This window comes from Micromonospora sp. R77, from assembly GCF_022747945.1.
GTDB lineage: Bacteria > Actinomycetota > Actinomycetes > Mycobacteriales > Micromonosporaceae > Micromonospora.
Genome location: NZ_JALDST010000001.1, coordinates 6,447,118 through 6,503,007 on the forward strand (window position 1 = coordinate 6,447,118; position 55,890 = coordinate 6,503,007).

Below are 55,890 nucleotides of genomic sequence, written 5' to 3' on the forward strand. Positions count from 1 at the left end.
CCAGCACCACCGCCCGGTGACCGCCGAAGGCGGCGTGGAACCGGGCGATCAGCTCCCGCCAGCGGGCCCGCGGGTCCTCGGCGAGGCGGTCCAGCACGTCACCGGCGGCGGTGTTCGCCTCCGCGATCACCCGGTCCAGCAGGGTGAGCAGCACCGCGTCCTTGGACGGGAAGTAGAAGTAGAACGTGGGGCGGGAGATACCCGCGCCGCGGGCCAGGTCGTCGATGGAGATCTCACCGAAGGGCCGCTGGGCCAGCAGCCGCTCGGCGGTGGCGAGGATGGCCGTCTCCCGGTCGTCGCCGGTGGAGCGCCCGGACCGCCGGCCCCGGGTGGGCGCGGCTCCGGTCGACGTACGGGCGGCGGTCATGACGGCTGATGCTACACCCGCTCGACACCCTGTCGATTCCACTCGACAGGGTGTTGACCGACCTCGACGGCGCTGGATAAGGTCCGCTCCTCTGCCCTGCGACCGGGAGCTGCCATGGCCACCGACCACGTGGACGTCCTCATCGTCGGCGCCGGCCTGTCCGGCATCGGCGCCGCGGTGCACCTGCGGCGCAACTGTCCGCAGCAGACGTACGCGGTGCTGGAGGCGCGCGCCGCGATCGGCGGCACCTGGGACCTGTTCCGCTATCCGGGCATCCGTTCGGACTCCGACATGTACACGCTGGGCTACTCCTTCAAGCCGTGGACGAACCCGAAGGCGATCGCCGACGGCGACTCGATCCGGGAGTACGTCCGGGAGACCGCCCGGGAGTACGGCGTCGAGGAGCACATCCGCTTCCAGCACCGGGTGGTCCGCGCCGAGTGGGACAGCGCCACCGCCCGCTGGACGGTCCACGCGCGCCGCGACGACACCGGCGAGGACGTGGTCCTCACCTGCGGCTTCCTCTTCACCTGCTCCGGCTACTACCGCTACGACGCCGGTTACACCCCCGACTTCCCCGGCGTCGAGCGGTACGCCGGGCAGCTCGTGCACCCGCAGCACTGGCCCGAGGACCTGGACTGGACCGGCAAGCGGGTGGTGGTGATCGGCAGCGGCGCCACGGCGGTGACCCTGGTGCCGGCGATGGCCGAGCGGGCCGCGCACGTCACCATGCTCCAGCGCTCACCCACGTACGTCATCGCGCTGCCCTCGCGTGACCGGCTCGCCGACGCGCTGCGGCGCCGGCTCCCGGCGAAGGCCGCATATCCGGTGGTGCGCTGGAAGAACGTGCTGCTCGGCGTCGCGAACTTCCAGCTCAGCCGGCGTCGCCCCGGACTGGTGAAGAAGTTCCTGCGACGCGCCGCCGCCGGCCGGCTGCCGGTCGGCTACGACATCGACCGGCACTTCTCACCCCGCTACGACCCGTGGGACCAGCGGCTCTGCGTGGTCCCCGACGGTGACCTCTTCGACGCGGTGAGCGCCGGCCGGGCGTCCGTGGTCACCGACACCATCGACACCTTCACCGAGGGCGGCGTCCGGCTCGCCTCCGGCGAGGAGCTGCCCGCCGACATCGTGGTCACCGCCACCGGCCTCAACCTGCTCGCCCTCGGCGGCATGACCGTCGCCGTCGACGGCCGGGAGGTCGACCTGGCCGGCACGGTCGCCTACAAGGGCATGATGCTCTCCGGCGTGCCGAACTTCGCGATGACCATCGGTTACACCAACGCGTCCTGGACGCTCAAGGCCGACCTGGTCGCCACGTACGTCTGCCGCCTGCTGCGCCACCTGGACGCCACCGGGCAGCAGATCGTCACCCCGGTCGCCCCGGCCACCGGCGACCTCGAGCCGATCATCGACCTGAAGTCCGGGTACGTGCTGCGGGCCGTGGACCAGCTGCCCAAGCAGGGGCCGGTGGCGCCGTGGCGGCTGCACCAGAACTATCCGCGCGACGTGCTGCTGATGCGGCACGGCCGCCTCACCGACGAGGGGGTCCGGTTCTCCCGCGCCGGCACCCCACCCGCCGCCGGCCCGGCGGAACGGACCCCAGCCGACGCCCCCGTCGGCTGAACCGCGAAGGAGCACCTGATGCGTGACTTCGTCTTTCCCGGCGGCACCGCCGTGGTCACCGGGGCGGCCAGCGGCATCGGCGAGGCCCTGGCGCACGGCCTCGCCCGGCGCGGCGCCGACCTGGTCCTGCTCGACCGGGACGCCGAACGGCTCGACGCCGTCGCCGCCGCGCTCCGCGCCGCCCACCCCGACCGGTCGGTCGAGACGCACCTGGTGGACCTGGCCGACGCCGACGCCACCGACCGGGTGGCGGCGGAGCTGGCTCACCGCCATCCCCGGATCCGGCTGCTGGTCAACAACGCGGGCGTGGCGCTGGGTGGCCGCTTCGACCAGGTCACCCTGGACGAGTTCCTCTGGGTCATCGAGATCAACTTCCGGGCCGTGGTACGGCTGACCCACGCGCTGCTGCCGGCGCTGAAGGCCGAGCCGGGTGCCCACCTGGTCAACGTCTCCAGCCTCTTCGGGCTGATCGCCCCCGCCGGCCAGGCCGCCTACTCGGCGAGCAAGTTCGCCGTGCGCGGCTTCACCGAGGCGCTGCGCCACGAGCTGGTCGACGACGGTGTCGGCGTCACCTCCGTGCACCCGGGCGGCATCCGGACCCGCATCGCGGCCAGCGCCCGGGTGGGCAGCGGCGTCCCCCGCGAGGAGTACGAGGCCGGTCGCCGGCAGTTCGAGAAGCTGCTCTCCATCGACCCGGCGAAGGCCGCCGAGGTGATCCTGCGCGGCGTCGAACGCCGCCGGGGCCGGGTGCTGATCGGCTGGTCGGCGAAGCTGCCCGACCTGCTGGCCCGGGTCGCCCCGGCCTCCTACCACCGGGTCCTCGCCCTCGGCATGAAGCGCGCCGTCCCGGCCGCCACCGGCAGTGCCGCCACCGGCGGCGACGCGACTCCGACACCGGCGGAGCGGTCCGCGTGACCGGAACGCTGCCCGCCGCCGACGAGCTGACCGTGGCCGGGCGGCGGATGCGCTGCCGGATCACCGGGGACGGCCCGCCGGTGGTGCTGCTGCACGGCATCGGCCGCACCCTCGACGACTTCACCGCGCAGCAGGAGCTGCTGGCCGCCGACCATCGGGTGCTCAGCGTCGACCTGCCCGGTCACGGCGGCTCCGCGCCGCTGGACGTCCCGCACACGCTGCCCGCGCTCGCCGCCGCGGTCGCCGACTTCCTGGACGCGGCCGGGGTCTCCTGGCCGGCCCGGCTGGTCGGCAACTCCTCGGCGGGGCGGTGGCGATGCGGCTCGCCGCCGACCAGGCGCACCGGGCGGCCAGCCTGGTGCTGGTCAACAGCGCCGGGTTCGGCCGGGAGGTGACCGTCGCGTTGCGGCTGCTCGCCGTGCGCCCGCTCGGCCGGCTGCTGCTGCGTCCCCATCCGGTGGTGGCCCGCCGCACCGAGCTGGCGATCTTCCGGGACCCCGCGTACGCCACCGAGGAACGGATCGCCACCGCCCTCGCGGTGGCCCGTCAGCCGCACGCCGCCCGGGTGATGCTGGAGCTGGTCCGCGACCTCGGCACCTGGCGCGGGGTCCGTCCCCAGTGGCGCGAGGAGCTGCTCGCCGCGGTCGCCGCCCTGGACCTGCCCACCCTGGTCGTCTGGGGCGACCGCGACCTGATCCTGCCCGCCGGCCACCTGGCGGCCGCCCGCGCCCGGCTGCCCGAGGCGCGCACCCACCTGTTTCCCGACACCGGGCACATGCCGCAGATCGAGCGCGCCCCGGAGTTCCACGCGCTGGTCACCGCCTTCTGGGCCGACCACACCTGAACCGGCTCAGGGCGGGTTGCTGCCGCGCTTCTCCTCCTGGGCCAGCACCGCCTCCCGGCGTTCCGGGTCGTCCCGGTCGGCCAGCTCGGCGGCCAGCCGGGGATCGGCCACCAGCCGTTCCCGGTTGCGGTGCAGGAACGCCTCGAACCCCCCGGTGTACGGGCACGCCAGGTCGCCGAGCACCCGCTCCGGCTGGTAGCGGCAGCCGGCGCAGTAGTCGCTGATCTCGTCGAGGTGCCCGCCGTCGACCGCGTACGGGCGGGTGTCGATGCGGCCCAGGTCGGCGTACTGGCTCATGCCGACGACCATCGCGTTCATCACCCACTCGGCGCCGTCCACGAACGACCGCTGGAACCAGTCGGCCAGCTCGTCGGGGCGCCAACCACGCTGCAACGCGTAGTTGCCGAGCACCAGCAGCCGTTGCGACTGGTGCGCCCACGCCCGGTCCCGCACCCCGGCGAGCACGTCCGTCAGGCAGCGCGCCTCCACCGCGTCGGCGTCCAGCTCGGCGAACCACTCCGGCAGCGGCTCGGTGGCGGGCAGCCAACGCCGGCCCCGGAAGTCCGGTTCCAGATACCAGTAGAGCTGCCAGAGGAACTCCCGCCAGCCCAGCAGCTGCCGGACGAACGCCTCCACCGCGCCCCGCGGCGCGGCGCCGTCCCGCCAGGCCCGCTCGGCGTCCCGGATCGCCGGCTCCGGGTCGAGCAGGCCCAGGTTGAACGAGGAGGAGAGCACGCTGTGCGCCAGCAGCGGGTCACCGTGGCTCATCACGTCGGCGTAGCGGTCGTACCCGACCAGGCGGTGGCGCAGGAAGTGCGCCAGCCGGTCCCGGGCCTCGGCGTGGGTGGCCGGATAGCGTCGGGGCCCGTCCCGGCCCACGAAACGGATCCCCTCGCGCTCCCAGCGGTCCAGGTCGGCGCGGACCTCGGCGTCGATCGCGTCCTCGGTCACCGGTGGTGGTGGCGGCACGTCCGGGTCGGGGCCGCGGGTGGTGGAGCGGGGCCGGCCGGTGGCCGGGCCACCGGTCAGCACCGCGTGGCGCTGTCGGGCGTACCGGTAGAAGTCGGTCATCCGCAGCGGCGCCCGCCGGACCCCGTCGGCCCAGGCCGCGAAGTCCGCCCGGTCGGTGACGAAGCCGCGCGGCGGCAGCACGGTCAGCCCCTCGACGGTACGGGCGAAGCCCAGCGCGGCCCGGCTGGTCGGGTGCACCAGCTCGACCGGCTCACCGAGCCGGGTCAGCGCCTCCCGGAACGTGCCGGCGCGCAGCAGCAGCGCCCGGTCTCCCAGCTCGGCGGCCCGGTGCCGCAGCGCCGACAGGATCAGGTGGGCCTTCTGCCGGTGCATCCGGCGCTGCCGGAACCACTCCTTCGCCTCCACCAGCAGCACCGGTTGGTCGTCGGCGTCGAGGAAGTGCGGACCGAGCTGGTCGGCGAGCAGCCAGCGGCGGGTGGGCATGGGTCGATTCTCCCCGGCCCGGCCCGGCTTGGCACGGTGGCCCAGGTGTCGGCGGCGTGTCGGGTCAGGCGGGCGCGCCGGCGCCGGCGGGGGCGGGCACGGCGGCGTTCGGCTGCGGCCGGGACAGCGTGGTCAGGGCGGCCTCCACGGCGGCCGGGAGCCGCCGCCGGTGGCGCAGCACCCAGCCGGCCTGGCGGGCCGCGTCGCGCACGCCGGCCCGGCCGTCCGGGTCGCGCCACGCCTCGACGGCCACCGCCCGCACCACGTCCACCGGCCGGCGCAGCGCCGCGGTGAGCAGCCGGTTGCGCGCCTCGACCCGGCGCCGGGCCGCGGGGTCCCGGCCGGCCGGCGCCGGCAGGTGGTGGCCACCAGCTCCGGCGTGTACGCGAGGTTCCAGCCCGCCGCGGCCAGTTCCATCGCCAGCAGCGCCTCCTCGCCGTACGTGCCGAGCCGCTCGGCGAACCCGCCGACCTGCCGGTACGCCTCCCGGCGCAGCACCACCGCGCAGGCCAGGAAGCCCAGCACGCTCGGCCCGGGGCGTCCGGGGCGGTGCCGATCGGCGCCTGCGCCATGCCCGCCGAGACCGGGTCGAGCCTGGCCTGCCGCCCGACGCGTACCTGCCCGGTCAGCAGGGCCGTCCGGGGGTGCCGCCGCAGCAGCTCCCCGGCCCGCTCCAGGGAGCCCGGCGCCCAGTACGAGTCGTCGTCCGCGAACGCCACGAACGGGGTGTCCGCCAGCGCCACCCCGACGTTGCGGGCCGCCCCCGCGCCGGCGTTACGGCCCAGCGCCACCACCCGGACCCGGGGGAACGCCGCCGCCACGGCCGCCGGGGTGCCGTCGTCGGAGCCGTTGTCCACCACGATCACCGGCGCGGTGTGCCGGGGCAGCAGGTCGAGAAGCTGGTCGCGCCGGTTGCGGGTCGCCACCACGATCGTCACGTCCGTCGTCATGGCCGCCCTGGTACCCGGGGACCCCAGGGGTCACTCGGATCCACGTGGGATTCCCAGCCGGGTCCCGAACCGGCGGCACGCCGCCCCCGAGGAGGGCCCGGTCCCGGCGCGGCGGACCGAACACCAGGTGGCGTGGACCACGATCACGGCCCTCGCGAGGTGGCCGGACCCACCCGGGACGCATCATAGATACATGACGCATCCCAGCACCCGGGCGGTGCCGTCCGCCGCCGAGCGGGCCTACCGGCACCTCAAGGGGGCCATCCTGGAACAGGTCTACCCCGGTGGTCTGCTGATCAGCGAGGGCGAGATCGCCGAGGCGGCCGGGGTGTCCCGGACCCCGGTCCGGGAGGCGTTGCTGCGGTTGGAGTCCGAAGGGCTGGTGGCGCTCTACCCGAAGCGTGGCGCGCTGATCCGGCCGGTCTCCGCCCGCGAGATCGCCGACGTCATCGAGGCCCGCCGCCTGGTCGAGCTGCACGCCGCCGAGCGGGTCTGGCCGCGCCGCGCCGAACTGCGCGCCGACCTCGCCCGCCGGCTCGACGAGATGCGCCGAGCGCACGCCGCCGGGGACCTCACCGCGCTGATGGCCGCCGACCGGGCCTTCCACGCCACCGTCGTCGAGGCCGCCGGCAACGAGATCCTCGCCGAGCTCTACCACCGGCTGCGCGACCGGCAGCTGCGGATGGGTGAGGCCAGCTTCCGACTGTCGCCGGGTTGGGCCGAGGTGGCGCTCACCGAGCACGCCGACCAGCTCGCCGCCCTCGACGGCGACGACCCGGCCGCCTGGCTCGCCAGCGTCGGCGCGCACATCGACAACGCCGCGACCGTGCTGCGGACGCTCCGGTGACCGCGGCCACCGGCCGCCGCCCCGCCGTCCTGGTGTACGCCGTCGCGGTCACCGCGTACGTGGCGGCGGTGTTCCACCGCAGCTCGCTCGGCGTGACCGGGGTGGACGCCGCCGACCGTTTCCACATCAACGCCGCCGCCCTGGCCACCTTCTCCGTCGCCCAGCTCGCCGTCTACGCGGCCATGCAGATCCCCGTCGGGGTGCTGCTCGACCGGTACGGCTCCCGCCGCCTGCTGCTCACCGGCGGGGCGCTGATGGTCGCCGGGCAGCTCTGCTTCGCCGTGGCCACCGACGTCCCGCTCGCCGTCGCGGCCCGGGTCCTGGTCGGCCTCGGCGACGCGATGACCTTCATCAGCGTGCTGCGGATCGTGGCGTTCTGGTTCCCCGGCCGGCGCAACCCGCTGCTGGTGCAGCTCACCGGCACCTTCGGCCAGCTCGGGGCGGTGCTGGGCGCCGTACCCCTGGTGGCGCTGCTGCACCACGCCGGCTGGACGCCGGCCTTCCTCACCGCGGCGGCGCTCGGCGCGACCGTGCTGCTGCTGGTGCTGGTCGCCGTCCGGGACACCCCGCACCGCGCGCACCCCGGCGCGGTCGCCCCGGACCTCGCCGCCGTACGCCGGCAGCTCGCCGCCGCCTGGGGACAGCCCGGCACCCGCCTCGGCCTCTGGACCCACTTCGTCACCCAGTTCTCCGGGGCGGTCTTCGCACTGCTGTGGGGCTATCCGTTCCTGGTCCAGGGGCAGGGGTTGTCGCCGACCGCGGCGGCGTCGCTGCTCACCCTGATGACGGTGGCCACCCTGGTCTGCGGGCCGGTCGTCGCGCACCTCTGCGCCCGGCACCCGTTCCGCCGCTCGGTGGTGGTCTTCGCGATCACCGCCGGCACCGCCGCCGTCTGGGCGGTGGTACTCGCCTGGCCCGGCCGCGCACCGCACTGGCTGCTGGTCGCCCTGGTGGTCGTCCTCGCGGTCAACGGCCCCGGCTCGGTGATCGGCTTCGACTACGCCCGCACCTTCAACCCGGTGCACCGGATCGGCAGCGCCACCGGCATCGTCAACGTCGGTGGCTTCGTCGCGTCGATCCTGCTGGTGCTCGCCGTCGGCGTGGTGCTCGACCTGGCCACCCCGGCCGGCGCGGCCACCCCGCCGCTGAGCGCGTTCCGCTGGGCGTTCGCCGTGCAGTACGTGCTCTGGGCCGTCGGCGCCGTCCAGGTGCTGCGGTACCGCAACGCCGCCCGCCGCCGGTACGCCGCCGAGCACCCTGCGGTCCCGACCCCGGTGGCCGCCTGACGGGTCAGCGTCGGCGGCGTCGGTGGGTGACCGAGTCGAGCAGCAGGGTGAGCCCCGCCCCGACCAGCCAGACGTCCTTGGCGATGCCGATGCCCGCCTGGGTGGGGCGCAGGCTGTTCGGCTCGCGCAGCCCCGGCGTCTTCAGATACAGCTGCACCAGGCCGGCGCCGAAGGCGGTCAGTCCGAGCCCGACCAGCACCGACGGGACGAACGGGGCGAGCAGTGCGGCGCCCAGCGCGATCTCGCCCCGGGAGAGCAGCTTCGCGAACCGGTCCGCCTCCACCTGCCCGAGCTGCGGGATCGCCCCGACCGCCATGCCGTGCACCGCCTCGGCGGACTCGCCCTCCAGGGTGCGCTTGCCGAGCCCGGAGTTCAGGATGAACGCGCCGATGCTGACCCGCAGCGGCGCATGCGTCAGCTTCATGATCACTCCCGTGGGTGTCGGAGAACCGTGCCGCCGCCTACCCGGCGACGACCGCGATAACCACGGCAACGGTGGGCCCCGGCCGTGATCAGCGGTAGGTTCTCCACCGGGGCGTGATCACCGCAGTCGCGGCCGAAGGAGGCATCGTGAGCGCGAGGAGTGAGCCGGGTTTGCGAGCCCCGCAGTCGCGAACGAAGGAGGCATCGTGAGCCAGGAAGTCCGGGGAGTCGTGTCGCGGCGCAAGGGCGCGCCGGTCGAGGTCACCACCATCGTGGTGCCCGACCCGGGGCCCGGCGAGGCGGTCGTCAAGGTGCAGTCCTGCGGGGTCTGCCACACCGACCTGCACTACCGCGAGGGCGGCATCAACGACGACTACCCGTTCCTGCTCGGCCACGAGGCCGCCGGCATCGTCGAGCAGGTGGGGGAGGGCGTCACCGGCGTGGCCCCCGGCGACTTCGTGGTGCTGAACTGGCGTGCCGTCTGCGGAGTGTGCCGGGCCTGCCGGCGGGGTCGCCCCTGGTACTGCTTCGACACCCACAACGCGACGCAGAAGATGACCCTCACCGACGGCACCGAGTTGTCGCCCGCCCTCGGCATCGGCGCCTTCGCCGAGAAGACCCTGGTGCACGCCGGCCAGTGCACGAAGGTGGACCCGGCGGCCCGTCCGGCGGCAGTGGGCCTGCTCGGCTGCGGCGTGATGGCCGGCCTCGGCGCGGCCATGAACACCGGCCAGGTGACCCGGGGCGACTCGGTCGCGGTGATCGGCTGCGGCGGGGTCGGCGACGCGGCGGTGGCCGGCGCCGCCCTCGCCGGCGCGACGACGATCATCGCGGTGGACACCGACTCGCGAAAGCTCGACTGGGCGCGGAAGTTCGGCGCGACGCACACCGTCAACGCCTCGGACGACGACCCGGTCGAGGCGATCCGCGCGGCCACCGGCGGCTTCGGCGCCGACGTGGTGATCGACGCCGTGGGCCGCCCGGAGACCTGGCAGCAGGCGTTCTACGCCCGCGACCTGGCCGGCACGGTGGTGCTGGTCGGCGTGCCCACCCCCGAGATGCGGGTGGAGCTGCCGCTGCTGGACGTCTTCGGCCGCGGCGGCGCCCTCAAGTCCAGCTGGTACGGCGACTGCCTGCCCAGCCGCGACTTCCCCCTGTTGACCGAGCTCTACCTGCAGGGCCGCCTCGACCTCGACGCGTTCGTCACCGAGGAGATCGCCCTGGACCAGGTCGAGGAGGCGTTCACCCGGATGCACCACGGCGACGTGCTCCGCTCGGTGGTGGTCTTCCCGTGACCGCCCGCGTCGACCACGCCGTCACCTCCGGCACGTTCTCCCTCGACGGCCAGACCTTCGACGTGGACAACAACGTCTGGGTGGTCGGCGACGACGTCGAGTGCGTCGTGGTCGACGCGCCGCACGACGTGGACGCCATCCTGCGGGCCGTCGGCGACCGGAGGGTACGCGCCGTCCTGGCCACCCATGCCCACGACGACCACGTACGGGTGGCGCCGGCGCTGGGCCGGGCCACCGGTGCGCCCGTGCTGCTGCACCCCGCCGACCGGGTGCTCTGGGACCTGGTCCACCCGGACACCCCGCCGGACGGCGACCTGACCGACGGCGAGTCGGTCGAGGTGGCCGGCACCGCCCTGCGGGTGCTGCACACCCCCGGGCACAGCCCCGGCGCGTGCAGCTTCCACGCCCCGACGCTCGGTGTCGTCTTCACCGGCGACACCCTCTTCGCCGGCGGTCCGGGGGCCACCGGGCGTTCCTACAGCGACTTCGGCACCATCGTGGCGTCGATCCGTTCCCGGCTGCTCACCCTGCCACCGGAGACCGTGGTGCACACCGGCCACGGCGACAGCACCACCATCGGCGCCGAGGCGCCGCACCTTCAGGAGTGGCTGACCCGGGGTCACTGACCCGTACGCCGCCGTCGACGCCCTGCCGCTGGCCGGTGGGGCGTATCGGCGTGCGCGGGAGTAGGGAACCTGGACCGCCCCGGTCGTCGGTGTCGCCCCGCTGGGCCGTTTCGACGGTTAGCGGCCCGTTCCGGCTCCTCGGAGCTCGGCGACCCCGGCTGACCGGAGCACCCGCCCGGGGTCTGTGAGCTGGGCCGCACGCCGCCGCTGCCCCTGCGCATATCCGGAATGACCGACACGGGCAGCTGGTTGTGTCCCCCGTACCGCCGGTACGCAAACCCGCGCCGGCACCGCAGTTCCCCCAGGGGCGCTCACCCCGGAGCGCGTCGTAACGATCGAAAGGGCAACCATCGTGAAGGATCACTTCACTCGATGGCTCCCCGCCATCGCGAAGACCCCGCACCGCAGGACCGCGCTGAGCATCGCCGGCGTGGCCGCCCTCGGCGGCCTGGCCTTCGGCCCGACCGCGCTGGCCGCACCCGTCACCAGTGGCCCCCACGCCGGTGCCGTGGCCGCGATCGACCTGGCCACCGGCCGCAAGACGGTGGAGTCCGGGCTGACCACCGGCAGCGACAAGGTCCCCGACAAGGCGCACAAGCCCAGCCGGGACAAGCTGATCCCGCACGGCGTCGAGGGCGCCCAGTCGCGCATCCCGCTGGACGACGCGCAGCTCGCCAACGCCAAGGCCATCGTCAAGGCGGCCAAGGAGAGCGGCGTGGGGGAGCGGGGCGCCGTGATCGGCGTCGCCACCTCGCTGCAGGAGTCGAAGCTCTACAACCTCGGCCACCTCGGCGCGTACAACGACCACGATTCGCAGGGCCTGTTCCAGCAGCGCCCGTCGTCCGGTTGGGGCACGCCCGACCAGGTCACCGACCCGGACTATTCCGCCAAGGCGTTCTACGGCGCGCTGAAGAACGTCGGCGGCTGGCAGAACCTGCCACTGACCACGGCCGCGCAGACCGTCCAGGTGTCGGCCTTCCCGTACGCGTACGCGCAGTGGGAGGAGCAGGCGGCGGACATCGTCCAGCAGCTCTGGTGATCCGTAGATGAAAACCGGCCGGTTCCCGTTCGTCGGGAACCGGCCGGTTCCGTCTGCGCCGCTTTCTCCGTCGGCGATCGTCTCGATCGTCAGAGCACCGATAGGCCGAGCCGGTTAGCACCGATACCCGATCCGCTAACCCACCGGTGTTAGCGGCTCCACATCCGGCCAATGGGTCCGATCACCGCCCATCATCCGGCGGCCGGCAGCCGGTGGCCCGGCCACGCGGTGCAGGGGCCGCCGGGTGAGCCGAATGTCCCGTTCCGGTGTGACCGGGGGCATCCTCAGGCCGGAATCGTGGCGGGGGCCGGGTCGTTACAGTCACCGTACGACCGAGTAGCACCGCCGAACACCGGCCTGGTGGACGGGCCGGGCCCGGAATGCGGGTGGCCGGCCGGTCGTTACACCTGGTCCCGGCACCGCGAAGAGGCCCCCGCCCCGCGAGCCAGCCGGTCGATGACTTTCCCCCTTGTACGTGTTGGGCGCCTGACGGTGCTTGCGTTCCCCCGCCCCCATGGGGAGCGCCGACCCCCGAGGAGCTTTCGATGAACACGATGCTGCGTAAGAGTGTGCTGGGTATTGCTGGTCTGGCTTTCACCGGTGGTGTGTTCGCCGGTCCGATCGCCGCTCACGCCGACACCACCCCCGTCACCACCGGTAAGCCGGTCGCGGCGGTGCAGGCCGACAAGCCGGACACGAGCAAGCTGATCCCGCACGGTGTGCAGGGCAACCAGTCGCACATCGACCTGAACGACGATCAGGTGTCGAACGCGAAGGCGATCATCGCCGCCACGAAGAAGGCCGGCCTGCCGGAGCGGGCCGCGGTCATCTCGATCGCGACCAGCCTGCAGGAGTCGAAGCTGGAGAACCTGGGCCACCTGGGCGACAAGAACGATCACGACTCGCTGGGTCTGTTCCAGCAGCGCCCGTCCAGTGGTTGGGGCACCCCGGAGCAGATCACCGACCCGGAGCACTCGACCCTGGCGTTCCTGAAGGGGTTGAAGCAGGTCGACGGCTGGCAGGACATGCCGCTGACCGACGCCGCCCAGACCGTGCAGGTGTCGGCCTACCCCGACGCGTACGCGCAGTGGGAGCAGCAGGCCGCCGACCTGGTCGCCCAGCACTGGACCAGCTGACCATGAACGAAACGCTGGCCGGCACCCCGAACCCGGGGTACCGGCCAGCGGCGTATGCACCTGCGGAGCGGACGACAACAGTCCGAAGTCCAGTGAGATGCGGTGGTGAGTGAAGCCGGGCGGCAGCCGACGTACCCCGACGGGTGTGTGGTCCTGGTGACGACGTGGCCTGGCACGCCCGGGCGGACCGGGCCCCAGCCCGAAACCGCAACCAACGGCCAGGAAAATCAACGCCGACCCATGACGATGTCGACCAGAGCCGCCACCAGGGCCAGCGCGATCACCCCCGCAGCCAACAGCAGCGAGTACCGGAACGCCGCCGACCAGTCGCCCCCGCTGCTGGCCAGCGTCGAGAAGAACAGCGCACCGACCGCCGCGATCCCGGCCGCGGAGCCGATCCGCTGGCCGGTCTGCAGCATGCCGGCGCCGCTGCCGGCCTGCGGCACCGGCACCTCCGACAGGGTCAGCGTCTGGTTGGGTGCGATGACGAGTCCGCTGCCCAGCCCGGCCACCAGCAGCGGCCCGGCGGTCAGCAGCGGCACCGAGCCGGAGGGCGAGCCCCGCAGCACCCACACCGTGGCGACCAGCCCGACCAGCACGGCGAGCAGGCCGATGGCGACCAGTGGTCGGCCGTACCGGGTGACGACCCGGCCGCCGAGCGCGGAGGCCGCCGCCGAGCCGAGCGCGAACGGGGTGATGGCCAGGCCGGCGACCAGCGCGCTGTAGCCCAACCCGATCTGCAGGTAGAGGGTGAAGATGAAGAAGATGGCGGTGAAGCCGCCGAAGTAGACCAGCCCGATCAGCGATCCGAGGGTGTACGACCGGAGCCGGAACAGCCGCAGGTCGAACAGCGGTGCCTCGTGCCGTCCGTACCACCGTTCCCAGAACCCGAACCCGGCCAGGAACGCCAGTCCGGCAGGGATGAGGGCCCACTTCCACGGGCTGTGCCACTGCTCCCGTTGCACCAACGGCAGCAGCACCAGGGTCACCCCGATCCCGAGGAGCAGCACGCCCACCGGGTCGAGCCGGTGCCGGCCCGGCCCACCCGTGGGGCGGGCCGGCATCAGCCGCCAGCCGAGCAGCACCGCGACGACGCCGACCGGGATGTTCACGAAGAACACCCACCGCCAGCCTTCCTGCTCGCCGCCGAGTTGGATGAGCAGACCGCCGAGCAGCGGCCCCACCGCGGTGGAGATGCCGATGGTGGCGCCGAGCAGCCCGAACGCCCGGCCCCGTTCCGCGCCCCGGAAGAGCTGCTGGATCATCCCGCTCACCTGAGGGTTGACGATCCCGGCGGCGGCCCCCTGCACGAGCCGCGCGGTGATCAACCACTCTGGTGAGCGGGCCAGTCCGGCCAGCGCGCTGGTCACGGTGAACGCGGCGACCCCCAGGACGAAGGCGTTGCGCCGGCCACGTGCGTCGCCGAAGCGGCCGGCGGGCACCAGCACCAGGCCGAAGGTGAGCGCATAGCCGGAGAGCACCCACTGCAGGTCGCTCGGCGTGGCGCCGAGCGCCCGGTCCATCGACGGGACGGCCACGTTGACGATGCTCACGTCGAGCAGGGTCATGAAGGCCGCGACGAGGCCGACGCCGAGCGCCTGCCAGCGGCGCCGGTCGTCGTATCCGCCGGTGCCGGCGGTTGCCGGCGACCGGTCCGCGCTCATGGTGCCCCCCGAAGACCGTCGATCACGCATCCCGGATCGCTACCCGTGCCATCGTGGGGCAAACGGCGGCGGTCAGGCCATCTGGCGCGCGCACCACCGGGGACCGAAGTCCAGCCCGGCCATCGGGGAGTCCTCCCGGTGCAGCAGGTTCTTCTCGGTGAGCAGGTGCAGCGGCGCGCGCAGCTCCTCCTCGGTCAGGCCGGTCTCCTCGGCGATCAGGTCCGGATAGGGCACGTGTCCGCGGGCCTCCAGCGCGGACACCGCCTGGTAGACCCGCTCCTCGACCTCGGACAGCGGTACCTGCTGCATGACGTCCCTCCTCGCCGTGAGCGCCCGACCACGGGCGGTCTGCGCCCGGCGGTTACCCCGCGCGGCTCGGATGATGCCCACCCGATCGGGGGGTCGTGGCAGGGCGTCCACCCAGGTCGTGTCCTACGCTGCAGCAGTGATCGTCTGGGACCTCGCTGTCGTCGGTGGTGGCCCCGCCGGCCTCTCCGCCGCCCACGTCGCGGCTCGCGCCGGCCTGCGCACGCTGGTCGTCGAGCGCGCCACCCATCCCCGCTACAAGACCTGCGGGGGCGGCTTGATCGGCACCTCCCTGGCCGAGGTCGCCGAGCGGATCGAGGTGCCGGTGCACGACCGGGTCGACCGGGTGACGTTCACCCGCGACGGGCGGCGCGGCTTCACCCGCCGGCACTCCGCCGGCCCGCTGGTGGCGATGGTGCGCCGGGAGGAGTTCGACGACCGGCTGCGCGCCGCCGCGGTCGCCGCCGGGGCCGAGGTCCGCGAGGGCGTCGCGGTGCGCGCCGTGGACCAGGACGACGACGGGGTACGCCTGCGGCTGGCCGACGGCGACACGGTGCGCGCCCGTACCGTCGTCGGCGCCGACGGCTCCTCCGGGATCACCGCCCGGCACGTCGGTGTCGCCTACCGGCAGGTCGACCTGGGGCTGGAACTGGAGCTGCCGGTCCCGCCGGCCGAGCAGGAGCGGTGGCGCGGGCGGCTGCTGCTGGACTGGGGCCCGGTTCCCGGCTCGTACGCCTGGGTCTTCCCCAAGGGTGACCGGCTGACCGTCGGCGTCATCTCCGCCCGGGGTGAGGGCGCGCGGACCCGGGCGTACCTGCGTGACTTCGTGGCCCGGCTGGGCCTGGCGGGGGTGCCGCCGGAGCACGACTCCGGTCACCTGACCCGGTGCCGGGCGGACGACTCGCCGCTGCGCCGCGGTCGGGTGCTGGTCGTCGGGGACGCGGCCGGGCTGCTGGAGCCGTGGAGCCGGGAGGGGATCAGCTACGCGTTGCGGTCCGGCGCCCTCGCCGGGGCGGCGGTCGCGGCCGACGACCTGGCCGGGTACGAGCGGGAGGTGCACGGCCGGTTGGTGCCGTCGATGCGGGCCGGGCACCGGCTGCTGGAGGTCTTCGAGCGCCGCCCGGACGTGTTCCACGCGTTGTTGGCGACCCCGGCGGGCTGGCGGATGTTCGTCCGGTTCTGCCGGGGTGAGGCGAGCTTCGAGGCGACCCTGGCCCGCCGGCCGGTGCGGGCGGCCCTGGCCCTGCTGGACCGGCTGCCCGCGGCCCGCACGGCGACCTGACCCGGTCGCGGACGGTCAGGGCACGATGACGGCGCGGCCATGGATCTCGCCCCGGCGCAGCAGGTCGTACGCCTCCGGCGCGCGGTCGAGGGGGAAGGTCTGCACGTCGGCCCGCAGGACGCCCTGCCGGGCCAGCGCGATCACCTCGGCGAGTTCCGCCCGGGTGCCCCAGAACGGGACCTGCACGCTCGTCTCCAACGGCAGCGTGGGCGGCTCGTCGGCGACCGGCCGGACGGGCAGGGTGCCGCCGGCCAGGCCGACCAGCAGGAGCTGGCCGCCGGTGGCGACGACCTGGCGGGCGGTGGTGAGGGTCGGGTCGGCCCCGACGAAGTCCAGCACGACGTCCGCGCCGTCCGGGGCCGGGCCGACGATCTTCCGGATGGCGTCCACGGCGTCCGGTCCGGCGCGTACGACGTCGTGCGCGCCGACCCGGGTGGCCAGGTCCAGCGCCGCCAGGTTGGTGTCCACCGCGACGATCCGCACCGCGGTGGTGGCCACCAGGATCTGCACCGCCATGTGGCCCAGTCCGCCGATGCCGATCACCACGCAGGTGGTGCCGGGCCGCAGCTTCGGCCGGGCCAGCTCGATCGCGTGGTACGGGGTCAGCCCCGCGTCGGTCAGCGGCGCTACCTGGGTCAGGTCCATGTCGCCGGCGGGCAGCAGCCGGGAGGCGGGGACCACCACGTGCTCGGCCAGCCCGCCGTCGCGGCTGAGCCCGATGCCCCCGACCGGGACGGTCCGGCACTGGTTCTCCAGGCCGTGCAGGCAGGCCCGGCAGTGGCCACAGCCGATGATCCCGTACACCGCGACCCGGTCCCCGGCCGACCAGCCGGTCACCCCGGCGCCGACGGTGTCGACGGTGCCGGCGATCTCGTGGCCGAGGGTGAGCGGGGTCGGGAACGCCCCTGCCGGCGCGTCGAGGATGTGCAGGTCGGAGTGGCAGGCGCCGACCGCGCCGACGCGCAGCAGCACGTCGCCCGGCCCGGCCTCGGGGACCGGCACATCGACCTGTTCGAGCGTCCCGGGGGCTGTCATCCGTACCGCGCGCATCGTCGTCCTCCACCTCGTCACCGGCGAACCGTGGCGGCTTACCCGCACCCGGCTGGTTGATGCCCGAGGTGGTGGGGTGGGCGCACAATGCCGACATGAGCGAACCGACCGACTCGTTCACCGACGAGGAGTACGCGTTCCTGCGGCACGTCCGCTTCGGCGAACTGCCGCCGGCGGTCCGCCCCGAGGACCGGACGGAGCTGACGGAGACCGAGCCGCGCCGGGACCGGCCGGAGCCGACCGTCGGGCAGTACGAGCGGGACCTGCTGGCGGGCGGCTGAGCTGCCGCCGAGACGGCCGACGGGCCCCGGGTGCCACACCCGGGGCCCGTCGTCAGGTGGTACGGATCAGAAGACCGGCACGCCCTCGCGGACCAGCTTCCAGTTCGGCACGAAGAAGTCGGCCGGGTCGATGACGCCCTTGGCCTGCGCCCAGTCGATCAGCAGCTGGCGGATCTCCTGCTGCTGGTTGTAGACCTGGGTCTTCACGATGCCGGGGAAGTTGCCGCCACCGCTGCGCCGGTAGTTGTTCACCGCGATGACGAACTGCGCGTCGGCGGCGACCGGGGTGTCGGTGCCGGGCAGGACCAGGCGGGTGATCCGCTGGCCGACCGGCTTGGAGATGTCGATGTCGTAGTCGACGCCGGAGATGACGTCGTAGTTGTAGTCCGGCACCAGCGGGTCGCTGATGGTGGCCGGGTCGACCGTCGCGCCCACTGCGACGGTGACGAAGTACTTCGCCGAGTACTCCAGGTACGCCTTCACCTCGGCGCCGGTCAGCACGACCGCCTCCAGGGTGTTGTCGAAGACGTACAGGCCGGCCACGTCGCGGATCCGCACGTCGCCCTGCGGGAAGACGGCGGTGCGGCTGAACGGCGCGGCGATCGACAGCACCGGCAGGCCCGCGTACGCGGTGCCGGCGAGAGCCTTGCCGACGACCTCGGTCTGGACGTGGTTGATGAAGTCCAGGATCGGGGTGTCCTTGTAGCGCGACTCGGCGGCCGACAGCTCCACGCTGGACTGCGCGACCACCTTGTTGACGTAGTCGACCGTCTTGGTGTGCTGGCCGCGCACGGCAGCCAGCACCGCCGGGTCCTCGACCACCGTGTTGGTGTTCAGCATGGTGGCGGACTTGCTGACCACTGTCCAGCGGCCCTTGACCTTCCGCACGGAGAAGTCCATCCGGGTGAGACGCTGGCCCCACTTGGACGGCTCGGCGGTCAGCACCTGCGCACCGGTGGCGGTGTTGGTGACGAACTTCTCGACGACCTCGTTGTGGGCGTGGCCGAAGAGGATCGCGTCGATGCCGGGAACCTGCTGGGCGATCAGCGCGACCGGGTTCTCGTTCGGCAGCTCCGGGCCGTAGCTGGAGGTGCCGCTGTCGCCGCCGTGGGCGGAGATGATGACCAGGTCCGCGCCACGATCGCGCATGACCGGCACCCACTTGGCGGCGGTGGCGATCATGTCGGCGAAGATCAGCTTGCCCTCGACGTTGCCCTTGTCCCAGATGGCCACACCCGGGTTGGTCAGGCCGAGGATGCCCACCTTGATGGTCGGCGAGTCGTAGCCGCTGCCGAGCCGCACCTTCTTGATCACGTACGGCAGGAAGGCCGGCTTGCCGGTCGCCTCGTTGATCGCGTTCGCGGCCAGGGCCGGGAAGCCCAGCTGACCGATCCACTTCGCCAGCAGCGGCAGCCCGTAGTTGAACTCGTGGTTGCCCAGCGTGACGGCGTCGTACTTCAGGACGTTCATCGCGTTGGCCATCGGGTGCGTCTCACCGGTCGTGGTGATCGGCTCCTGCTTGGCGTAGTAGGTGGCCAGCGGGGTGCCCTGGATGGTGTCGCCGGCGTCCAGCACCAGCGTCGCCTTGCCCTTGCGCTCCGCGCGGATCTGGTTGACCAGGGTGGCCAGCTTCGCGACGCCGACGTCGTTGTGCTTGCTGTCGTCGTACTCGGCGTCCTTGTAGTAGTCCCAGTTGTAGACGTTGCCGTGGGTGTCCGAGGTGCCGAGGACGGTCAGGTCCCAGGTCTTCGGGCCCTTGCTCGACTCGGCCGCCCGGGCGGGCGCGCCGGCGATCAGGGGAGCGGTCGCGGCGGCGGCCGCGACGGCGAGCACCTGGCGGCGCGAGGCGCCGGAGGAGGAGGTCATGCCGTGCCTTTCCATGGGGGTGGAGGCACCTCGTGGGCGCCGTTGCGCACCATAACCACCTGGCGTCACGTGCGCCACATCGCCCCGAGATGTTTCACCACACCAGCGTCACCGGTCGCCCTGGCGTAACACCCCGGCCACCGGGCGTCGCCCCGGCGTCGCCGGACCTGTCGCCGGCGGGAGCCGGTCGGACGAGTCCCGCCCGGTCCGGATGCCGGGTCAGCGGGGCCAGGCGGCCATCCGGCGTCGCACCTCGGCCACCTGGGCCGTGTCCAGCCCGTAGCGGGCAAACCGGCGGTCCGGCAACCCGTCGAGATAGCGGCCGGCGGCCCGGACGTCCTCGAGCTCCAGCGCCGGGTCGACCTGTCTGGCCAGCGCCAGCAGTTCCGCCACGTCGTAGCGGTCCAGGGCGGCCGACACGTCGATGAAGTCCCGCACCTCCCGGCGGTTGACCAGTGCGGCCGTCTTGTTGGCCAGCAGGTCCCGAACGTCCATCACCGGCCCCAGGTCCATCACCACCGGGCTGCGGTACCGGTCCAGCCGGGCCAGGCTCAACCGGATCTGCCGACCGTCCCGGCTGACCACGAAGTCGCGCATGTCCCGGTCGAAGCCCTCGAACAGCCCGGCCAGCTCGCTGTCCGGATCGGCGGCGACCACCTCGAACCCGGCCCGCTCCAGCGCCGTACGCACCTCGGCCGTCGCGGCAGCCGCCGCGCCCTCGACGTCGGCGAAGAGGTCCACGTCCTCCGTCGGGCGGGTCACCAGGCCGTGCGCCGCCCACGCCACCCCGCCGCCCAGCACGAACCGGTGCGGCCCCGCGGCGCTCAACGCCACCCGGGCCACCTCCCGGTAGAAGTCGTGCAGGTGGCTCACGCGGTACGCAGGCCCCGGTGCCGGCTCTCCCACGCCAGGCGTACGCCCCGGGGCAGGTTCAGCCGCCGCCACACCCGGCGCAGGGTCCGCCCGTGGATCAGCGCCCGCAGGTCGTCGACCCGGGTCGTCTCGCGCAGCACGTTCTCGTACATCCACAGCAGGTCGTCCGGTTCGGCCAGGTCGAAGACCCGCTCGCCGCACCACATCAGCCGGACCGGCAACTCGACGACGCCCGTCGTCGGCCCGGTGAGCTCCGCGAGGGTACGCGCCACCACGGCGGGTCGACCCGGTCGGGCCAGGTGGGCCACGCCGGTCACGGTGGGGGAGACGCCCTGCATGCTGTCAGGGTAACGCCCTGCTCGGCTGCCGGGTGCCGCCCGTGTGCCGGCTGCGTGTTCCGGGCAGTCGTTTCGGGTCCTTTCGGGGGCCGTGGGTGGGGCCTGATCGCGGCCGTGCCGCCTCTCGCCGCACCGCAGTGCGGTGGGTCGATCGGAGAGCGATGTGGTGGCTGGCGGCCGGTGCGGCAGCCGATGGGCGGTGGTGGCGGGCCCCATGGTGGTGCGTTAGCCAGCGGTGCGCGGAGTGTCCGGTTCGGGTGTGACCGGGGGCATGCTCAGGCCGGAATCGTGGCGGGGGCCGGGTCGTTACAGTCACCGTACGACCGAGTACCACCGCCGAACACCGGCCTGGTGGACGGGCCCGGCCCCGGAATGCGGGTGGGCGGCCGGTCGTTACACCTGGTCCCGGCGTCGCGAAGAGGCCCCCGCCCCGCGAGCCCGCCGGCCGATGACTTTCCCCCTTGTACGTGTTGGGCGCCTGACGGTGCTCGCGTTCCCCACCCCCATGGGGAGCGCCGACCCCCGAATGGAGCTACCCCCCATGAACACGATGCTGCGTAAGAGTGTGCTGGGTATTGCTGGTCTGGCTTTCACCGGTGGTGTGTTCGCCGGTCCGATCGCCGCTCACGCCGACACCACCCCCGTCACCACCGGTAAGCCGGTCGCGGTGCAGGCCGACAAGCCCGACACGAGCAAGCTGATCCCGCACGGTGTGCAGGGCGCGCAGTCGCACGTCGACCTGAACGACGAGCAGACCGCCAACGCGAAGGCGATCATCGCCGCGACGAAGAAGGCCGGTCTGCCCGAGCGGGCCGCGGTCATCTCGATCGCGACGAGTCTGCAGGAGTCGAAGCTGGAGAACCTGGGCCACCTGGGTGACAAGAACGATCACGACTCGCTGGGTCTGTTCCAGCAGCGCCCGTCCAGTGGTTGGGGCACGCCGGAGCAGATCACCGACCCCGAGCACTCGACCCTGGCGTTCCTCAAGGGGTTGAAGCAGGTCGACGGGTGGCAGGACATGCCGCTGACCGACGCCGCCCAGACCGTGCAGGTGTCCGCGTACCCGGACGCGTACGCCCAGTGGGAGCAGCAGGCCGCCGACCTCGTCGCCCAGCACTGGAACAGCTGACCATGAACGAAACGCTGGCCGGCACCCCGAACCCGGGGTGCCGGCCAGCGGCGTACCCGAATCTCGGTTCGTTGCCGGTCCTGACGACGACGCCGCAGCCCACCGCGAACCGTCACCGAAAGCACGAATCACGTCGTGACAGCGGTCACCAGAGCTGACGGAACACCCGATGCGGTGGCATGGTTGTGCAGAGCGTCGGTGTGTCCAGTGTCCCCGGGCCTCACCTAAATAGCCTTCGCGGAATACCGTTCGGCTGGAGCCGCGTCGTGCCACTCGCCGAGAGGCGACCTGCACACCGACGCCCAGGCGCCGCCCCGACCCACCGGTCGGGGCGGCGCTGTTTTCCGCCCCGGACGCAGGCCCCGAAAATGGTCCGCCACTCGAGTCGCGGCCGTCGGAGGGCTGGCCTATGTTCAGAAGGTCAGCTTCCGTCAGCGGGGGAGGGGTGTCCGGGTGGGGTTCAGGACCTTCATCGAGGGATGGCCGGTCTACCGTCAGCTCACCGGCACCGACCCGCTCGGCCGGGGTGCCGCGGCGCAGTCGCCCAGGTCGGCCGGCCTGACCGCCCGGACGGAGCGCGCGGACAGCATGGCTCGTTCGGTCTGCCCGTACTGCGCGGTGGGCTGTGGGCAGCGGGTGTTCGTGAAGGACGGGCGGGTGACCCAGATCGAGGGCGACCCGGACAGTCCGATCTCCCGGGGGCGGCTCTGCCCCAAGGGTTCGGCCAGCAAGTCGCTGGTCACCAGCCCGCTGCGGCAGACCAAGGTCCGCTACCGCCGGCCGTACGGCACGGAGTGGGAGGACCTGGAGCTCGACGTCGCGCTCGACATGATCGCCGACCGGATCCTCGCCGCGCGCGAGGAGACCTGGGAGGACGTCGACGACGCGGGTCGGCCGCTGAACCGGACGCTCGGGTTCGCCAGCCTCGGTGGCGCCACGCTGGACAACGAGGAGAACTACCTCATCAAGAAGTTGTTCACGGCGGCGGGCGCACTCCAGATCGAGAACCAGGCCCGTATTTGACACTCCGCCACCGTCCCCGGTCTGGGGACCAGCTTCGGTCGCGGCGGCGCGACGGACTTCCAGCAGGACCTGGTCAACGCTGACGTCATCGTCATCCAGGGCTCCAACATGGCCGAGGCCCACCCGGTGGGTTTCCAGTGGGTGATGGAGGCGAAGAAGCGCGGCGCGAAGGTCTTCCACGTCGATCCGCGGTTCACCCGCACCAGCGCGGTCGCCGACGCCTACCTGCCGATCCGGGCGGGCACCGACATCGCGCTGCTCGGCGGCGTGGTGCGCTACATCCTGGACAACGAGCTGGACTTCCGGGAGTACGTGCTGGCGTACACCAACGCGGCGACCATCGTCAGCGAGCAGTTCGTCGACACCGAGGACCTGGACGGCCTCTTCTCCGGCTACAACCCGGAGACCGGCTCGTACGACCACACCAGCTGGCAGTACGAGGGGCACGAGGGCCAGGCTGGCACCAAGGGCACCGGCAAGGAGCGGGACAGCGCGTCCGGCCTGCGGCACGAGTCGCACGGTGCCCCGGTGGGGGCGCAGACCCAGCGGGACGAGACGTTGCAGCACCCCCGCTGCGTCTACCAGATCCTCAAGCGGCACTTCTCCCGCTACACCCCGGAGATGGTGGAGCGGGTCTGCGGCATCCCGCAGGAGAAGTTCCTGGAGTTGGCCCGCGCCTGGACGGAGAACTCCGGCCGGGAACGCACCGGTGCGCTGATCTACTCGGTGGGCTGGACCCAGCACAGCGTCGGCGTGCAGTACATCCGCACCGGGTCGATCATCCAGATGCTGCTGGGCAACATGGGCCGGCCGGGCGGCGGGATCCTGGCCCTGCGCGGGCACGCCAGCATCCAGGGCTCCACCGACATCCCGACGTTGTTCAACCTGCTGCCGGGTTACCTGCCCATGCCGCACCACGCCGACCACCCGACCTTCGACGAGTGGGTGGACAGCATCCGCCACCCGGGGCAGAAGGGCTTCTGGGGCAACTCGCGGGCGTTCGCGGCGAGCCTGTTGAAGGCGTACTGGGGCGACGCGGCGACGCCGGAGAACGACTTCTGCTACGGCTACGTGCCGCGGATGACCGGGGACCACGGGACGTACCAGACGGTGCTGAACATGATCGACGGCAAGGTCAAGGGCTACTTCCTGCTCGGCCAGAACCCGGCGGTCGGCTCGGCGCACGGCAGGGCCCAGCGCCTGGGCATGGCGAACCTGGACTGGCTGGTCGTCCGTGACCTGTTCATGATCGAGAGCGCCACGTTCTGGAAGAACAGCCCGGAGGTCGCCACCGGCGAGATCGTGCCGCAGGAGTGCCGTACCGAGGTGTTCTTCCTGCCCGCCGCCTCGCACGTGGAGAAGGAGGGCACCTTCACCCAGACCCAGCGGCTGCTGCAGTGGCGCGAGAAGGCCCTGGAGGCACCGGACGACGCCCGTTCGGAGCTGTGGTTCTTCTATCACCTGGGCCGGGTGCTGCGGGAGAAGCTGGCCGGCTCCGACAAGCCCCGGGACCGGGCGCTGCTGGATCTCGCCTGGGACTATCCGACCCACGGTGACCGGGCCGAGCCGAGCGCCGAGGCGGTGCTCAAGGAGATCAACGGCTACGAGGTGGCGACCGGCCGGCCGCTGTCCGCGTTCCACGAGGCCCGCGACGACGGCTCCACGGCCGTCGGCTGCTGGATCTATTCCGGCGTCTACGCCGACGGCGTCAACCAGGCGGCCCGCCGCAAGTCGCGGCACGAGCAGGACTGGGTGGCCGCCGAGTGGGGCTGGGCGTGGCCGGCGAACCGGCGCATCCTCTACAACCGCGCCTCCGCCGACCCGCAGGGCCGCCCGTGGAGCGAGCGCAAGAAGTACGTCTGGTGGGACCCGGAGTCCGGCGAGTGGACCGGGTACGACGTGCCGGACTTCGAGAAGACGAAACCGCCGACGTACCGGCCGCCGGAGGGCGCCTCCGGTCCGGAGGCCCTGGCCGGCGACGACCCGTTCGTCATGCAGGGCGACGGCAAGGCCTGGCTGTACGCGCCGACCGGGGTGCTCGACGGCCCGCTGCCGACGCACTACGAGCCGGCCGAGTCGCCCATGCGCAACCCGATGTACGCCCAGCAGGCCAACCCGACCCGCAAGATCTACGACCACCCGGTGAACCGGATCAACCCGAGTCCGCCGGAGGCGCACAGCGACGTCTTCCCGTACGTGTTCACGGTCAGCCGGCTCACCGAGCACCACACGGCCGGCGGCATGAGCCGCACCGTGGGTCCGCTCGCCGAGCTGCAGCCGGAGATGTTCGTGGAGGTCTCCCCGGAGTTGGCCGCCGAGGCCGGCCTGGCGCACCGGGGCTGGGCGCACCTGGTCAGCGGTCGGGCGGTGATCGAGGCGAAGGTGCTGGTGACCGACCGGCTCACCCCGTTGCGGGTGGACGGCCGGGTGATCCACCAGCTCTGGCTGCCGTACCACTTCGGCACCGAGGGCCTGGTCACCGGCGACTCCGCCAACGACCTGTTCGGCATCACCCTGGACCCGAACGTGCTGATCCAGGAGAGCAAGATCGGCACCTGCGACGTACGGCCCGGGCGGCGGCCGACCGGTCCGGCCCTGCTGGAGATGGTGGCGGACTACCAGCAGCGGGCCGGCATGACGGCCGACCGGCGGATTCCGATGGTCACCACCGGTGGCGACGACGCGGCCGGCAGCACCGACGAGCGTTCCGCCGAGGCGGCGCGGGACGGAGGCCAGGATGGCTGACGCCAGGTTGCCGGACGCCAACAGCCTCTACGGCCCGCTCGACCCGGCCCCGGACGCCGGCTGGGTCGAGGCGGGGCCTCGGATGGGGTTCTTCACCGACACCAGCGTCTGTATCGGCTGCAAGGCGTGCGAGGTGGCCTGCAAGGAGTGGAACGGCGTCCCGGACTCGGGCTTCGACCTGCTCGGCATGTCGTACGACAACACCGGCGCGTTGACGGCGAACTCGTGGCGGCACGTGGCGTTCATCGAGCAGCCCCGCCCGGCGGGTCACCGCACGCCGCCGTTCGAGGGCAAGCGACCGGGCCGTCGGTGAGCGCGGCGAGCGCGGCGGTCGCCGCCGGGGTGGGCAACGACAGCGGCACCGATCCGGGGGTGCCGCAGGGCCAGCCGCAGGCCGCGGCGCGGATGGCGGCCGGGCCGGAGTTCCTCGGCATGCCGGGCACCCGCCGCCCGGTCGGGGCAGCGGCGTCGAGTCGCGCACCGATTTCCGCTGGCTGATGATGTCGGACGTCTGCAAGCACTGCACCCATGCGGCCTGCCTGGACGTCTGCCCGACCGGGTCGCTGTTCCGCACCGAGTTCGGCACGGTCGTGGTGCAGGAGGACATCTGCAACGGCTGCGGCTACTGCATCTCCGCCTGCCCGTACGGGGTGATCGACCAGCGCAAGGACGACGGTCGGGCGTGGAAGTGCACGCTCTGCTACGACCGGCTCGGCGCCGGCATGACCCCGGCCTGCGCGCAGGCCTGTCCGACGGAGTCGATCCAGTTCGGGCCGCTGGACGAGCTGCGCGAGCGCGCCGCCGGTCGGGTCGCCGCGCTGCACGAGCGGGGCGTGCCGGAGGCCCGCCTCTACGGCAACGACCCGACCGACGGGGTGGGCGGGGACGGCGCCTTCTTCCTGCTGCTCGACGAGCCGGAGGTGTACGGCCTGCCGCCGGACCCGGTGGTCACCACCCGGGACCTGCCGAAGATGTACCGGCGGGCCGGCCTGGCCGCGCTGGCCATGGTGGCGGCGGCCGTCGCCGCGTTCGTCGGAGGTTCATCGTGAGTCCGGACCGCGCCCCGGTGGGTGCCCTGTTCCGTCGGTTCCGTGACCGGCTCGCCGCCGAGGGCCCGGAACGCCTCGGCGGCCCCGGACCCCGGGCCACCCACGGTGCCAAGGTGACCGCTACCTCCGGCTTCCGCCAGGAGACGAGCGGCCCGGCCGCCGGGAACGGCGAGAACGGCACCCGGGTCGCGGGTCCGGGCGACGGAAGTGGCCCGCTGACCGGGTCGGACAACGGCAGCCGGGCCACCGGCACCGGCGCGGGCGTGGCCCGCACCGACGCGGGAGCTGCGGAGGTACGACTGGCCCACACCCGCCGCGCGACGCGGAGCCGGTCGACCGGCCGCGCCGCAGGGGCGGCCGGGGCGGCCGGGGTGGCGGCGGCGAGCAGCTCACAGTGCCGCCCGCCGAGTTCACCTCCTACTACGGGCGACCGATCCTCAAGGCCCCGGTGTGGAAGTGGGACATCGCCGCCTACCTGTTCACCGGTGGCCTGGCGGCCGGGTCGTCGCTGCTGGCGGCGGGCGGGCAGCTCACCGGGCGGCCGGCGCTGCGCCGGTCGGCCGGGTCGTCTCGCTGGCGGCGGTGAGCGCGAGCGCGTACTTCCTGATCAACGACCTGGGCAAGCCGAGCCGGTTCCACCATGCTGCGGGTGGCGAAGGTGACCTCGCCGATGTCCGTCGGCACCTGGATCCTGACCACGTTCGGCCCCGGCGCCGGTGTCGCGGCGATCGCCGAGGCCGCGCCGTGGCTGCCCGAGCGCGGGCTGCTCGGGCTGGGCCGCCAGGTGCTGCCGCCGGTCGGGCACGCCGCCGGGCTGGTCGCCGCGGTCACCGCGCCGGCCCTGGCGACGTACACCGGGGTGCTGCTGGCGGACACGGCGGTGCCGTCGTGGCACGAGGCGTACCGGAACTGCCGACCATCTTCGCGGGCAGCGCCCTGGCCAGCGGCGCCGGCGTGGGTCTGATCGCCGCGCCGCCGGCGCAGGCCGGCCCGGCGCGGCGCTTCGCGGTCGCCGGCGCCGCCCTGGAGCTGTGGGGGCGCACCGGGTGGAGAACCGGCTGGGGCTGCTCAGCGAGCCCTACGCCACCGGCACCGCCGAGCGGCTGCTGCGCGCCGGGCGGGCGCTGACCGCCGCCGGCGTGGCCGGCGCGCTGGTGGGCCGCCGCAGCCGGCTGCTCTCACGCTCTCCGGCGGCGCGCTGCTGGCCGCCTCGGTCTGCACCCGGTTCGGCATCTTCCACGGGGGTGTCGCCTCGGCGAAGGACCCGAGGTACACGGTGGTGCCGCGGCGGGAACGCGCCGACCGGCGGGCGGCCGAGCAGGGCTGACACCTCGCCGCGCGGGCCGGTGTCCGCTGTGGTTGACTGCTGCGTGGAGGCGTTCAGGCGGCTGGTGCCCCTCCCGGTCTTCAAAACCGGTGTGGTCCGGGACCCGGGCCAGGCGGGTTCGATTCCCGTCCGTCTCCGTCCACGCGTACGCAGAGATGAGGCATGCCCGACGGCACGGCCGACCCACGGCGGCGCGTGCCGCGCACCGACGGCGCTGCTCGCCGACCCGGCGCTCGCCGCCGCCGCCGGCACGCTCGGCCGCGACCGGGTCAAGGCCGCCATCGGCCGCGCGCAGGAGCGGGCCCGCCGCGGTGAGATCACCCCCGACGAGGTACGCGACGCGGCGCTGGCGACGCTGCCCAGGCCGACCCGCGGACGTGCTCAACGCCACCGGCGTCGTGCTGCACACCAACCTCGGTCGGGCCCCGTTGTCGACCGGCGCCGTCGCGGCGCTGGTCGCCGCCGCCGGACACCGACGTGGAGCTGGACCTGCGGACCGGCCGGCGGGCCCGGCGCGGCCAGGGATGCCCTCGCCGCGCTCGCCGCCGCCGTACCCGACGCGCCGGCCGTGCACGTGGTGAACAACGGCGCCGCCGCGCTGGTGCTCGCCGCCACCGCCCTCGCCGCCGACGCCGAGATCGTGGTCAGCCGCGGCGAGCTGGTCGAGATCGGCGACGAGTTCCGCCTGCCCGACCTGCTGGCCAGCACCGGGGCCCGGCTGCGCGAGGTGGGCACCACCAACCGCACCACCCTGGCCGACTACGCCGCGGCGGTCGGCCCGCGTACCGGTTTCGTGCTGAAGGTGCACCCGTCGAACTTCCTGGTCACCGGCTTCACCTCCGCCGTGCCGGTCCGCGAGCTCGCCACCCTCGGTGCCGGTGGTGGCCGACATCGGGGTCCGGGCGCTGCCCCCGACTCGCTGCTGCCCGCCGAGGCCGGACGCCGCCACCGACCCTGCAGGCCGGCGCGGCCCTGGTCACCGCCAGCGGCGACAAGCTGCTCGGCGGCCCGCAGGCCGGCCTGCTGTTGGGCACCGCCGAGCTGGTCGACCGGCTGCGCGGCATCCTGGCGCGGGCCCTGCGGGTCGACAAGGCTCACCCTGGCCGCGCTTGCCGCCACCCTGCACGGGCCGACCACCCCCACCCGGTCCGCGCTGCACGCCGACCCGGCCGCGCTGCGGGAACGCGCCGAGCGCCTGCGCGACCGGCTCGGCGAGGACGGCCGCAAGGCCGAGGTGGTGCCCTGCGCGTCGGTGGTCGGCGGTGGCGGCGCACCCGGCGTCGACCTCGACTCGTGGGCGTTGAGCCTCCCCGAGCGCTACGCGGAACCGTTGCGCACCGGTGAGCCGCCGGTCCTCGGTCGGGTGCTGCACGGGCGGCTCCTGCTCGACCTGCGCTGCGTACCGGCCGACGCGGATCCGGTGCTGCTGGCGGCGATCATGCGGGTGGGTGAGTAACCGGTGTGGGTCGTCGCCACCGCCGGGCACGTCGACCACGGCAAGTCGACGCTGGTGCGGGCGCTCACCGGGATGGAGCCGGACCGGTGGGCGGAGGAACGCCGCCGGGGCATGACCATCGACCTCGGCTTCGCCTGGACCACGCTCCCGTCGGGCGGCACCATCGCCTTCGTCGACGTGCCCGGCCACGAGCGCTTCGTGCCGAACATGCTCGCCGGTGTCGGCCCGGTGCCGGCCGCGATGGTCGTCGTCGCCGCCGACGAGGGCTGGATGCCGCAGTCGGGCGAGCACCTCGCCGCGCTGCACGCGCTCGGGGTGTCGTACGGCCTGCTGGTGGTCACCCGCGCGGACCTGGCCGATCCCGGGCCGGCGCTGGCGCAGGCCTGGCCGAGACTCGCCGCCACCTCCCTCGGCGCGGTCGAGGCGGTGGCGGTGAGCAGGGCGACCGGTGCCGGCCTGCCGCAGCTGCGGGACGCCCTGGACCGCCTGGTGGCTCGGCTGCCCGACCCGGCGCACGACGTCCCGGTCCGGCTCTGGGTGGACCGCTCGTTCACCATCCGGGGCAGCGGCACGGTCGTCACCGGCACCCTCGGCGGCGGCCGGCTGGCCGTCGGCGACCAGTTGGAGCTGGCCGACACCGGCGAACCGGTCCGGGTCCGGGGCCTGCACTCCCTGGGCACCGCCCACCAGCGGGTGGACGCGGTGGCCCGGGTGGCGGTGAACCTGCGCGGGGTGTCCCGCGACCGGGTGGCCCGCGGCGACGCCCTGCTCACCCCGGGCCGGTTCCGGCGGACCGACCTGCTCGACGTGCGCCTCGCCGGTGACCCGGCGGCGGACCTGCCGGCCACCCTCACCCTGCACGTCGGCTCGGCCGCCGTGCCGGCCAGGTCCGGCCGCTCGGCCCGGACACCGTCCGGCTGCGCCTGGCCCGGCCGCTGCCGCTGCTCGTCGGCGACCAGGCGCTGCGCGACCCGGGACGCCACCACGTGGCCGGTGGGGTCACCGTGCTCGACGTGGACCCGCCGCCGCTGTCCCGCCGGGCGCTGGCCGCCGCCCGGGCCACCGTCCTGGCCGGGCTGGACGGCCGACCGGACCTGCCCGGCGAGCTGCGCCGTCGTCGCCTGGCCCGGGCCGGCGAGCTGACCCGGATGGGCGTGCCGGTCACCGTCGCGCCCGTCGCCGGTGACTGGCTGGCCGACCCCGACCACTGGCGGGACCTCCGCGTCCGGCTCACCACGGAGGTCACCCGGTACGCCGGCGAGCATCCCCTGGAGCCCGGCATGCCGGTCGACGTGCTGCGCCAGCGCCTCGACCTGCCCGACCGGGCGCTGGTGGAGGCGCTGGTCCGGACACCACTGCGGGTCCGCGCCGGCCGGGTCACCGCGACCACCGTCGACGCGCTCCCGGACCCGGTCGCCCGCGCCGTCGACCGGGTCCGCGCCGAGTACGGCGACCGGCCGTTCCAGGCCCCCGAGACGCACCGCCTCGCCGACCTGGGGCTGGGGCCCGGGAGATCGGCGCGGCCGTCCAGGCCGGGGCGCTGCTGCGGCTGGCGGAGAACGTGGTGCTGCTGCCCGGCGCGGTCGACGACGCCGTCAGGGTCCTGGCCCGCCTGCCGCAGCCGTTCACGCTCAGCGCCGCCCGGCAGGCCCTGGACACCACCCGCCGGGTGGCGGTGCCGCTGCTGGAGCTGCTGGACCGGCGCGGCGCGACCCGCCGGCTGCCCGACGACGCCCGCGAAGTGGTGGCCCCGCCGGCCTGAACCGGCCCGGGCGGCCCGCCCGGTCGCCTACCGTGACGCCATGGACCCCTCCGCGGTGTGGCGGGACGCCCAGCACCGGTGGCGGATCGAGGCGTACCGGGCACCGGACCTGCGGTTCGCCGTCTTCGCCACGAACGGGACCACGGAGTCGGCCCCGCTGTGGCTGTTCGGGATGGCGGCGCTGGCCCGGTGGTTGATGACCCACGCCATCTCCCTGGACGACCTGGAGACCGACTGACCCGGACGGGGGAATTCCACCCCGAACGCCGCTGCTCGCCGCGTCCCGCTCCGTACCGTGCGGGACGTGAAGGACCAGGGATTGCGGAAGTTCGTCGCGGTGCTGGCCGGCCTGGCGGTGATCTATTTCGGCGTCACCGGCCACCGCGGCAGCGAGAACGGTCGAGGGCTGTCCGGTGGCGTGGTGCTGCTCGCCGTCCTCGCCGGGCTGCTGGTGTGGAACCTGACCAAGCCGGGGGACAAGCCGGTCAAGTGAGCCTCAGCGGGCCGCCGCCGTGCGGCTCACCTCGCCGGCGGACTCCTCACCGAGGGCCACCCGCACCAGGGCGGAGGCGAGCCGCCCGAAGTCGGCCTCGCCGACCAGCCCGGCCAGCCCGCGCGGGTTCGCCGGCAACCCGAGCCGCTTCGCCCCGGCCAGGGCCCGCCGGTCGGCGTACGGGCGCACGTCGGTCCAGACCGTCTGCGCCTCCCGCAGGAAGATGTCCGCCCCGGTGGGTCCGATGCCGGGGAACTCCGTCAGCAGCCGGCGCAGCGTCGGCAACTCCCCGTCGGCCGCCCGGTGCAGCCGGCGCAGGTCGCCGTGCCAGCGGTCCAGGCAGAGCCGTGCGCCGGTGCCCAGCATGGTCGAGGTGCGCTCGTCGTAGCGGCGGTAGTGCCCCCGGCCGAGCGCGTCGACCCGGGCCTGCCAGCTCGCCGCCTCCATGGCCTGGGGGGTGCGGTAGCCGGCGGCGAAGAGCTCCCGCGCGGCGGCCAGCGCCACCCCGGCCCGGATCCGGGTGCTCAGCAGCGTGGTCAGCACCAGCAGCTGGTACAGCGGCCCCGGCCGGTCGGTCAGCCGGATCCCGGCCTCCTCGGCGTACGTGCGTCCCTGCCGGTCCAGCAGCGCCCGGGCAACCCGGTGTTCGTCCCGCATCCTCGCGAGGTACCCGTTCGGGGCGGGGACAGACGTCCGGACGGCATGCGCCACCCGGCGGCGGGTAAGCCGGGGCGTGCGCGGCCGACGTCGCGTGCGCCCACCGGAGGGAGAGACCAGTGGTCAATCCGCAGCAGGAGGAGTTCCGGCGCAACAACAAGGGCGCCACCAGCCAGGACAGCAAGGGGCCCCAGCCGGCGGGATTCCCGCGCAACCGGGGCACCTCGAGGGGCGACGAGGGTCGCCCGGTCCCCAGGGGACAGGTGTCGCCGTACGGCCCGGCCGGTGAGCCGGTGGCCGACGACGAGAGCGGCCACCGGGGCTAGCCGCCCCGGCGGGCGGGCGGTCGCAGCCGGTTCCAGGTGGCTGCGGCCGCCATCCCGTACGCCAGGTGCGGCACGATGTCGGCCACCCAGCCGGCCCGCCCCCAGCGTCGGGGGTCGGTCACGCCCAGCGCCGTCATCGACCCGTCCGACACGGCCATCACTCCACCGCCGAGCAGCCCCACCGCCACCGGCACCGGCAGCCGCCGACGCGCGGCGAGCAGTCCGAACGCGGCACCGGCGGCGATGCCCATCCCGTACCCGAGCAGCGGCCCGAGGCCCGAGCGGCGGTTGGCCGCCCGGTCCTCGGGCCCGAGGTCGACGTGCGCCGCCCCGGCCAGCCGCCGGGCGGTCTCCTCCGGTGTGCTGCTGGCGGGGCGTGCCCGGACCGTCATGTCCAGGTAGCTGACCACGTTCAGCGCGGCGCTGCCCACCGCGCCGGCGATCGCGCCGTCGACCAGCTCCGTGCGGCTCACTTCGGGTCGCCCGGCTCGCGCTCGCCCTTCGGGCCGTACGTCCGTTCGCCCCGCACCACGCCGCGCTGTCCCCGGTCGTCCTGCAGGATCCGGTTGGCGACCTGGTTGGCCTCCTGGTCCGCCGCGCGTCCGGACTGCTCGATCACGTCGCGCAGTCGGGCCCGCTCCTTGTCGTACGCGTTGCTCCCCGGCCGTGGTCCTGGCATCGCCGCCTCCTCCGGTCGCTGTCGGTGTCCGCGTCGTCTACCCGCCCCCGTCGGCGCCAACCGTGCGGACCACCGCTACCGGGGAGTCGGCGTGGTGCAGCACGCCCTGGCTGACCGAGCCCAGCAGCAGGCCGCTCAGCTCCTGCCGGCCCTGACTGCCGACCACCACGAGCTGCGCGGTCCGGGACGCCTCGGTGAGCACCGCGACGGGCCGGCCGTGCCGGACCTCCCGGGTGACCGGCACCTGCGGATGGCGGTCGGCCAGCCCGGCCAGGGACTCGGTGAGCAACCGGTCCTCCTCGCCGCGCAGTTGGCCCTCCTCGTAGACCAGGGGCTGCATGTCGCCGGGGCCGGCGGAGACGGGGTGGGTGTAGGCGTGCACCGCGTGCAGCCGGGTGCCGCGCAGCGCCGCCTCCTCGGCGGCGAACTCCACCGCCGCGCGGGACAGCGCCGAGCCGTCCACGCCGACCACGACCGGCCCGGCCGTCCGTTCGGCGCCGCGCGCCACCAGCACCGGGCAGTCCGCGTACGCGGCCACCTGGATCGCCACCGACCCGATCACCAGCGCGGCGAACCCGCCCAGACCCCGGTCACCGAGCACGACCATGGACGCGGTGGGGGTCTCGCCGAGCAGCGCCGCGGCGGCCTCCCCGTCGATGATCTCCCCGGTGACCCGCAGTCCCGGTGCGGCCGCCTCCGCCTCGGCGACGGCTGCGGCGACCACCTCCTGCGCCTGGTGCCGCAGCCCGGTGTCGACGGGGCCGCCCACCGGCACCCGCAGCAGCGGCCAGATGAACCCGTGCACGACCCGCAGCGGCCGGTTGCGCCGCGCGGCCTCACCCGCCGCCAGGCGCACGGCCCGCCGGGCCGGTTCGGAGCCGTCCACGCCGACCACCACCGCCGCGCCGTTGCTCACTGCCCGCACCTCCTGGCCGTCGGACGTCCGCGGCCAGTATCGCGGCCGGTGGAGTGTCAGCGGGCCGATACCGCGGGAGCCGGGCCGTGGATACGCTGTCGGCCGTCGCCCGAGCGAGGGAGAGCCGTCGATGTCCGAGCCCGACCGGCCGAGCACCGCCCGCATGATCGACTTCTGGCTCGGCGGGGAGCACCACTTCCCGGTTGACGTGGCCGCCGCCCGGGCCTTCGAGCAGGCGTACGGGCCGTGTGCGGCGATCTTCCGGTCCCTGCGGGACTTCCTGGGCCGGGCGGTCCGGGCGATCACCGACGCCGGGGTGGACGGGTTCCTCGTCTTCGGCGCGGGCGTGCCCACCCGGGGCAACGTGCACGAGGTGGCCCCGGAGGCGACGGTGCTCTACACCGACGTCGACCCGGTGGCGATCCGCCTCGGCCAGCGCATCCTGGCCGGCAGCGACCGCGTCGGGTACGGCTTCGGCGACGCCACCGACATCGGCACCATCGACCCGGCGCAGCTGCACCGCTACGTGCCGGGGTGGGGGAGGCGGCCGGTCGGGGTGGTCTTCCTCGGGCTGGCCGCGTTCCTGGACGACGACACCCTGGCCCGTACCCTCGACGAGCTCTACGCCGCAGCCGCGCCCGGCAGCTTCCTCGCGGTGGACTTCGACGGCGAGGAGCTGGCGGCGTACCCCGAGGCCCTGGCGATGATGGGGCCGTCGTTCCGGATGCGCCCAGCGGCGGCGTTCGGGCCGCTGCTGGGCCGCTGGACCCCCACCGCCGACGGGGTGGTGCCGGTGGCGCGGTGGCGGCCGTCCGGCACCCCGGACCCGGTGCCCGACGCCTTCTACGGCGCGCTGGCCACCCGGGCCGCGGACTGAGTCTCCGTCCTCCCGCCGGCCGTGCCCACGGTGCGGACCGAGCGTCCGTCTTCCCGCCGACCGTGCCCGTGGTGCGGACCGAGCGTCCGTCTTCCCGCCGACCGTGCCCGTGGTGCGGACCGAGCGTCCGTCGCCCCCCGGTCGTGGCGGTGCTGCGTGCCGTGCCGCTGACGCCGGGGCCGGTGCTCGCCCGCCGGTGCCGCTCCGCGCCTGTGCGGATGGCTGAGCCGCCGCGCCCGGTCCGGAAGGGCCGAGCCGGGCGTCCGCACGGTCCGCCGCCGTCCGTATGATGCTTGCTCCCAAGCAATAATCGCCTCGGAGGATGCACCCATGCCGGAAGCGCCCGGAGAGGTGTCGCGTGCCCTGCGCGCGGCCCCGCCCGACCAGTTGGCGGAGGCCGCCGACCGGGCGATCCGCGCGGCGCTGGACGCGTCCCGTACCGAGGTGTTCATCGCCGACTACCGGTTCAGCGGGCTCTGGCCGGTGCTGGAACCGGAACCGACGGACGCCGGCCTCCCCGCCCGTCACGACGTGATCCGGCGCTGTTTCAGCAGCCAGCAGCCGGTGCTCGACGAGGCGGAGGGCGGCCGGTGCCGGATCTGTCTGCCGCTGTCCATCTGGGGTGAGCGGCTGGGGGTGCTGCTGATCGAGGTCGGCGCGCATCCGGCGACCGCGACGGTCGAGCTGGCCCGGGAGATGGCCGGCGACCTGGCCCTGGCGCTGCGCGCCGCCGACCGGGAGACCGACCGTTACCGCCGGGCGCGGCGCCGGGAGCGGTTGAGCATGGCCGCGGAGATGCAGTGGGACCTGCTGCCGGGGCGCAGCGTCACGCACGGCGCCTTCCTGCTGGCCGGGCAGCTCGAACCGGCGTACACGGTCGGTGGGGACCACTTCGACTGGTCCGTCGACGGGGACCGGCTCACCGTGACCGTGCTCAACGGTGCCGGCTCCGGTCTGTCCGCCTCGCTGCTCACCGCGGTCACCGTCAACGCGCTGCGCAACGCCCGGCGTTCCGGCGGCAGTCTGGTCGAGCAGGCCGAGCTGGCCTCGGACACGATCTTCTACCAGCACCGGGGGAGCCGGCACGTGGCCACGCTCCTGATGGAGCTGGACACCCGGCGCGGGATCGTCCGTGCGGTGGACGCCGGCTCGCCGCACGTGCTGCGCCTGCGCGGCGGCACGGTGAACCGGATCGACCTGGAGCAGCAGCTGCCGCTGGGCATGTTCGCCGAGACCCGCTACGACGTGCAGGAGTTCACGGTGGAGCCGGGGGACCGGCTCTTCGTGGTCAGCGACGGCGTGTACGCCGCGGAGCCCGACGGCCAGGAGCCCTACGGGGAACGGGCCATGGCGCGGGCGATGCGGTCCACTCGGTTGCAGCCGGCGACCGAGGCAGTTGGTACGGTGATGCGCGAACTGCACGCCTACCACGGCGACGCGGATCTCCGCGACGACGCGGTCGTCGTCTGCCTGGACTGGCGCGGTTTCGGCCGGCCGGACGACGGGCCCGGGCAGTAGCCGTACCGGTGGGCGGGCACGAGCGGGACGAGCTCAGGGGAGATCGGGTGGAACGACCTCCGAATCTTGCCGCGGCCATCGAAGCGGCTGCCGAGGCGTTGATCGGTGTCCTCGATTCGGCTGCCTCCCGGCACAACGTCAGCGTCTCGCCCACCCAGCTGCGGGTGCTGTCGCTGATCATGAGCCATCCGGACGCCAACGTGAACCGGCTGGCCGAGCTGCTGGACGTCGTACCCTCCTCGGCCAGCCGGCTCTGCGACCGGCTCGAGGCGGTCGGTCTGGTGCGGCGGGTCGCGGACCCGCGCGACCGGCGTGAGGTGCGGCTGATCCCCACCGCGGCGGCGGAGACCCTGCTGCGGGAGCTGAAGGAGCGCCGTCACCAGGCGGTCCAGGCGGTGCTGGACCGGATGCCGTCCCGCACCCAGCACGAGCTGCTGCTCGCCCTGGCCGCGTTCGGCCAGGCGGCCGCCCTGGCCGCCGGTCCCGTCGACGCCGACTCCGCTGCCCGCACGGCCTGAGCGCACCGTACGACGGTTCCCGTCTCGCACCAGTATCCTAGGATGCCTTAGGCGTGATGTGCGGGAGCACACACCGGCACGAGCATCGGACGGGAAAAGCAGGAGGCGGGAAGGGCGCGACGAGCCCGATATAGTGGCAGCGCAACTCGCCGGCCGATGATCGACAGCGATCGTGGGCCGCATCGGGGGAGGTCCCAGCCCGGGATCGCAAGGGCGCCGGCGCCGACCGGCCGGTAACGCGCACGTCCCTCACGGGCGACCGAGGTCGGTCGCGCGCCGGACCGTGCCGCGAAGGGAGGGTTCGGTGTCGCGTCGGCCGGCTCGGACAGCGCGTCCAGAGGCCACCGGCGGTACGACGGCGGTGGGGGACCGCGTCCTCACCCTGCCGAACATGATCAGCTTCGTTCGGCTGGTCGGCGTGCCGCTGTTCCTCTATCTCTTTCTGGTGGTGCGTGCCGACGTGGCCGCGATCGTGGTGCTGGCCATCGGCGGCACCAGCGACTGGGTGGACGGCTGGATCGCCCGCCGGCTGCATCAGGTCAGCCGCCTCGGTGAGCTGCTCGACCCGCTCGCCGACCGGCTCTACATCCTCGCCACGCTGCTCGCGTTCACCGCGCGGGAGGTGGTGCCGTGGCAGTTCACCGCGGCGCTGCTGGCCCGCGAGCTGCTGCTGCTCGGCTCGTTGGGGGTGCTGCGCCGGTACGGCTACGGCCCACCGCCGGTGCACTACGTCGGCAAGACGGCGACGTTCCTGTTGCTGGCGGCCTTCCCGCTGCTGCTGCTCGCCGCGGCGTCGCCGGCGGTGGCCACGGCTTCGGCCGCGATCGGTTGGGGGCTGGCCTGGTGGGGTCTGGTGCTCTACTGGGTGGCCGGGGCGATGTACGTGGTGCAGGCCGGCCGCCTGGTCCGGGCGATGCGGGACCGGTCCCGGGGAGCGACGGCATGAGCGCGGCACCGCGGGACGGCCGCGACCCCTCGGCCCGGGTGTACGCCCCGGACTTCCTCACCGAACTGTTCCGCAATCCCCTCGATCCGGGTTACGCGGATGCGGCGGCCCGGCGCCGGCAGGTGCCGCCGTCGCCCTGGCGGCGGTGGGCGGCGCGGCCGGTCAGCGTGGTGGTGGTCGCGGTGATCGGGTTCCTGTTCGCGGTGGCGTACCGGGAGACGATGGCCGAGGAGCCGAGCCGGGCGCAGGCGCGGGCCGGACTGATCGCGGAGATCAAGCAGCGTGAGGCGGAGACGGACCGGTTGACCGCGCGGGCGGACCAGTTGCGCGAGGAGGTGGGCCGGCAGCGGGACGCGGCGCTGAGCGGTTCGCAGGCGTTCCGGTTGCGGAACCTGGAGGCCGGGACCGGATTGGGTCGGGTCCGGGGTGACGGTGTGGTGGTGCGGCTCGGGGACGCGGCGGAGGACAAGGACGTGGTGACGGGTGCCGGTGCCGGTCCGCCGCAGGTGCTGTACTCCGATCTGCAGAAGGTGGCGAACGCGTTGTGGGCGTCGGGGGCGGAGGCGGTGGCGATCAACGGCCAGCGGCTGACCGCGACGTCGACGATCCGTTCGGCGGGGCAGGCGATCCTGGTGGACTTCCGTCCGGTGACGAGCCCGTACGAGGTGACGGCGATCGGTCCGGGGTCGATGCGGGAACGCTTCGACGACAGTCGGGCGGCGGCGTTGATGCGGGAGGTGGCCCGGGCCACGGGTCTGTCGTTCGGGGTGAAGGAGGCGAAGGGCCTCACCCTGCCGGCCGCTCCGCAGCCACGGCTACGCTACGCCGAGCCCTCGGTGAGTCCGAGCCCGTCGCCGTCGGGTTCGGCGGTTCGGGGTTCGTCCAGTCCCGGGCCGTCCGGCTCGGGTACGTCTCTGCGCCCCTCCGGAGGTGTCCGATGATCGCGGTGCTGGCGTTGATCGCCGGTGTGGTTCTCGGGATCTACCTGGATCCGACCGTGCCCGCGGCGTTGCAGCCGTACCTGCCGATCGCCGTGGTGGCCGCGCTGGACGCGGTTTTCGGCGGGGTCCGGGCGAAGCTCGACCGGATCTTCGACGACAAGCAGTTCGTGGTGTCGTTCATCTCGAACGTGCTGGTGGCGGGGTTGATCGTCTATCTGGGTGACCAGTTGGGCGTGGGTGGTCAGTTGTCCACGGGTGTGGTGGTCGTGCTCGGGGTGCGGATCTTCGGCAACGTGGCGGCGATCCGTCGTCACCTGTTCCGGGCGTAGGTTTGTGGCGATGAGCGACGAGCAGAGCGGGACGGGGTGGCCGGCTGGTGAGCCGGTCCGGCCGTCGGGTCCGGCTGGTGAGCCGGATCCGCGTCCGGAGGCGCCGGACGCGGACGAGGTGAGTCCGCTGGCGCCGGTGGAGCCGGTCGAGCGGGAGGACGCGGCGCCGGTGGAGCCGCCGGCCGACGCGGGGCCGGCCGGTGCGTCGGCCGTCTCGGACGAGGCCGGTCCGGTGGTGCCGGAGGCCGGTCCGGTGGCTGCCGCCCCGGCGGTGGCGGGGCGCCGGTGGACGTCGGCGGGGGCGATGATCGCGGTGCTGCTGGCGTTGCTGGGGTTCACGCTGGTGGTGCAGTTGAAGACGACCTCGGCGGATCCGACGTTGTCGGCGACGCGGGAGGAGGACCTGGTCCGGATCTCGTCGGACCTGGACTCTCGGGAGCGGCGGCTGCGGCAGGACATCGAGTCGTTGGAGGAGAGCCAGCGGCAGTTGCGTTCGGGTGAGCAGGGTCGGCAGGCGGCGTTGGACGAGGCGACGCGGCGGGCGGACCAGTTGGGCATCCTGGCGGGGACGTTGCCGGCGGTGGGTCCGGGGTTGACGGTGCGGTTCGAGGGTCCGGCGAAGGCGGTGTCGTCGACGCGGGTGCTGGACGCGGTGCAGGAGTTGCGGGGCGCGGGCGCGGAGGCGATGCAGATCGCGGGGGCGGATTCGGCGGCGGTGCGGATCATCGCGTCGACGTATTTCGTGGACGGGGAGAACGGGTCGTTGGTGGTGGACGGGCGGCGGTTGACCGGCCCGTACACGATCACGGTGATCGGGGATCCGGAGACCATGCGGACCGCGTTGTACATTCCCGGCGGGGTGGTCGCACTGGTGGAGGAGGGCGGCGGTAACGTGATCGTCGACGATCGTGAGGCTGTGGAGGTTTCGCAGCTGCACGCGCCGATCAAGCTGGATCACGCCCGGCCGGTTTCCTGACGGGTCGCGGCCGCGCCGGTTTCCTCCGGTGCATCGATGGATGAAGGATGCTGCTGGTGATTCCTGAGGATCTGCGGTACACCGCCGAGCACGAGTGGGTGGCGGCTGTCGACGGTGGGGCCGTGCGGGTGGGTATCACGCACTTCGCGCAGGACGCCCTGGGTGACATCGTGTTCGTCCAGTTGCCCGATGAGGGCGCGGTGGTGGCGGCGGGTGAGCCGTTGGGTGAGATCGAGTCGACGAAGAGCGTGTCGGAGATCTACGCGCCGGTGGGCGGTACGGTGACGGCGCGCAACGAGGCGCTCGGTGACGCCCCTGAGGCGATCAACACGGATCCGTACGGTGCGGGGTGGTTGTTGGAGATCACTCCGGAGGATCCGGCGGCGGTGGATGGTTTGTTGTCCGCTGAGGCGTACCGGGAGCTCACTCAGAGCTGAGTGTCGTGCCGGGCGGCGGGGGTTGTCTCCGCGCGTCCGGTTGCCCTGCATTTCGGCGCTGGCTAGGCTCGCCCAGTCGACCGAGAACCCAATAGTTGAGCGTTTGTGGAATGCGCCTTCCCGGGCACGGGGAGCCAGCCGCCGGGTGTGTGTCTGCCCGGCGGCCAGACCCTCCATTACCCTGACGCCGACCGAACAGATCCGTGAGGTGGTCCCATGACGCGCCCAGACGACGAGTTCCCCCCACTCGACGTCACTTCGACGCTCAATCTCGGTTCGCTCGACGAAGTGCTGGAGGGTCCGGACACCGATGTGGTGCCGAGCCGGATGTCCGGTTCGTTGCCGCCGGGAATGGCGCTGCTGGTGGTTCGCCGGGGTCCGAATGCGGGTGCCCGGTTCTTGTTGGACCACGATGTGACGACGAGTGGCCGGCATCCGGACAGTGACATTTTCCTGGACGACGTGACGGTGTCGCGGCGGCACGCGGAGTTCCACCGGGACGGTGGCACGTTCACGGTGCGGGACGTGGGCAGCCTGAACGGTACGTACGTGAACCGGGAGCGGGTCGAGGCGGCCACGTTGAGCAATGGTGACGAGGTGCAGATCGGTAAGTTCCGGGTGGTGTTCATCGCCGGTCCGCGCCCGGAGGAGGAGGCCGGCCGGGGGTGAACGAGCCTGCGGCTTCGACGCCGCCCGGGGCGGCCGGGTCCCACCCGCTGATGAGTATCGGTGAGGTGTTGGGTCAGTTGCGGGTGGAGTTCCCGGACGTCACCATCTCGAAGTTGCGGTTCCTGGAGACCGAGGGTCTGGTGGAGCCGCAGCGGACGCCGGCGGGTTATCGGAAGTACAGCTGGGACGATGTGGCGCGGTTGCGGTTCGTGTTGGCCGCGCAGCGGGACCAGTATCTGCCGTTGCGGGTGATCCGGGCGCAGTTGGCGGAGTGGGACGCGTCGGGTGCGGCGCCGGGTCGGCAGCGGCCGGCGTTGGTGGCGGTGGGTCCTGACGGTGCGGTGCCGGGTCGGGGTGATCAGGAGCCGGTCGAGTCGTCCGAGGTGCGGTTGGGTCGGTTGGATCTGATCGCGCGTAGTGGTGTGGACGAGTCGACGTTGGGTGAGTTGGAGCGGCTCGGTGTGTTGGTGTCGGATCCGCCGGGGTGGTACGACGCGGATGCGTTGATCATCGCGCAGGCGGTGGCGGGGTTGGCGGCGTACGGGTTGGAGCCGCGGCACCTGCGGGGTTACCGGACGGCGGCGGATCGGGAGGTCGGTCTGTTCGCGCAGTTGGTGGCGCCGTTGGTGCGGCAGAGTGATCCGGCGGCGCGGGCTCGGGCGGCGGAGACGGCGCGGGAGTTGGTGGCGTTGTCGCAGCAGTTGCATGCCGCGTTGGTGCGGGTGGGGTTGCGGTCGACGTTGGGTCGGTGACGGTGGGGCCGGGTGTCCGTGGGGATGCCCGGCCCTTCGTTGTGGGGTGTGCGGAAAGATCTGCTCCGGGGTGCGTGTCGTAGGCTTGCGGGGGTAACCCCTTTCTGGTGTGGCGTGGTGCACGTAGCGCGCGGGATTCTCGTGTCGTGGTCCGTGTACCGTGCAGGGAAGGGCGCGGTGCGTAGGCGACGACGACACGGAGGCGGCCGGTGCGCGAGCTGAGCGTGGTCGGAGTTCGGGTGGAGCTGCCCAGCAACCAGCCGATCGTCCTGCTGCGGGAGGTCGAGGGGGACCGCTATCTGCCGATCTGGATCGGCGCGGTCGAGGCGACGGCGATCGCTTACGAGCAGCAGGGGGTCAAGCCGGCCCGGCCGTTGACGCATGATCTTCTGCGGGATGTGCTGGCGGCGTTGCAGGCGCCGTTGCGGGCGGTGGAGATCACCGAGTTGAAGGAGAACGTCTTCTACGCCGATCTGTTGATCGGGGACGGTGTGCGGGTGTCCGCGCGGCCGAGCGATTCCATTGCGTTGGCGTTGCGGGTCGGTGCTCCGATTCGTTGTGCTGAGCAGGTCCTCAGTGAGGCGGGGATCGTGATTCCTGATGAGCAGGAGGACGAGGTGGAGAAGTTCCGGGAGTTCCTGGAGCAGGTGCGTCCGGAGGACTTCGCGGGCTGAGCCCGGGTGTCGGACCGTCGTCACTGTGGGTGGCGGCCCTGTGGCGTTGATGATCTTTCGTCTGGTGGCGCGGCGTGTCGCGTCGGTTCCTGCGTGGTAACTGTTCGGGGCGGCGTTAGGGTTGGCCGTGTCGAGGGGTGCACGTCGGTGGAACGATGTGTCACCGCACGGGCGGGGAGGTTGTCCGGATGCATGAGCCGCATGATCCCGAGCCGGGTACGGAGCAGCAGCGGGCGGGTGTCGACGATGACGGGTCGGTGGGCTACCGGGGTGTGACGGCGTGTCACGCGGTGGGCATCAGTTACCGGCAGTTGGATTACTGGGCGCGGACGACGCTGGTGGTGCCGAGTGTGCGGGACGCGTCGGGTTCGGGGACGTCCCGGTTGTATTCGTTCCGCGACTTGGTGGTGTTGAAGGTCGTGAAGCGGTTGTTGGATGCGGGGGTGTCCCTGCAGAACATCCGTAGGGCGATCGAGGCGTTGCGGTCGCGTGGGGTGGAGGACCTGGCGGGGATCACGTTGATCTCGGACGGGACGACGGTGTACGAGTGCCGTTCCCCGGAGGAGGTGGTGGACCTGTTGCAGGGTGGTCAGGGTGTGTTCGGCATCGCGATCGGTGGTGCGTTCAAGGAGATCCAGGGTTCGTTGTCGCATCTGCCGGCGGAGTCGGTGTCGGGTGCCGGGTCGGAGCCGGTGGGGTCGGCGCCGGAGGCGCCGGAGTCGGTGGAGTCGGTGGGTGACGAGTTGGCGGCGCGGCGGGCGCGGCGTCGGGCGGGCTGAGTCTGGGTGGTGGGCGTCGACACGCCCGGTTGTTGTGGATCGCGTCGTGGCTGAGGCCCGGCGCGATCTGTCGTTGGTGACCGGTTGTGGTCCGATGTGGAGTGCGGTCGGGGTGGGGTGAGTCCGGCGGATGGGACCGGTGTGGAGGTTCGGGCCGAATCGGGTGTCGTCGGTGGTGGTGGCGGCGATGGCCGGGCGGGCGCGGGGCGGGTGGGGGACGGTGGCGGGGGTGGGTGTCACGCGTGTGGCGGTCGGCCGTTGACACGGTGGGTGACGGGCCGGCGCGCTGCGGGTGACCGCGAGGGTCACTTTCCGTGGTGGATGGTTGTCGGGATTCCGATAGGGGGGCCGTGACCGGGGCGGCGCGGCACGCTATGGTCCGACACGGTCGCTGTCGCGTGGATTGTCACAGCACCCCGGGTGACCCACGCCGGCTGCCCGCCGCGGCGCGTGCCGCGGTGACCCCTCACCGGAAGGAACAACTGTGACGGTCACGCAAGACACCGCTCCCGTCTCCCACTACGAGCGCATCGGTGGCGCCGCCTCGGTGAAGGCGGCGGTCGAGGTGTTCTACGACAAGGTGCTGGCGGATCCGGAGCTGGCCGGCTACTTCACGGACGTGAACATGGCCGAGCAGCGTCGGCACCTGGCGTTGATGATGACGGTGGTGCTGGGCGGGCCGGACGAGTACGCGGGGCGGGGTCTGGCGGAGGCGCACCAGCCGCTGCGGATTCCGGTGGAGCACTACGTCATGGTGGGTGGGCACCTGACGGCGACGCTGGCGGAGCTGGGTGTGCCGGCGGATGTCATCGACCATGTCCGGGTGGTGCTGGGGCAGGTGCAGGACCAGGTGGTGGCCTCCGGGACCGGGTCGGGCGCCTGACCGTGGACGCGGCACGGCTCAAGCAGAGCTGGTCCCTGGTCGCCGCGCACGGCGACCAGGTGCCGCTCTACTTCTATTCGACGTTGTTCCTGGCTCATCCGGAGACCCGGCAGATGTTCCCGACGAACATGGCGGGGCAGCGGGACCGGCTGGTCGGCGCGTTGGGGCACATCGTGTCCCACGTGGACCAGGTGGACCGGTTGACGGGTTTCCTGAAGGACCTGGGCGCCGATCACCGCAAGTTCGCGGTGCGGGCGGAGCACTACCCGGCGGTCGGTGAGGCGCTGCTGGCGACGTTGCAGCATTTCCTGGGCGAGGCGTGGACGGATGAGCTGGCGCAGGACTGGGCGGCGGCGTACGGGCTGATCGCGCAGGTGATGACGGAGGCGGCGCAGGCGGCGGAGGCGGTGAATCCGCCGTGGTGGGTGGCGGAGATCGTCGGGCATGAGCGGCGGGCGTTCGACGTGGCGGTGCTGACGGTGCGTCCGCAGTACCTGTTGCCGTTCACGCCGGGTCAGTCGATCGGGGTGTCGCATCCGGCGGTGCGGGCGTGGCGGTACTACTCGCCGGCGAACGCGCCGCGGGCGGACGGCACGATCGAGTTACACGTGCGGGCGGCGCCGGGGGGTGCGGTGTCGTCGCGGCTGGTGTACGGGTCTGCGGTGGGGGATCAGATCAGCTTGTCGGCGCCGGTGGGGGACCGGTTGACGTTGTGGTCGGCGGGGTCGGCGGATCTGCTGCTGCTGGCCGGCGGCACCGGTTGGGCGCCGGTGAAGGCGTTGGTGGAGCAGGTCGCGGCGGAGGGCGCGCGACGCAAGGTGGATCTGTACGTGGGGGCGCGGTCGCGCAGCGAGTTCTATGACACGGAGTCGATCGACAAGTTGGCGTCGTCGTCGCCGTGGTTGTCGGTGACGTACGTGGTGGGGGCGGATCTCCGGCGGCCGGGTGAGTTCACGCATCCGGTGGACCGGGCGCTGGCCGACGGGGACTGGCGGTCGCGGCACGTGTACGTGTGTGGTTCGGACGAGATGGTGGGGCATTCCCTGTCGGCGTTGTCGCAGGCTGGTTACCACGTGGGTCAGGTGCACCACGAGGGGCTGGGGAAGCACTGGTACGGGCCGGCGTGGCGCACCGCGGTGCAGCGGGCGGCGGCGGCCGACGATTCCGGAGGTGTGCGGTGAGCGCGACGCCGATCAGCAGGTACGACGGGATGCAGGTGTCCGGCGGTGTGCAGGTGCGAATGACCGCGGACCGGGTGCGTCGGTGGGAGTTCGGTGGCACGTCGTTCACGCGTCGTGGGTACGACCCGAACGACGTGGACCGGTTCCGGGTGCAGGTGGCCGACGAGTTGGACCTGTTGTCGGCGCAGATCTCGCACCTGCGGGCGGAGAACGAGCGGTTGACCGACCGGGTGGAGTTGCACCGGCACGGGGTCATTCCGTCGGCGGGGTCGGCGTCGGGTCTGCCGGCGGCGAAGGAGGTGAATCTGTTGTCGGCGGCGCAGCGGGAGGCCGAGCAGATCATCGCGCAGGCCCACGACTACGCCCGGCGGGTCGCCGAGTACGCCCGGGTGCAGTACGAGAGCTACATGCGGGCGGCGGAGGAGGAGGCGAAGCTGGAGGCCGAGCGGGCGGTGCAGGAGTACCGCAGCAGCGCGGGCGCCGGTTTCGACGAGTCGGTGGCGACGCGGGAGGCGCTGCGGATCTTCGGCGAGATGATGATCTCGCACATGCGGGCGGCGGCCCGGCACCTCGACGACGGCAGTGAGCAGTTGGCGCGGACGATGGACCGGATCGCGTCGGAGGTCACCGGCGCGGCGGTCGGTGGTGGGGGTCCGCAGGTGGCGTTGGCCCGGCACCAGCAGCGGTGAGCGGTGAGGGGTGGCCGGTCCGTCGGGGCCGGTCACCCCTCACCGGTCAGTGCAGGGCGGTGATCGCGTCGGCGATGGGGGTTTCCCCGCCGACGAGTTCCAGGGTCAGTCCGGCCGTGGCGGGGTCGTAGAGGAGCGCGAGGAGCACCCGGGCCACGTCGGCGCGGGTGACCGCGCCCGGGGTGACGTGGCGGGCGAGTTCCACCCGTCCGACGGGTTCGTCGTCGGTGAGCCGGCCGGGGCGCAGCACGGTGACGTCGAGGTCCCGGCCGGTGATCTCGTCCTCGGCGGCTTTCTTCGCCCGCAGGTACGCCGCCCACACCTCGTCGGTGCCGGCGGCGGGTGGGGTGTCGACGCCCATGGAGGAGACCAGCAGGTAGCGGCGTACACCGGCGGTCTGGGCGGCGTCGGCGAGCAGCACCGCGGCGGCCCGGTCGACGGTGTCCTTGCGGTCGGCGCCGCTGCCGGGTCCGGCGCCGGCGGCGAAGACGACCGCGTCGGCGTCGGTGAGGTGCCCGGCGAGGGTGTGGACGTCGGTGTGTTCCAGGTCGACCACGACCGGCTCGGCGCCGGCGGCGCGCAGGGCCGCCGCGTGGTCGGGGTTGCGGATGAGGCCGACGGCGGTGTCGCCGCGTCCGGCGAGTTCCCGCTCCAGCAGTTTCGCGATCTTGCCGTGGCCTCCGGCGATGACGACTCGCATGGGCCCAACCTAACCGTCGGGCGTCCGCCGCGCCGCCGACCGCGCTTTCCCGCACCCCGGTCAGGGGTGCGCGGCGGCTTCCCGCCCGGTGTCGCACCGTCGGCCGCGACGCGGGGTGACCGCGCTGGCGCGGCGTCACGGCCCGGGTGAGCGGCGTCACGGGTACGGCGGACGGTCGCCGATCGGGTCGCGGCGAGGCAGCATGGACGGGTGACGGACACCTTCGACGCGTTGACCGACCTGGTGGCCCCGGGTGGCGTGGTGGTGCTCAGCGGGGCCGGGTTGTCCACCGAGTCGGGGATCCCGGACTACCGGGGCCCCAGTGGCGTCGCCCGCCGGCACACCCCGATGACGTTCCAGGCGTTCACCCGCGACGCGGACGCCCGGCGCCGCTACTGGGCGCGCAGCCACCTGGGGTGGCGCATGATCGCCCGGGCGGCCCCGAACGACGGGCACCGGGCGGTGGCCCGGCTCGAGACCGCGGGACTGGTCACCGGGGTGATCACGCAGAACGTCGACGGTCTGCACCAGGCGGCGGGCAGCGGCGCGGTGGTCGAGTTGCACGGCCGGCTCGACGAGGTGGTCTGCCTGGACTGCGGGAACCTGACCTCCCGGGAGGAGCTGGACCGGCGGCTGCGGGAGGCCAACCCGGGTTTCGACGCCGACGTCGCCGCGGTGAACCCGGACGGTGACGTGGAGCTGCCCGACGCGGCGGTGGCCGGGTTCCGCACGGTGGACTGCGCGTTCTGCGGCACGGGCATGCTGAAACCGGACGTGGTGTTCTTCGGTGAGACGGTGCCGGCGGCGCGGGTGGCGGACTGTTTCGCGCTGGTGGAGCAGGCGCGGGCGCTGCTGGTGCTGGGGTCGTCGTTGACGGTGATGTCGGGTCGCCGGTTCGTCATCCGGGCGGCGAAACTCGGCATTCCGGTCGGGATCGTGAACCAGGGGCCGACCCGTGGCGACGGGTACGCGGCCGTGACGGTGGACCGACCGTTGGGTGCGGTACTGCCCGACCTCGCCGACCGGGTGACGGGCCTGGCACCGATCCGGCCGGTGGCGGCGGGTGTTCCGGCCGGTCGCGGTTAGCGTGCCCTCGCTGGGAGGATCTGTTGGCTGTGGCCCTGCGGCTTGGTGGAGGTCTGCAGCGTGTGGCGGGGGCCGAGGTCGGGAAGAACGAGGCGCGCCTACGGGCGTCGAGGTGGTTGTACTCGCGAAGCGCGGTCAGCTGCTGAGCCCAGGACCCTCGAGAGGTACCCATGGCGAGCTGACCGCACGGGTGCGTCCAACCGGACTGCGTCCTGCGGGATTCCCCGTTGCCGCCGAGCGCGCCGGGGGACGACATCCGGCGGAGACCGGGGCGCTGGTAGCGTTGACCATGCCGGTACCACCCACGTGGGAGAGACCGCCCGACAGTGACGGGGCGGCGCCGAAGGGGCAGCTTCCTCCCCGGAACCTCTCAGGCAGAAGGACCACGTGGGCAGGCACTGTGGAGCGCCTCCGGGCGTGACTCAGGGGGAGGCCGACTTGTCGACCTCGCCCGCAGGAGCGCCCCCATGACCACAGCGCAGTTCGCCGACCGGCACATCGGCCCCGACCCGGACGACGAGCGTCGGATGCTCGAGGCCGTCGGCTACAGCTCGGTCGACGAGCTGATGGACGCGGCGATCCCCGAGGTGATCCGCTGGCACGGCACCCTCGATCTGCCCGCCCCGGCCAGCGAGCACGACGCCATCGCGGAGCTGCGCGCCCTGGCGGCCCGCAACACGGTCGCCGTGTCGATGATCGGCCTGGGCTACCACGGCACCTACACCCCGGCGGTGATCCGCCGCAACGTGCTGGAGAACCCCGCCTGGTACACCGCGTACACGCCGTACCAGCCGGAGATCAGCCAGGGCCGGCTGGAGGCGCTGCTGAACTTCCAGACCATGGTGACCGACCTGACGGGGCTGGCCACCGCGAACGCGTCGATGCTCGACGAGGGCACCGCCGCGGCCGAGGCGATGACCCTCGCCCGCCGCGCCGGCAGGAGCAAGAGCCCGGTGTACGTCGTCGACGCGGACACGCTGCCGCAGACCATCGCGGTGATCACCAGCCGGGCGGAGCCGCTCGGCATCGACGTGCGGGTTCTCGACGTGGAGCGCGACGAGCTGCCGGCCGAGTTCTTCGGCCTGCACCTGCAGTACCCGGGCGCGTCGGGGGCGGTGCGGGACCACGCGGCGCTGGTCGAGGCGGCGCACGCGGCGGGGGCGCTGGTCACCGTCGCGGCGGACCTGCTGGCGTTGACGCTGCTGCGTCCGCCCGGCGAGATCGGCGCCGACATCGCCGCCGGCACCACCCAGCGGTTCGGCGTACCGATGGGGTTCGGTGGGCCGCACGCCGGTTACCTGGCGGTGCGGTCGGGCCTGGAGCGGATGCTGCCGGGCCGGCTGGTGGGGGTGTCGAAGGACGCGGCCGGTGACCCGGCGTACCGGCTGGCGTTGCAGACCCGGGAGCAGCACATCCGGCGGGAGAAGGCGACCAGCAACATCTGCACCGCGCAGGTGCTCCTGGCGGTGATGGCCGGCATGTACGCCGTCTACCACGGGCCGGACGGGCTGCGCGGCATCGCCCGGCGTACCCATGGCATGGCGGCGCGGCTCGCGGCCGGGCTGCGCGCCGGGGGCGTGCAGGTCGCGGACGTGGCGTTCTTCGACACCGTGACCGCGGTCGTGCCGGGTCGGGCCGCCGACGTGGTGGCCGCCGCCGCGGCGCGGAACGTGAACCTGCGGCTGGTCGACGCGGACCGGGTCGGGGTGTCCTGCGACGAGACCACCACGGTGGCGCACCTGCGGTCGGTGTGGGCGGCGTTCGGGGTCGACGGCGTCGACGGTGACGTGGACGCGGCGCTGCCGGTCGAGTTCCACCGCACGTCGGACTTCCTCACCCACCCGGTGTTCCGCACCCACCACTCGGAGACGGCGATGCTGCGTTACCTGCGGCGGCTGTCGGACTTCGACTACGCCTTGGACCGGGGCATGATCCCGCTCGGGTCGTGCACCATGAAGCTCAACGCGACGACGGAGATGGAGCCGGTCAGCTGGCCGGAGTTCGCGCACCTGCACCCGTTCGCGCCGGCGGCGCAGACCGCCGGGTACCGGGAGCTGATCGCCCAGCTGGAGGGGTGGCTGGCGGAGGTGACCGGCTACGACGCGGTCAGCGTGCAGCCGAACGCCGGTTCGCAGGGTGAGCTGGCCGGGCTGCTGGCCATCCGCGCGTACCACAAGGGGCGGGGTGAGGGGCACCGGGACGTGTGCCTGATCCCGTCGTCGGCGCACGGCACGAACGCGGCGTCGGCGGTGATGGCGGGCATGCGGGTCGTGGTGGTGGCGTGCGACGCCGACGGCAACGTCGACCTGGTCGACCTCGACGCGAAGATCGACAAGCATCGGGACGCGCTCGCGGCGATCATGGTGACGTACCCGTCGACGCACGGGGTGTACGAGACGGGCATCGCGTCGCTGTGCGCGAAGGTCCACGACGCCGGCGGCCAGGTGTACGTCGACGGGGCGAACCTGAACGCCCTGGTCGGGTTCGCGAAGCCGGGGAAGTTCGGGGCGGACGTGTCGCACCTGAACCTGCACAAGACGTTCTGCATCCCGCACGGGGGTGGCGGGCCGGGGGTGGGTCCGGTGGCGGTGCGGGCGCACCTGGCGCCGTACCTGCCGGGGGATCCCCTGGCGGCGCACGCCGACGAGCGGCCGGCGATCTCCGCGGCGAACCACGGGTCGGCGGGGATCCTGCCGATCCCGTGGGCGTACCTGCGGATGATGGGGGCGCCGGGGCTGGTCCGGGCGACCGGGGTGGCGGTCCTCGCGGCGAACTACGTGGCGGTGCGGCTGCGCGGGCACTTCCCGGTGCTGTACGCCGGCAACAAGGGCCTGGTGGCGCACGAGTGCATCCTCGACCTGCGGCCGTTGACGAAGGCGACCGGGGTGAGCGTGGACGACGTGGCGAAGCGGCTGATCGACTACGGCTTCCACGCGCCGACGATGTCGTTCCCGGTGGCCGGCACGCTGATGGTGGAGCCGACCGAGAGTGAGGACCTGGCCGAGCTGGACCGGTTCTGCGACGCGATGATCGCGATCCGGGCGGAGATCGACAAGGTGGGCTCCGGTGAGTGGCCGGCCGGGGACAACCCCCTGGCGAACGCCCCGCACACGGCGGCGATGGTGGTGGCCGACGAGTGGCCGCACCCGTACCCGCGGTCGGTGGGCGCCTACCCGGGCGGCACGGACCGGGCGGGGAAGTACTGGCCGCCGGTGCGGCGCATCGACGGCGCGTACGGTGACCGGAACCTGGTGTGCTCGTGTCCGGCGCCGGAGGCGTTCGAGAGCTGAGGCGTCATGCCGGGGCGGTCGTGTGCCGCCCCGGCCGGTCGTCGACCTGGGGAGGGTGGTCCCCGCCGGGGGGACTAGCCTGGGTCGACGTGCCGGGCACGCTGCGTGATCGCGTCAGGCGACCAGGGCGTGTCGGGCGGGGCCGCGGTGCGGGGCGATGGTGCTGCCGTCGGGGAGGAGTTCACCGGTGTCCTCGAAGATGATGACACCGTTGCAGAGCAGGCTCCAGCCCTGCTCACGGAAGCAGGCGATGACGCGGGCGGCTTCGCGGTCGGTCGCCTCGGCGGAGGGGCAGGTGGGTTGGTGCTGGCACATCGGGTTCTCCGGACTGTGGGGGCACTGTGTCATGGTTCACATGACCAGTGACGCACAGTACCAAGCGGAACCGCGCGGTATCGAGCAGGCATCGGTCATGTTCACCGGAAATCCACTGAACGGATGAGGGAGAATGGGCCACACGGCGTGGAAGCGCTCCCACGCCGGATGGCGGTGATGCCCGCCGCGCCGGCGCGCTGCCGCGGCCGGCTCGTCGAACGCGCCCGGCTGCAGTGGTGGACCACCGACGGCGGCGACCCCGCCGCCCTCGCCCAGGAATTCCTGCTCACGCACGGTGTCGACGTGACCGACCTGGGCCGCCCGGGCCGGCACGACCCCGACGGCGTCTGCGGCGCGGCCCTCTACGTCTCCGCCGCCGCCGGGGCCCTGGCCGCCGGCGCACCGCCCGGCGCCGCCAGCCCGGTGCCCGCGCTGCCCGACCTGGTGGTCGTCGTCCACGGCCACGCCGACGCGGCCACCGCCCCGCAGCCGGCCGGTCGTGATCCCGGCTGGTGGCTGGGGGACTGGCGGGACAGCTGGACCCCCGACGGCACGCCGAGGCCGTCGAGGCGGTCCGCGCCGCGATCGGCCGCGGCGACGTCTACCAGGTCAACGTCGTCGGGCACGCCGCCGCCGCGTACCGGGGCGACCCCGCCCGGCCCTCGCGCGCCTCGGCGCCCTGCCCGGGGCCCGCTACGGCGGCACCCTCACCGGAGCCGGCTGGGCGATCGGCTGCGCCTCCCCGGAGACCCTCGTCGAGGTCACCGACGGCCGCCTGGTCACCCGGCCGATCAAGGGCACCCGCCCGGCGACCCCCGCCGGGCGGCGCGAGCTGCTCGCCTCCACCAAGGAACGCGCCGAACACGTCATGATCGTCGACCTGGAACGCAACGACCTGGCCCGCGTCGCCCGCACCGGAACGGTGCGGGTGGACGAGCTGTTCGCCGTACGCCGGTGGTGCGACCTGTGGCAGGCGGAGTCGACGGTGTCCGCGGCGGCCGGGGACGGTCTGGGCCTGGCCGATCTGCTGCGGGCGGTCTGCCCCGGCGGGTCGGTCACCGGTGCGCCGAAGCGCGCCGCGCTGCACGAGATCGCGACCCTGGAACCGGTCGGGCGGGGCGCCGGCATGGGCGCGCTCGGTTGGGTCGCGCCCGGCCGGGTCGACCTGGGCCTGACCATCCGCACCGCCGCGGCCGACACGCAGCGACTGCACGTGTGGGCCGGCGGCGGCATCACCTGGGACAGCGACCCGGACGCCGAGGTCGCCGAGGCCGCCGCCAAGGCCGCCCCGCTGCGCGCGCTGCTCGCCGCCGGCTGACCGCGCCGACCCCACCGTCACCTGCCACAATGGATTGATCATGACGGGGGTGGAGGCGAGACGGGGATGCTGCCGAATCAGGTCGTCGACACCGCGCCGCTGCCGGCGGCGGACCGGTTCGAGTTCTGGCACGCGCTGGTCGCGCAGGAGACCGCGGCCGCGCACATCAGCAGTCCCCACCTGCACGACTTCCGCGCCCACGCCCGGGTCGTCGACCTGGGCCGGATCACCCTGACCGCGCTGCGCTACCCCTCGCTGGACACCGTCCGGCCGCCCACCCTGGTCCGCCGGTACGAGGCGGACGTCTACCAGTTGGCGCTGCCCGAGGCCGGGCGCAGCGAGCTGGTCCAGGACCGGCAGGAGGTGCAGCTGAGCCGCCCGTCGGAGTTCACTTTCCTGGACGCCTCCCGCGCGCACGTGGCCAGCCACCGGTCGACCGGGCCCGAGCCGTTGGACAACGTCACGGTGCAGATCCCGCACCACGAGCTGCCCCTGCCGCCGGACCGGGTCCGCCAACTGCTCGCCGCGCGGCTGCGCGCCGACGAGGGGATGGGCGCGCTGCTGGCCCAGCACGTGCGCCGCATCGCCCAGCACCCCGAACAGTTCGCCCCCACCGACGCGCCGCTGCTGGCGCGGGTGACGCTGGACCTGGTGTCGGCGACCCTCGCGCAGCACCTCGACCGCACCGGCGACCTGCCGGTCGAGGTACGCCAGAACGCCCTGCGCGCCCGCGTCGACGCGTTCATCGACCGGCACCTCGGCGACCCGGCGCTCACCCCCGCGGCGGTGGCCGCCGCGCACCACCTGTCGCTGCGCTCCCTGCACCGGCTCTTCGCCGACGGCGAACTGACCGTGGCCGCCACCATCCGGTCCCGCCGGCTGGAGCGCTGCCGCCGCGACCTGGCCGACCCGCTGCTGGCCGGGCAGCCGGTGCAGGCCGTCGCCGCCCGCTGGGGCTTCGCCGACAAGGCGCACTTCAGCCGGGCGTTCCGCGCCGCGTACGGGTGCTCGCCGCGCGCCTGGCGCGACGCGGCACGGCGGTGAGGCGGGTCAGGGCCGGGCGAACGCGTCCAGTGCCGCCACGACCCGCTCGGTCATGCCGTTGCCGGTGCCGTGGCCGCCGCTGTCCACGATCTCCAGCCGGGCGTCCGGCCAGCCCTGCACGAGCCGCCAGGCGATGTCCGGTGGACCGCTGACGTCGAGGCGGCCCTGCACCAGCACGCCGGGGATGCCGGCGAGCTTCCCGGCGTCGCGCAGCAGCTGACCGTCGGGCAGGAACCCCCGGTGGGCGAAGTAGTGGGTGACCAACCGGGCGAACCCGTACCGGAACACCGGGTCGGCGAAGCGCGGACTGGGCCGGTGCCCGCCGGCGAGGGAGACGTGCACGTCCTCCCAGTCGCACCAGTCCCGGGCCGCCCGCTCCCGCACCCGCGGGTCCGGGTCGTTCAGCAGCCGGGCGTACGCGGCGCAGAGGTCACCGTCGCGGTCGGCCTCGGGCACCCCGGCGCGGAACCGGGCCCACTCGGCGGGGAAGACCCGGCCCATGTCCCGGGTCACCCACTCGATCTCCCGGTCGGTGTTGGCGACGACGCTGAACAGCATCAGCGCGGTGACCCGCCGCGGGTGCCGCTGGGCGTAGGCCAGGGCCAGCGACGACCCCCAGGACGCGCCGTGCAGCAGCCACCGGTCGATGCCCAGGTGCGCGCGCAGCAGCTCCATGTCGGCCAGCAGGTGCGCGGTGGTGTTCGTGGCCAGGTCCACGGCCGGGTCCGCGGCCGACGGGGTGCTGCGCCCACAGCCACGCTGGTCGAACAGGACGACCCGGTAGGCGGTCGGGTCGAACACGCGACGCCAGCCGGGGGTGGCGCCGGAGCCGGGGCCGCCGTGCACCACCAGCGCGGGCCGGCCGTCGGGGTTGCCACAGGTCTCCCAGTACACGCGCTGCCCGTCGCCGACGTTGAGCAGCCCGTGGTCGTACGGCTCGATCGGTGGATACATCCCGGTGTTCCTCCCCGCCGTCAGATGCAACAGTGCTGTTACATTAGCGGGTGTGACCGGACCACCCGACCGCGCGGCGTTGGGCACCCTGCTGCGCCACGTCCTCGACCTGCTCGACGGCGACGTGGCCGCCGTCTACGCCGACCTCGGCCGCACCGACTACCGGCCCCGCTTCTCGCCGCTGGTGCGGGTGCTGGTCGCCGACGGGCCGCTGCCGATCCGCGACCTGGCGGCCCGGGTCGGGGTCACCCACTCCGCGGCCAGCCAGACCGTCGCGCAGATGCGCCGCGCCGGACTGGTCGACGTCGCGCCCGGCCGGGACGCCCGGCAGCGGGTGGTCACCCTCACCGACCGGGCGTCCGCGCTGCTGCCGGTGATCGAGGCCGAGTGGGCGGCCACCACCGCTGCGATGCGGCAGCTCGACGCCGAGCTGCCGGTGCCCCTCGCCGACGAGCTGTACGCCGTGCTGGCCGCGTTGCGTCGCCGGCCGCTGCGCGCCCGGATCACCGACACCGGCCTGGCCGTACGCCGTACGGGCGACGGTACAGTCGGCGAGTGACCATCGAGTACAGCGGCACCGGCGACCCGGCCCGCAGCCTCGCCCTGCTCTGGCGTACCCGGGACAAGCCCAGCCGCCGCGGCGGCGACCTCGGCGTGGAACGGATCGTGCGCGCCGCCATCGAGGTCGCCGACGCCGAAGGCCTCGCCGCGCTGTCCATGCGCCGCGTCGCCGAACGCCTCGGCGTGGGCACCATGTCGCTCTACACCCACGTGCCCGGCAAGGGCGAACTGCTCGACGTCATGCTCGACACCGTGTACGGCGAGACCGCCCGCCCCGACGACGTGCCCGGCGGCTGGCGCGGCCGGCTCACCCAGATCGCCCGGGAGAACTTCGCGCTCTACCTGCGCCACCCGTGGCTGCTGCAGGTCGCCACCACCCGCCCACCGCTGGGCCCCCAGGTCACCGCCAAGTACGAGTACGA

General features: G+C 73.4%; 52 protein-coding genes, 1 tRNA gene, 7 pseudogenes and 1 riboswitch (2 of these 61 cut by a window edge). Of the genes and pseudogenes, 42 read left to right on the top strand and 18 right to left on the bottom strand.

The genetic code is table 11. The annotated features are described in order from the left end of the window. Positions 1-367: the 5' portion of a TetR/AcrR family transcriptional regulator gene (locus tag MRQ36_RS29865; RefSeq protein ID WP_242800076.1), read on the bottom strand. The gene continues 296 nt to the left of window position 1, outside the view; the window shows 367 of its 663 coding nt (coding positions 1-367); it begins with the start codon at positions 365-367; the stop codon falls past the left edge of the window. A 114-nt stretch (positions 368-481) separates the two neighbouring features. Here MRQ36_RS29865 and MRQ36_RS29870 point away from each other — a divergent pair, with 114 nt between their 5' ends. The 3 genes and pseudogenes from MRQ36_RS29870 (at position 482) to MRQ36_RS29885 (ending at position 3,752) form a co-directional block, all read left to right on the top strand. Beyond that, a complete protein-coding gene (locus MRQ36_RS29870; RefSeq protein WP_242800077.1) occupies positions 482-1,993 on the top strand; it encodes an NAD(P)/FAD-dependent oxidoreductase in 1,512 nt (503 codons plus the stop codon). Positions 1,994-2,011: 18 nt separating this feature from the next. Continuing rightward, a complete protein-coding gene (locus MRQ36_RS29875; RefSeq protein WP_242800078.1) occupies positions 2,012-2,908 on the top strand; it encodes an SDR family oxidoreductase in 897 nt (298 codons plus the stop codon). 47 nt (positions 2,909-2,955) lie between these two features. After that, positions 2,956-3,752, top strand: a pseudogene (locus MRQ36_RS29885) (alpha/beta fold hydrolase). A 6-nt stretch (positions 3,753-3,758) separates the two neighbouring features. Here the strand turns inward: MRQ36_RS29885 and MRQ36_RS33665 are convergent. The 3 genes and pseudogenes from MRQ36_RS33665 to MRQ36_RS34815 form a co-directional block, all read right to left on the bottom strand. Beyond that, the gene (locus MRQ36_RS33665; RefSeq protein ID WP_308194940.1) at positions 3,759-5,207 is read right to left on the bottom strand and encodes a cryptochrome/photolyase family protein; all 1,449 of its coding nucleotides are present in this window, start codon (positions 5,205-5,207) and stop codon (positions 3,759-3,761) included. Between the two features lie 64 nt (positions 5,208-5,271). Next, positions 5,272-5,478, bottom strand: coding sequence for a hypothetical protein (locus MRQ36_RS34195; RefSeq protein ID WP_308194995.1), 207 nt, complete (start codon positions 5,476-5,478; stop codon positions 5,272-5,274). Between the two features lie 208 nt (positions 5,479-5,686). Continuing rightward, positions 5,687-6,157, bottom strand: a pseudogene (locus MRQ36_RS34815) (glycosyltransferase family 2 protein); the annotation flags it as partial. Between the two features lie 193 nt (positions 6,158-6,350). Here MRQ36_RS34815 and MRQ36_RS29900 point away from each other — a divergent pair. Beyond that, entirely contained in the window at positions 6,351-7,004 is a 654-nt protein-coding gene (locus tag MRQ36_RS29900) for a GntR family transcriptional regulator (RefSeq protein WP_242800082.1), read from the top strand. Next, positions 7,001-8,290 (top strand): nitrate/nitrite transporter, encoded by a 1,290-nt coding sequence (locus MRQ36_RS29905; protein WP_242800083.1) that lies wholly within the window; start codon positions 7,001-7,003, stop codon positions 8,288-8,290. The genes MRQ36_RS29900 and MRQ36_RS29905 overlap by 4 nt, the downstream gene beginning before the upstream one ends. Before the next feature lie 4 nt (positions 8,291-8,294). On the opposite strand, the gene MRQ36_RS29910 is transcribed toward MRQ36_RS29905, so the two are convergent. Further along, complete coding sequence (locus MRQ36_RS29910; protein ID WP_242800084.1) at positions 8,295-8,714, bottom strand: hypothetical protein; 420 nt, start codon at positions 8,712-8,714, stop codon at positions 8,295-8,297. A 205-nt stretch (positions 8,715-8,919) separates the two neighbouring features. Here MRQ36_RS29910 and MRQ36_RS29915 point away from each other — a divergent pair, with 205 nt between their 5' ends. The 4 genes from MRQ36_RS29915 (at position 8,920) to MRQ36_RS29930 (ending at position 12,809) form a co-directional block, all read left to right on the top strand. Then, positions 8,920-10,008: an S-(hydroxymethyl)mycothiol dehydrogenase gene (locus tag MRQ36_RS29915; RefSeq protein ID WP_242800085.1), complete on the top strand. Its 1,089-nt coding sequence runs from the start codon at positions 8,920-8,922 to the stop codon at positions 10,006-10,008. Next, a complete protein-coding gene (locus MRQ36_RS29920) occupies positions 10,005-10,634 on the top strand; it encodes an MBL fold metallo-hydrolase (RefSeq protein WP_242800086.1) in 630 nt (209 codons plus the stop codon). The genes MRQ36_RS29915 and MRQ36_RS29920 overlap by 4 nt, the downstream gene beginning before the upstream one ends. A gap of 352 nt (positions 10,635-10,986) precedes the next feature. Continuing rightward, the gene (locus MRQ36_RS29925; protein WP_242800087.1) at positions 10,987-11,673 is read left to right on the top strand and encodes a hypothetical protein; all 687 of its coding nucleotides are present in this window, start codon (positions 10,987-10,989) and stop codon (positions 11,671-11,673) included. 545 nt (positions 11,674-12,218) lie between these two features. Beyond that, on the top strand, positions 12,219-12,809 hold the full coding sequence (locus tag MRQ36_RS29930; protein ID WP_242800088.1) for a hypothetical protein: 591 nt from the start codon (positions 12,219-12,221) through the stop codon (positions 12,807-12,809). A gap of 227 nt (positions 12,810-13,036) precedes the next feature. Here the strand turns inward: MRQ36_RS29930 and MRQ36_RS29935 are convergent, their stop codons facing one another. After that, complete coding sequence (locus MRQ36_RS29935) at positions 13,037-14,473, bottom strand: MFS transporter (RefSeq protein ID WP_374250928.1); 1,437 nt, start codon at positions 14,471-14,473, stop codon at positions 13,037-13,039. Positions 14,474-14,545: 72 nt separating this feature from the next. Further along, positions 14,546-14,782 (bottom strand): hypothetical protein, encoded by a 237-nt coding sequence (locus MRQ36_RS29940; RefSeq protein WP_242800090.1) that lies wholly within the window; start codon positions 14,780-14,782, stop codon positions 14,546-14,548. A gap of 136 nt (positions 14,783-14,918) precedes the next feature. Between MRQ36_RS29940 and MRQ36_RS29945 the strand changes: the two genes are divergently transcribed. Next, entirely contained in the window at positions 14,919-16,061 is a 1,143-nt protein-coding gene (locus tag MRQ36_RS29945) for a geranylgeranyl reductase family protein (RefSeq protein ID WP_242800091.1), read from the top strand. A gap of 15 nt (positions 16,062-16,076) precedes the next feature. On the opposite strand, the gene MRQ36_RS29950 is transcribed toward MRQ36_RS29945, so the two are convergent. Continuing rightward, positions 16,077-17,132: an NAD(P)-dependent alcohol dehydrogenase gene (locus MRQ36_RS29950; protein WP_242800092.1), complete on the bottom strand. Its 1,056-nt coding sequence runs from the start codon at positions 17,130-17,132 to the stop codon at positions 16,077-16,079. Positions 17,133-17,206: 74 nt separating this feature from the next. On the opposite strand from MRQ36_RS29950, the gene MRQ36_RS29955 reads away from it, so the two are divergent. After that, positions 17,207-17,392: a hypothetical protein gene (locus MRQ36_RS29955; protein WP_242800093.1), complete on the top strand. Its 186-nt coding sequence runs from the start codon at positions 17,207-17,209 to the stop codon at positions 17,390-17,392. 66 nt (positions 17,393-17,458) lie between these two features. On the opposite strand, the gene MRQ36_RS29960 is transcribed toward MRQ36_RS29955, so the two are convergent. From MRQ36_RS29960 to MRQ36_RS29970, 3 genes are all read right to left on the bottom strand, one after another. Beyond that, positions 17,459-19,258: a bifunctional UDP-sugar hydrolase/5'-nucleotidase gene (locus MRQ36_RS29960; protein WP_242800094.1), complete on the bottom strand. Its 1,800-nt coding sequence runs from the start codon at positions 19,256-19,258 to the stop codon at positions 17,459-17,461. Between the two features lie 219 nt (positions 19,259-19,477). Then, positions 19,478-20,131: a nucleotidyl transferase AbiEii/AbiGii toxin family protein gene (locus MRQ36_RS29965; protein WP_242800095.1), complete on the bottom strand. Its 654-nt coding sequence runs from the start codon at positions 20,129-20,131 to the stop codon at positions 19,478-19,480. Then, positions 20,128-20,469 carry a hypothetical protein gene (locus tag MRQ36_RS29970; RefSeq protein ID WP_242800096.1) on the bottom strand — a complete coding sequence of 114 codons (342 nt, stop codon included), beginning with the start codon at positions 20,467-20,469 and terminating at the stop codon, positions 20,128-20,130. The genes MRQ36_RS29965 and MRQ36_RS29970 overlap by 4 nt, the downstream gene beginning before the upstream one ends. A 541-nt stretch (positions 20,470-21,010) precedes the next feature. Between MRQ36_RS29970 and MRQ36_RS29975 the strand changes: the two genes are divergently transcribed. From MRQ36_RS29975 to MRQ36_RS30020, 9 genes and pseudogenes are all read left to right on the top strand, one after another. Then, complete coding sequence (locus MRQ36_RS29975; RefSeq protein WP_242800097.1) at positions 21,011-21,598, top strand: hypothetical protein; 588 nt, start codon at positions 21,011-21,013, stop codon at positions 21,596-21,598. A 453-nt stretch (positions 21,599-22,051) separates the two neighbouring features. Further along, positions 22,052-25,366, top strand: a complete 3,315-nt coding sequence (gene fdh, locus MRQ36_RS29980; RefSeq protein WP_242800098.1) for a formate dehydrogenase — start codon at positions 22,052-22,054, stop codon at positions 25,364-25,366. A gap of 7 nt (positions 25,367-25,373) precedes the next feature. Beyond that, positions 25,374-26,415, top strand: a pseudogene (locus MRQ36_RS29985) (4Fe-4S dicluster domain-containing protein). 394 nt (positions 26,416-26,809) lie between these two features. Then, a pseudogene (gene nrfD / locus MRQ36_RS29990) lies at positions 26,810-27,742 on the top strand (NrfD/PsrC family molybdoenzyme membrane anchor subunit). A gap of 45 nt (positions 27,743-27,787) precedes the next feature. Then, positions 27,788-27,884 (top strand) — tRNA-Sec (locus MRQ36_RS29995). Between the two features lie 20 nt (positions 27,885-27,904). Next, positions 27,905-29,198 (top strand): annotated as a pseudogene (gene selA, locus MRQ36_RS30000) (L-seryl-tRNA(Sec) selenium transferase). Positions 29,199-29,201: 3 nt separating this feature from the next. After that, positions 29,202-30,960, top strand: a pseudogene (locus tag MRQ36_RS34205) (SelB C-terminal domain-containing protein). Positions 30,961-31,000: 40 nt separating this feature from the next. Then, on the top strand, positions 31,001-31,198 hold the full coding sequence (locus MRQ36_RS30015) for a hypothetical protein (protein WP_242800101.1): 198 nt from the start codon (positions 31,001-31,003) through the stop codon (positions 31,196-31,198). 66 nt (positions 31,199-31,264) lie between these two features. Further along, positions 31,265-31,453 carry a hypothetical protein gene (locus MRQ36_RS30020; protein WP_242801566.1) on the top strand — a complete coding sequence of 63 codons (189 nt, stop codon included), beginning with the start codon at positions 31,265-31,267 and terminating at the stop codon, positions 31,451-31,453. 3 nt (positions 31,454-31,456) lie between these two features. Here MRQ36_RS30020 and MRQ36_RS30025 read toward each other — a convergent pair whose 3' ends face one another. After that, positions 31,457-32,110 carry a hypothetical protein gene (locus MRQ36_RS30025; RefSeq protein WP_242800102.1) on the bottom strand — a complete coding sequence of 218 codons (654 nt, stop codon included), beginning with the start codon at positions 32,108-32,110 and terminating at the stop codon, positions 31,457-31,459. A gap of 119 nt (positions 32,111-32,229) precedes the next feature. Here MRQ36_RS30025 and MRQ36_RS30030 point away from each other — a divergent pair, with 119 nt between their 5' ends. After that, complete coding sequence (locus MRQ36_RS30030; protein WP_242800103.1) at positions 32,230-32,436, top strand: hypothetical protein; 207 nt, start codon at positions 32,230-32,232, stop codon at positions 32,434-32,436. Here the strand turns inward: MRQ36_RS30030 and MRQ36_RS30035 are convergent. The 3 genes from MRQ36_RS30035 to MRQ36_RS30045 are packed head-to-tail and all read right to left on the bottom strand — an operon-like array spanning position 32,433 to position 34,031. Further along, the gene (locus MRQ36_RS30035; protein ID WP_242800104.1) at positions 32,433-32,909 is read right to left on the bottom strand and encodes a hypothetical protein; all 477 of its coding nucleotides are present in this window, start codon (positions 32,907-32,909) and stop codon (positions 32,433-32,435) included. The genes MRQ36_RS30030 and MRQ36_RS30035 overlap by 4 nt on opposite strands. Then, positions 32,906-33,115: a phosphatidylethanolamine-binding protein gene (locus MRQ36_RS30040; RefSeq protein ID WP_242800105.1), complete on the bottom strand. Its 210-nt coding sequence runs from the start codon at positions 33,113-33,115 to the stop codon at positions 32,906-32,908. The genes MRQ36_RS30035 and MRQ36_RS30040 overlap by 4 nt, the downstream gene beginning before the upstream one ends. Positions 33,116-33,152: 37 nt before the next feature. Then, on the bottom strand, positions 33,153-34,031 hold the full coding sequence (locus MRQ36_RS30045; protein WP_242800106.1) for a universal stress protein: 879 nt from the start codon (positions 34,029-34,031) through the stop codon (positions 33,153-33,155). 130 nt (positions 34,032-34,161) lie between these two features. Between MRQ36_RS30045 and MRQ36_RS30050 the strand changes: the two genes are divergently transcribed. From MRQ36_RS30050 to MRQ36_RS30120, 15 genes are all read left to right on the top strand, one after another. Beyond that, entirely contained in the window at positions 34,162-34,908 is a 747-nt protein-coding gene (locus MRQ36_RS30050; protein ID WP_242800107.1) for an SAM-dependent methyltransferase, read from the top strand. 330 nt (positions 34,909-35,238) lie between these two features. Further along, positions 35,239-36,426 (top strand): PP2C family protein-serine/threonine phosphatase, encoded by a 1,188-nt coding sequence (locus MRQ36_RS30055; protein WP_242800108.1) that lies wholly within the window; start codon positions 35,239-35,241, stop codon positions 36,424-36,426. Positions 36,427-36,473: 47 nt separating this feature from the next. Further along, entirely contained in the window at positions 36,474-36,944 is a 471-nt protein-coding gene (locus MRQ36_RS30060; RefSeq protein WP_242800109.1) for a MarR family transcriptional regulator, read from the top strand. Between the two features lie 304 nt (positions 36,945-37,248). Further along, positions 37,249-37,890, top strand: a complete 642-nt coding sequence (locus tag MRQ36_RS30065; RefSeq protein WP_242800110.1) for a CDP-alcohol phosphatidyltransferase family protein — start codon at positions 37,249-37,251, stop codon at positions 37,888-37,890. Next, positions 37,887-38,831, top strand: coding sequence for a DUF881 domain-containing protein (locus tag MRQ36_RS30070; protein WP_242800111.1), 945 nt, complete (start codon positions 37,887-37,889; stop codon positions 38,829-38,831). The genes MRQ36_RS30065 and MRQ36_RS30070 overlap by 4 nt, the downstream gene beginning before the upstream one ends. Beyond that, entirely contained in the window at positions 38,828-39,160 is a 333-nt protein-coding gene (locus tag MRQ36_RS30075) for a small basic family protein (RefSeq protein ID WP_200214437.1), read from the top strand. Before MRQ36_RS30070 ends, MRQ36_RS30075 begins: the two co-directional genes overlap by 4 nt. A gap of 10 nt (positions 39,161-39,170) precedes the next feature. Continuing rightward, positions 39,171-40,136 (top strand): DUF881 domain-containing protein, encoded by a 966-nt coding sequence (locus MRQ36_RS30080; RefSeq protein WP_242800112.1) that lies wholly within the window; start codon positions 39,171-39,173, stop codon positions 40,134-40,136. 56 nt (positions 40,137-40,192) lie between these two features. Beyond that, a complete protein-coding gene (gene gcvH, locus MRQ36_RS30085; protein WP_242801455.1) occupies positions 40,193-40,573 on the top strand; it encodes a glycine cleavage system protein GcvH in 381 nt (126 codons plus the stop codon). Between the two features lie 216 nt (positions 40,574-40,789). Then, a complete protein-coding gene (locus tag MRQ36_RS30090) occupies positions 40,790-41,242 on the top strand; it encodes an FHA domain-containing protein (protein WP_007071101.1) in 453 nt (150 codons plus the stop codon). 50 nt (positions 41,243-41,292) lie between these two features. Next, positions 41,293-41,994 (top strand): MerR family transcriptional regulator, encoded by a 702-nt coding sequence (locus MRQ36_RS30095; RefSeq protein ID WP_242800113.1) that lies wholly within the window; start codon positions 41,293-41,295, stop codon positions 41,992-41,994. Between the two features lie 209 nt (positions 41,995-42,203). Continuing rightward, positions 42,204-42,668, top strand: coding sequence for a bifunctional nuclease family protein (locus MRQ36_RS30100; protein ID WP_073833177.1), 465 nt, complete (start codon positions 42,204-42,206; stop codon positions 42,666-42,668). A 188-nt stretch (positions 42,669-42,856) separates the two neighbouring features. Then, entirely contained in the window at positions 42,857-43,447 is a 591-nt protein-coding gene (locus tag MRQ36_RS30105; protein ID WP_242800114.1) for a MerR family transcriptional regulator, read from the top strand. A 484-nt stretch (positions 43,448-43,931) separates the two neighbouring features. Further along, a complete protein-coding gene (locus MRQ36_RS30110) occupies positions 43,932-44,330 on the top strand; it encodes a group 1 truncated hemoglobin (RefSeq protein WP_242800115.1) in 399 nt (132 codons plus the stop codon). A gap of 2 nt (positions 44,331-44,332) precedes the next feature. Then, complete coding sequence (locus tag MRQ36_RS30115) at positions 44,333-45,511, top strand: globin domain-containing protein (RefSeq protein WP_242800116.1); 1,179 nt, start codon at positions 44,333-44,335, stop codon at positions 45,509-45,511. Beyond that, positions 45,508-46,200 (top strand): DivIVA domain-containing protein, encoded by a 693-nt coding sequence (locus tag MRQ36_RS30120; protein WP_242800117.1) that lies wholly within the window; start codon positions 45,508-45,510, stop codon positions 46,198-46,200. The genes MRQ36_RS30115 and MRQ36_RS30120 overlap by 4 nt, the downstream gene beginning before the upstream one ends. A gap of 46 nt (positions 46,201-46,246) precedes the next feature. On the opposite strand, the gene MRQ36_RS30125 is transcribed toward MRQ36_RS30120, so the two are convergent. Beyond that, entirely contained in the window at positions 46,247-46,900 is a 654-nt protein-coding gene (locus tag MRQ36_RS30125; protein WP_242800118.1) for an NAD(P)H-binding protein, read from the bottom strand. A 210-nt stretch (positions 46,901-47,110) separates the two neighbouring features. Between MRQ36_RS30125 and MRQ36_RS30130 the strand changes: the two genes are divergently transcribed. Both MRQ36_RS30130 and gcvP read left to right on the top strand, forming a co-directional pair. Next, on the top strand, positions 47,111-47,986 hold the full coding sequence (locus tag MRQ36_RS30130) for an NAD-dependent protein deacetylase (RefSeq protein WP_242800119.1): 876 nt from the start codon (positions 47,111-47,113) through the stop codon (positions 47,984-47,986). 297 nt (positions 47,987-48,283) lie between these two features. Further along, a riboswitch (glycine riboswitch) is annotated at positions 48,284-48,382 on the top strand. A 71-nt stretch (positions 48,383-48,453) separates the two neighbouring features. Continuing rightward, on the top strand, positions 48,454-51,276 hold the full coding sequence (gcvP, locus tag MRQ36_RS30135; RefSeq protein ID WP_242800120.1) for an aminomethyl-transferring glycine dehydrogenase: 2,823 nt from the start codon (positions 48,454-48,456) through the stop codon (positions 51,274-51,276). Positions 51,277-51,390: 114 nt separating this feature from the next. On the opposite strand, the gene MRQ36_RS30140 is transcribed toward gcvP, so the two are convergent. Next, positions 51,391-51,591, bottom strand: coding sequence for a DUF5999 family protein (locus tag MRQ36_RS30140; protein WP_242801458.1), 201 nt, complete (start codon positions 51,589-51,591; stop codon positions 51,391-51,393). A gap of 168 nt (positions 51,592-51,759) precedes the next feature. Here MRQ36_RS30140 and MRQ36_RS30145 point away from each other — a divergent pair. Continuing rightward, a pseudogene (locus MRQ36_RS30145) lies at positions 51,760-52,909 on the top strand (chorismate-binding protein). 66 nt (positions 52,910-52,975) lie between these two features. Next, positions 52,976-53,953, top strand: a complete 978-nt coding sequence (locus tag MRQ36_RS30150) for a helix-turn-helix domain-containing protein (RefSeq protein ID WP_242800121.1) — start codon at positions 52,976-52,978, stop codon at positions 53,951-53,953. Between the two features lie 6 nt (positions 53,954-53,959). Here the strand turns inward: MRQ36_RS30150 and pip are convergent, their stop codons facing one another. Beyond that, entirely contained in the window at positions 53,960-54,907 is a 948-nt protein-coding gene (gene pip, locus MRQ36_RS30155) for a prolyl aminopeptidase (RefSeq protein ID WP_242800122.1), read from the bottom strand. 52 nt (positions 54,908-54,959) lie between these two features. On the opposite strand from pip, the gene MRQ36_RS30160 reads away from it, so the two are divergent. Further along, positions 54,960-55,466 carry a MarR family winged helix-turn-helix transcriptional regulator gene (locus tag MRQ36_RS30160; RefSeq protein ID WP_242800123.1) on the top strand — a complete coding sequence of 169 codons (507 nt, stop codon included), beginning with the start codon at positions 54,960-54,962 and terminating at the stop codon, positions 55,464-55,466. After that, a protein-coding gene (locus tag MRQ36_RS30165) for a TetR/AcrR family transcriptional regulator (RefSeq protein ID WP_242800124.1) crosses the window boundary here: on the top strand, positions 55,463-55,890 show its 5' portion. It continues 367 nt past the right edge of the window; the window shows 428 of its 795 coding nt (coding positions 1-428); the start codon lies at positions 55,463-55,465; the stop codon falls past the right edge of the window. Before MRQ36_RS30160 ends, MRQ36_RS30165 begins: the two co-directional genes overlap by 4 nt.

Bases quoted from the DNA above. Each gene is read 5' to 3' on its own strand.
- MRQ36_RS29870 (WP_242800077.1), top strand. From the start codon at position 482: ATGGCCACCGACCACGTGGACGTCCTCATCGTCGGCGCCGGCCTGTCC.
- MRQ36_RS29875 (WP_242800078.1), top strand. From the start codon at position 2,012: ATGCGTGACTTCGTCTTTCCCGGCGGCACCGCCGTGGTCACCGGGGCG.
- MRQ36_RS33665 (WP_308194940.1), bottom strand. From the start codon at position 5,207: ATGCCCACCCGCCGCTGGCTGCTCGCCGACCAGCTCGGTCCGCACTTC.
- MRQ36_RS29900 (WP_242800082.1), top strand. From the start codon at position 6,351: ATGACGCATCCCAGCACCCGGGCGGTGCCGTCCGCCGCCGAGCGGGCC.
- MRQ36_RS29910 (WP_242800084.1), bottom strand. From the start codon at position 8,714: ATGAAGCTGACGCATGCGCCGCTGCGGGTCAGCATCGGCGCGTTCATC.
- MRQ36_RS29930 (WP_242800088.1), top strand. From the start codon at position 12,219: ATGAACACGATGCTGCGTAAGAGTGTGCTGGGTATTGCTGGTCTGGCT.
- MRQ36_RS29935 (WP_374250928.1), bottom strand. From the start codon at position 14,473: ATGAGCGCGGACCGGTCGCCGGCAACCGCCGGCACCGGCGGATACGAC.
- MRQ36_RS29940 (WP_242800090.1), bottom strand. From the start codon at position 14,782: ATGCAGCAGGTACCGCTGTCCGAGGTCGAGGAGCGGGTCTACCAGGCG.
- MRQ36_RS29955 (WP_242800093.1), top strand. From the start codon at position 17,207: ATGAGCGAACCGACCGACTCGTTCACCGACGAGGAGTACGCGTTCCTG.
- MRQ36_RS29960 (WP_242800094.1), bottom strand. From the start codon at position 19,258: ATGACCTCCTCCTCCGGCGCCTCGCGCCGCCAGGTGCTCGCCGTCGCG.
- MRQ36_RS29970 (WP_242800096.1), bottom strand. From the start codon at position 20,469: ATGCAGGGCGTCTCCCCCACCGTGACCGGCGTGGCCCACCTGGCCCGA.
- MRQ36_RS29975 (WP_242800097.1), top strand. From the start codon at position 21,011: ATGAACACGATGCTGCGTAAGAGTGTGCTGGGTATTGCTGGTCTGGCT.
- MRQ36_RS30015 (WP_242800101.1), top strand. From the start codon at position 31,001: ATGGACCCCTCCGCGGTGTGGCGGGACGCCCAGCACCGGTGGCGGATC.
- MRQ36_RS30025 (WP_242800102.1), bottom strand. From the start codon at position 32,110: ATGCGGGACGAACACCGGGTTGCCCGGGCGCTGCTGGACCGGCAGGGA.
- MRQ36_RS30040 (WP_242800105.1), bottom strand. From the start codon at position 33,115: ATGCCAGGACCACGGCCGGGGAGCAACGCGTACGACAAGGAGCGGGCC.
- MRQ36_RS30050 (WP_242800107.1), top strand. From the start codon at position 34,162: ATGTCCGAGCCCGACCGGCCGAGCACCGCCCGCATGATCGACTTCTGG.
- MRQ36_RS30055 (WP_242800108.1), top strand. From the start codon at position 35,239: ATGCCGGAAGCGCCCGGAGAGGTGTCGCGTGCCCTGCGCGCGGCCCCG.
- MRQ36_RS30070 (WP_242800111.1), top strand. From the start codon at position 37,887: ATGAGCGCGGCACCGCGGGACGGCCGCGACCCCTCGGCCCGGGTGTAC.
- MRQ36_RS30075 (WP_200214437.1), top strand. From the start codon at position 38,828: ATGATCGCGGTGCTGGCGTTGATCGCCGGTGTGGTTCTCGGGATCTAC.
- MRQ36_RS30080 (WP_242800112.1), top strand. From the start codon at position 39,171: ATGAGCGACGAGCAGAGCGGGACGGGGTGGCCGGCTGGTGAGCCGGTC.
- MRQ36_RS30090 (WP_007071101.1), top strand. From the start codon at position 40,790: ATGACGCGCCCAGACGACGAGTTCCCCCCACTCGACGTCACTTCGACG.
- MRQ36_RS30095 (WP_242800113.1), top strand. From the start codon at position 41,293: ATGAGTATCGGTGAGGTGTTGGGTCAGTTGCGGGTGGAGTTCCCGGAC.
- MRQ36_RS30105 (WP_242800114.1), top strand. From the start codon at position 42,857: ATGCATGAGCCGCATGATCCCGAGCCGGGTACGGAGCAGCAGCGGGCG.
- MRQ36_RS30125 (WP_242800118.1), bottom strand. From the start codon at position 46,900: ATGCGAGTCGTCATCGCCGGAGGCCACGGCAAGATCGCGAAACTGCTG.
- gcvP (WP_242800120.1), top strand. From the start codon at position 48,454: ATGACCACAGCGCAGTTCGCCGACCGGCACATCGGCCCCGACCCGGAC.
- MRQ36_RS30140 (WP_242801458.1), bottom strand. From the start codon at position 51,591: ATGTGCCAGCACCAACCCACCTGCCCCTCCGCCGAGGCGACCGACCGC.
- MRQ36_RS30150 (WP_242800121.1), top strand. From the start codon at position 52,976: ATGCTGCCGAATCAGGTCGTCGACACCGCGCCGCTGCCGGCGGCGGAC.
- pip (WP_242800122.1), bottom strand. From the start codon at position 54,907: ATGTATCCACCGATCGAGCCGTACGACCACGGGCTGCTCAACGTCGGC.